The organism is Pseudomonas sp. CFBP13508 (genome assembly GCF_005233515.1).
Taxonomy (GTDB): domain Bacteria; phylum Pseudomonadota; class Gammaproteobacteria; order Pseudomonadales; family Pseudomonadaceae; genus Aquipseudomonas; species Aquipseudomonas mercuritolerans.
Genome location: NZ_QFZZ01000008.1, coordinates 169,373 through 226,415 on the forward strand (window position 1 = coordinate 169,373; position 57,043 = coordinate 226,415).

Below are 57,043 nucleotides of genomic sequence, written 5' to 3' on the forward strand. Positions count from 1 at the left end.
GACCTGCCGCGCGGCACCAAGTCCGGCCTGCACCATGTGATCGAAGTGCTCAAAGACGTGCCGGGCATCAGCTTCACCCACTTCCAGCCCAAAGACGTCGTGCGCCACCCGTTGGTGCAGCGGATCGTCGAGGCCTACGAGCGCTTCGAGACCCGTGCCGAAGCCGCGAAGGAAGCCTCGCGCGATGCTTGAGTTGGATCTGCAAATCGCCACCGAGGCCAGCGCGCCGAGTGAAGCCGAGTTCCGCCAGTGGTGCGAACTGGCCCTGCGCCAGCGCAGCGCTGATTCGGAAATGACCATTCGTCTGGTCGACGAGGAAGAAGGCCGCGAGCTCAATCACACCTGGCGCCACAAGGACTACGCGACCAACGTGTTGTCGTTCCCGGCGGAAGTGCCTGACGAGTTTCTCGATATCCCGCTGCTCGGCGATCTGGTGATCTGCGTGGCCGTGGTCGAACGCGAAGCCGCCGAGCAGGGCAAGGAACTAAAGGCCCACTGGGCACATCTGGTCATTCACGGCTGCTTGCATCTGCTCGGTTACGACCATATAGATGACGACGAAGCCGAGGAAATGGAAGCACTGGAACGCGAGTTGCTTGCTGAACTGGGCTATCCCGATCCGTACGCGGATGACGAAACCGAACCAACCCCCATCGTTACAACAAAGGATTCAGAGTAATCGCTATGAGCGAAGATCGATCGAGCAACGGGCAGAAGTCATGGCTGGGTAAACTGACCCAGGCTTTTGCCCACGAGCCGAAGAACCGTCAGGAGCTCCTCGAGCTGCTGCGTGATGCACATCAGAACAAACTGCTGGACAGCGAAGCGCTGGCCATCGTAGAAGGCGCCATTCAGGTGGCTGACCTGCAAGTTCGCGACATCATGGTGCCGCGTTCGCAGATGATCAGCATCAAGGCGACCCAGACACCCCGCGAATTCCTCCCTGCCGTGGTCGACTCGGCCCACTCGCGCTATCCGGTCATCGGCGAAAGCCATGACGACGTGATGGGCGTGCTGCTGGCCAAGGACCTGCTGCCGCTGATCCTCAAGGAAAACGGCGACAGCTTCAACATTAAGGACCTGCTGCGCCCGGCCACCTTCGTGCCGGAGTCCAAGCGTCTGAACGTGTTGCTGCGTGAATTCCGTGCCAACCACAACCACATGGCCATCGTCATCGACGAATACGGCGGTGTGGCCGGCCTGGTGACCATCGAAGACGTGCTCGAGCAGATCGTCGGCGACATCGAGGACGAGCACGACGTCGAAGAAGACAGCTACATCAAGCCGCTGCCCAGCGGTGACTTCCTGATCAAGGCGCTGACGCCGATCGAGAACTTCAACGAGTTCTTCGACAGCGAGTTCTCCGACGACGAGTTCGACACCGTCGGCGGCCTGGTGATGAGCGCGTTCGGGCACTTGCCAAAACGCAACGAAACCACTGAAATCGGCGCTTATCGTTTCCGCATCCTGAACGCCGACAGCCGTCGGATTCATTTGCTGCGACTGACGCCTATCGCTCGTTAATTCTAAGGACTGAAATGCGCTGGACAACCCGCCCCGGCTGGCCCGGTAACCTGCTGGCCGTGGCGGCCGGTGCAATCACCACATTCGCTCTCGCACCTTTCAACATCTGGCCGCTGGCATTGCTGGCGGTCGGTCTGTTCTATGCCGGTTTGCGTGAGTTGAGTCCGCGTCAGGCACTGGGCCGTGGCTGGTGCTTCGGCTTTGGCCTGTTCGGCGCCGGCACCAGTTGGATCTATTACAGCATTCATCATTTCGGCGGCGCTTCGGTGTTGCTCGCCGGATTCCTGATGCTGCTGTTCACCGCGGCGATTGCCTGGTTCTTCGCCCTGCCCGCCTGGCTGTGGGCGCGCTGGTTGCGACGTAACGAAGCACCGCTGGCGGATGCCTTGGCCTTTGCGGCGTTGTGGGTCGGCCAGGAAGCGTTTCGTGGCTGGTTCCTTACCGGTTTCCCATGGCTTTATTCCGGCTATAGCCAGCTCGACGGTCCGCTGGCCGGACTCGCGCCGGTGGGCGGTATGTGGCTGGTGTCGTTTGTTCTGGCACTTACAGCAGCGCTGATCTACAACGCTCCGCGCTTGTTGCAGGCACGCCGCAAAGGTTTTGTCGCGGCCGGTGTGGTACTGCTGGCGGGGCCTTGGGTGGCGGGCATTGCCCTCAAGGGCCACGCATGGACCAGCCCGTCCGGCGCACCGCTGACGGTCGCCGCAATTCAGGGCAATGTCGCGCAAAGCATGAAATGGGACCCGGCCGAACTCAACGCGCAACTGGCGCTGTACCGTGATCTGAGTTTCCGCTCCAAACCAGTCGATCTGCTGATCTGGCCCGAGACCGCCGTGCCGGTATTGAAGGAGTCCGCCGAGGGTTACCTGACGATGATGGGCAACTTCGCCGCCGAGCGTAAATCGGCGTTGATCACCGGTGTGCCGATCCGCCAGACCGTGCATCACGAGCGGCGCTTCTTCAACGGTATCACTGTGGTCGGCGAGGGCGATGGCACTTACTTGAAGCAGAAACTGGTGCCGTTCGGCGAGTACGTGCCGTTGCAGGATGTGTTGCGCGGCTTGATCGCGTTCTTCGACCTGCCGATGTCGGACTTCGCGCGCGGCCCGTCGGATCAAGCGCTCTTGCAAGCCAAGGGTTACCAGATCGCACCGTTTATCTGCTACGAAGTGGTCTATCCGGAATTTGCCGCCGGCCTGTCGGCACGCAGCGATCTGCTGCTGACGATCAGCAACGACACCTGGTTCGGCACTTCGATCGGCCCACTGCAACACCTGCAGATGGCGCAGATGCGCGCGCTGGAGGCCGGACGCTGGATGATCCGCGCCACCAACAACGGCGTCACCGGCCTGATCAACCCGTTCGGGCAGATCACCGAGCAGATTCCACAGTTCGAACAAGGCGTGTTGTATGGCGAAGTGGTGCCGATGCACGACCTGACACCGTATCTGCAATGGCGCTCGTGGCCGCTGATCGTGTTGTGCCTGCTGCTGTTTGGCTGGGCGCTGATGGCCAATCGGATGTCAAAAACCCTCTGAGAAATGTGGCGAGGGGATTTATCCCCGCTGGAGTGCGCAGCAGTCCCCTCTTCTGAAGGTAAGAGAGGGGCCGCTACGCGCCCCATCGGGGATAAATCCCCTCGCCACGATGATCTTCAGCGGTAAAACAGCGAATACCCCACCTGCCCCACCGCCTCATTGAGCAACTGCCCGCTCTGCCAGATCGACTTGAACTCCGGCAGCCAGCCGCCGAACGGCCGGGCATTATCGGTACCGAGGAAACCCACCGGCGCCGGCACCACTTCGAATCCCGCCTGTTCAAAGCTCCACACCGCACGCGGCATGTGCCACGCCTGCGTCACCACGACAACCCGCTTGATCCCCTGCGGCAAGAGAATATCGGCCGTCATCTTCGCGTTCTCCCATGTGGTGCGGCTCTCGCCTTCCTGCCAGCGCACCGTTACGTCGAAATCATCGCGCAACGAATCTGCCATCAATTTCGCTTCGGTCGGCGGCGTGCCGTAGTGCAGGCCGCCGCTGGTCAGAATCGGCAGGCCCGAGGCCTTGGCCAGGCGCGCCGCGTAACGCTGACGCTCAAGACCGATGCCGGTCGGCTGGTCTTCGCCCCAGGCGATGTCTCCGCGCTCGCGACCCGAGCCCAGCACCACAATCGCATCGGCACGTTGCGCCAGGGTCGTCCATTCTGACCGCGCCAGCGGCGGCTCACGTTCCAGCGCCTTGGCGCTCCACTGCACCACCACCGGCAGGCTCATCAGCAGCAGGCCACCAAAACCAACGGCAAAACACACGCCAGCCAATCGCGGCCGCGAGCGGCGCAGCCACCAGGCGGCCAGCAACAGCAGCAAAAGAATGCCGGGCGGCAGTAAAAGTTGTTTGATGAAATATCGAAAGGGCATCGGGCATCTCCAAAGATGCCCGAAGCCTAAGAGTGTTGATTACGAGTTACAACCAATAGGCGGGATCCTGTTGCAAAAGATCCGTTTCATGACCTGCCATGCGCTTACTTGGCCTGCACAGAACGCACCTTGCCGGTGTCTCTGCGCGGCGCCTTGTCCTTGAGCCAGATGACCTTGGCCGAATGTGCTGCATCGAGTTGCTTCACTGCTTGAGACAGGCATCCCTGCGTTTCACGTTCACTGCGATCCAGATAGGCCTTGACCAGTTTGAACTCGGCGGGGCTCAAGCCACGCAATTCCAGTTCCAGGGGGCGCTCGTCGCGCAGCCGGTCGGCGGTTTTCACGGCGTCCAGCGCCATGCCCAGACGATCGATCAACCTTTCGTACAACTCGGGTTTCGTTACGTTTTTTTTCCGTTGCTCCACCATCCCTCACCTCATTGAAGATAAGACTCACTCCCCAGTTAGAGCTTAGCTTCGCTGCACGAACCGGCTACACGCCGCGACCAACGGCCCTCGTCGCCCAAAAGGTCTGGCAAACAGCTGTAATCAGGGTTTCCCTCGGCCAAGCGCGGTCATGTATGCTACGGCGCTTCCTGTCATTCCACTTCCAGCGCACCCGGGCCATCCCGGATGCCGCCGTCGAAGAGGATTAGGCCACCCCTATCCAGTACAAAAGTAGCCATGCACGAACAATATCAGCCACGTGAGATCGAAGCCGCCGCCCAGTCGTTCTGGGATGAGCAAAAGTCCTTTGAAGTCAGTGAACAGCCAGGCAAGGAAACCTACTACTGCCTGTCGATGTTCCCTTACCCCAGCGGCAAGCTGCACATGGGCCACGTGCGCAACTACACCATCGGCGACGTGATCTCGCGCTACCAGCGCATGCAGGGCAAGAATGTGCTGCAGCCAATGGGTTGGGATGCGTTCGGCATGCCGGCGGAAAACGCCGCAATGAAAAACAACGTAGCGCCCGCCAAGTGGACCTACGAGAACATCGCCTACATGAAGTCGCAGCTGCGCAGCCTCGGCCTCGCGGTGGACTGGTCCCGTGAAGTGACCACCTGCAAGCCGGACTACTACCGCTGGGAACAATGGCTGTTCACCCGCCTGTTCGAAAAAGGCGTGATCTACCGTAAGAACGGCACCGTGAACTGGGACCCGGTCGACCAGACCGTACTGGCCAACGAGCAGGTCATTGACGGCCGTGGCTGGCGTTCCGGCGCGCTGATCGAAAAGCGCGAAATCCCGATGTACTACTTCAAGATCACCGCTTACGCCGACGAGCTGCTGGAAAGCCTCGACGAACTGACTGGCTGGCCGGAACAGGTCAAGACCATGCAGCGCAACTGGATCGGCAAGTCCCGTGGCATGGAAGTGCAGTTCCCGTACAACGTCGATTCGATCGGCGAAGCCGGCACCCTGAAAGTCTTCACCACCCGTCCGGACACCCTGATGGGCGCGACCTATGTCGCCGTAGCTGCCGAGCACCCGCTGGCCACCCTGGCCGCGCAGAACAATCCCGAGCTGCAAGCGTTCATCGCTGAATGCAAGGGCGGCAGCGTCGCTGAAGCCGATGTCGCCACTCAGGAAAAGAAAGGCCTGCCGACCGGGCTGTTCGTCGAGCACCCGCTGACCGGCGAGAAGCTGCCGGTGTGGGTCGCCAACTACGTGCTGATGCACTACGGCGACGGCGCGGTCATGGCGGTTCCGGCGCACGACGAGCGCGATTTCGAATTCGCTCACAAGTACAACCTGCCGGTGAAATCGGTGGTGCGCACCAGCTCCGGCGACAGCAACCCGGCGCCGTGGCAGGACGCCTACGGCGAGCACGGCACACTGATCAACTCCGGTGAGTTCGACGGCCTCGACTTCGCCGGCGCGTTCGACGCCATGGAAGTCGCCCTGATCAAGAAAGAACTAGGCGCCTCGCGCACCCAGTTCCGCCTGCGCGACTGGGGCATCAGCCGCCAGCGCTACTGGGGCTGCCCGATCCCGATCATCCACTGCGCCGCGTGCGGCGACGTGCCGGTGCCGGAAGATCAACTGCCTGTCGTTCTGCCGGAAGACGTGGTGCCGGACGGCGCCGGTTCGCCGCTGGCGCGCATGCCCGAGTTCTACGAGTGCAGTTGCCCGAAATGCGGCGCGCCGGCCAAGCGCGAAACCGACACCATGGACACCTTTGTCGAGTCGTCGTGGTACTACGCCCGCTACGCCTCGCCCCACTTTGAAGGTGGCCTGGTGGAAAAATCCGCCGCCGACCACTGGCTGCCGGTGGATCAGTACATCGGCGGTATCGAACACGCCATTCTGCACCTGCTCTACGCGCGCTTCTTCCACAAGTTGATGCGCGACGAAGGTCTGGTCAGCTCCAACGAGCCGTTCAAGAACCTGCTGACCCAGGGCATGGTGATCGCCGAGACTTACTATCGTCGCGAAGCCAATGGTGCCTATACCTGGTTCAACCCGGCGGACGTGGAACTGGAGCGTGACAGCAAAGCCAAGGTCATCAGCGCCAAGCTGAAATCCGACGGCCTGCCGGTGGAAATCGGCGGTACCGAGAAGATGGCCAAGTCGAAGAACAACGGCGTCGACCCGCAGTCGATGATCGACCAGTTCGGTGCCGACACCTGCCGTCTGTTCATGATGTTCGCCTCGCCGCCTGACATGAGCGCCGAATGGTCCGACTCCGGCGTTGAAGGATCGCACCGTTTCCTCAAGCGCGTCTGGCGTCTGGCGCAAGCCCACGTCACCCAGGGCCTGCCGGGCAAACTGGATATCGCCGCCCTGAACGACGAGCAGAAAACCGTGCGTCGTGCGATTCACCTGGCGATCAAGCAGGCCAGTCATGACGTCGGCCAGAACCACAAATTCAACACCGCCATCGCTCAGGTGATGACGCTGATGAACGTGCTGGAAAAAACCGCCCAAGGCACCGATCAGGACCGCGCGCTGCTGCACGAAGGCCTGGAAGCGGTGACCCTGCTGCTGGCACCGATCACCCCGCACATCAGCCACGAACTGTGGAAGCAGTTGGGTCACGCCGATGCGGTGATCGATGCAGGCTGGCCGGCCGTGGACGAAAGTGCCTTGGTGCAGGACAACCTGACCCTGGTGATTCAGGTCAACGGCAAGCTGCGCGGGCAGATCGAAATGCCGGCCAGCGCCACCCGCGAAGAAATCGAAGCCGCTGCACGCATCAACGAAAACGTGCTGCGTTTCGTCGACGGCCTGACCATTCGCAAAGTGATTGTGGTACCGGGCAAACTGGTCAACATCGTCGCCAGCTAAATTGGATCGGCTGCCAGGCTCGCCTGGCAGCCAGTAAAACCTTTCGGGCCGCAGAGTCGGCTCACCTGGTTTCAAGGGGAGCAACACAATGATCAAACGCAATCTGCTGGTGATGGGCCTCGCCGTTCTGCTGAGCGCCTGCGGTTTCCAGTTGCGTGGTACCGGCACCAACGAACTGTCGATCAAGGAAATCGACCTGAGCGCGCGCAACGCTTACGGCGAAACCGTGACTCAATTGCGCCAGGTGCTGGAGTCCAGCGGCGTCAAGGTCTACACCGGCGCGCCATACAAGTTGTACCTGGCTGACGAGCAGGAAAACCAGCGCATTCTCAGCTATGCCGGCGCCGGTCGCACAGGCGAGTATCAGGTCAGTACCGTGCTGAGCTACGACATCCGCGGCGAGAACAATCTGTCACTGATCAGCGACAAGCTTGAAGTGCAGAAGGTGTTCATTCATGACGGCAACAACCTTGTCGGCTCCGATCAGGAAGCCAGTGACGCCCGTCGCGAGACCCGTCGTGAACTGGTTCAGCGCATGATGCTGCGCCTGTCGCAGCTGACCCCGGGCCAGTTGCAGCAACTGCAGCAAACCGCCAACGACCGCGCCAAGGCTGAAGCCGATGCGCTGGAAGCGGCACAGAAGGCTGAGGCGGAAACTCCGCGTCAGTCGCCGCTCGAAATCCCGCAGCAGTAAGACGGCCGGGGCGCCCAGGCGCCCCGTTCGCCCTTTCTTATGAAGCTCGCTCCCGCGCAACTCGGCAAACACCTGCAAGGCGCACTCGCGCCGGTCTACATCATCAGCGGCGATGACCCGCTGCTGTGTCAGGAAGCCGCCGACGCCATCCGCACCGCTGCCCGCCAGCAAGGTTTCGACGAACGCCAAGTCTTCGCCGCCGACGCCAATTTCGATTGGGGTACGTTGCTGCAGGCCGGCGCGAGCATGTCGCTGTTCGCTGAAAAACGCCTGCTGGAGCTGCGCCTGCCGTCGGGCAAGCCTGGCGACAGAGGCGCCGCCGCGCTGATCGAATACTGCTCACGCCCTGCTGAAGACACTGTCCTGCTGATCAGCTTGCCGAAGCTCGATGGCAGCGCGCAGAAAACCAAGTGGGGCAAGGCGCTGGTCGAAGGCCAACAAACCCAGTTCGTGCAGATCTGGCCGGTGGATGCCAATCAGCTGCCGAGCTGGATTCGTCAGCGCCTGTCCCAGGCCGGTCTATCGGCCAGCCAGGATGCGGTCGAATTGATTGCCGCGCGTGTCGAAGGCAACCTGCTCGCCGCTGCCCAGGAAATCGAAAAGCTCAAGTTGATGGCCGAAGGTGGGCAGATCACCGTCGAAACCGTTCAAGCCGCCGTGGCCGATAGTGCGCGGTTTGACGTGTTCGGCCTGACCGACGCGGTGCTCAACGGCGAACCGGCCCACGCCTTGCGCATGCTCGAAGGTTTGCGCGGCGAAGGCGTCGAACCGCCGGTGATCCTCTGGGCACTGGCGCGGGAGTTGCGCCTGCTGGCCAACATTTCCCTGCAATACAGCCAGGGCACGCCACTGGACAAGTGCTTCAGCCAGTCGAAACCGCCGGTCTGGGACAAGCGCAAGCCGCTGATGAGCAAGGCACTGCAACGCTACTCGGCGCAACGCTGGGCGCAGTTGCTGCTCGAAGCGCAGCGTATCGACGCGCAGATCAAGGGTCAGGCGGCGGGATCGCCGTGGATGAGCTTGAGTCGCTTGGCTCTATTGATGGCAGGCCAACGCCTGTCTTTGCCTGCCGAATAAGATCAAAAGATCGCAGCCTTCGGCAGCTCCTACATTTGGAATGTATTCCCCCTGCAGGAGCTGCCAGAGGCTGCGATCTTTTGACTTTTCTTTAGCATGAGCAGATTATCCGCAACGCGAAACCCACCACACCGAGAGAACCCTCATGAGCAAAAAGCCAGCAAAGCATGGCCCCAACAAGGCCAAATCCATCGTCGCCCAGCCCTTGTTCCGCAGCCGCCAGGAACGGCCAGCCAAGGGCAAAGGCAGCTACCGCCGCGAAGCCTTCCGGTCTGACAACCGGGAGGCTTTTTACTTTCTGGCTGCCTGAAGCGCACTACCCCTCGCTCATGTTAAGGTCTGCACCTGATTCGTTTCCCCTGGAACTGTGCATGCCCCCAAGTCTTTCCCGTCGTTGGCCCGTGCGCCAATTGATCGCTGCCTCCAGCTTCATCCTGCTTGTCGCCTGCGCGGAAAAACCCACCGCCGCCGATGCACAACCGCTTCAAGCCGCCCCGGTTACCACGGCCCCAGCGATCATTCCGCCGGTAGTGCCGTCCGCCGATCCGCTCGATATTCAACCGACCCAGACCTTCGCCGAATGGCAGGCAGGTTTTCGCAAGGACGCCCTCGCCGCCGGGATTCGTCCCGAGCTGTTCGATCAGGCATTTGCCAATGTCAGCTTCGACGCCAGCGTGATCCGCGCCGATCGCAGTCAGCCGGAGTTTTCCCGCCCGGTGTGGGAATACCTCGACGGTGCGCTGTCGCCGCTGCGCGTACGCAAGGGCCAGGCGCTGATCAACCAGTACGCCGACATTCTGCAGAGCATCGAGCAGCGTTATGGCGTCGATCGCCAGGCGCTGGTGTCGGTGTGGGGCATGGAGAGCAATTTCGGCCAGTTCCAGGGCAGCAAGTCGGTGATCAACTCGCTGGCCACCCTCGCCTACGAAGGCCGTCGTCCGGGCTTTGCTCACGCACAATTGATCGCCGCCCTGCAGATTCTGCAACAGGGCGATATCACCCCGGAGAAAATGCTCGGTTCCTGGGCCGGCGCGATGGGCCAGACCCAGTTCATTCCGACCACTTACAACACCCACGCCGTGGATTTTGACGGTGACGGTCGCCGCGACATCTGGGGCAGCCCGGCCGATGCGCTCGCCTCGACCGCGCATTATCTGCAAAGCTCGGGCTGGCAACGCGGCCAGCCGTGGGGTTTTGAAGTGCAATTGCCGAGCGGTTTCAACTACACGCTGGCCGATGGCGCGATTCGCAAAAGCGTCGCCGAATGGCGGCAACTGGGCGTGAACCTGCCCAATGGCGCGCAGGTGCCAGCCGGCTCCGAACAACTGTCCGCCGCCCTGCTGTTGCCGGCCGGGTATCGTGGCCCGGCGTTTCTGATCCTCGATAACTTCCGGGCGATTCTCAAGTACAACAATTCGTCGTCGTATGCGCTGGCGGTGAGCCTGTTGTCCGAGCGTTTCGAAGGCGCGGGCCTGATCAACGGCAACTGGCCGAAAGATGATCTGCCGCTGAGCCGTACTGAGCGCATCGAACTGCAAACGCTATTGAGCGCGCGTAATTATGACGCCGGCACAGCGGACGGGATTATCGGCGCCAATACGCGCAAAGCGATTCGCAGTGCCCAGCAGGCGCTGGGCTGGCCGGCGGATGGGTATCCGACGCACAAGTTGCTTGAGAGCCTGCGCACCCAATAGAAAGACTGCCGTATGGCGGATATCGCTTTCGCGAGCAGGCTCGCTCCCACAGTTGAGCGTATTCCAATGTGGGAGCGAGCCTGCTCGCGAAGACTGACTGTCAGGCAATAACCGTTTCAGCCTTGATGACCACATCCTGCTCCAGCAGCAACTCCTGTTTCCCCGCATCCAGCCGCACCAGCGCGCCCAACGGCAGTGTCAGGTTCGGGTCGCAATGGCCACTGCGCCAACCCGACAACACCGGAATCCGCAACGACTCAAAGGTTTGCTTGAGCAAGCGATTCAGCGCGTCGACCTCCACTCCGGCGATATCACCGACCAGCACACCGCGCAGTCGGGCCAGCTTGCCGGCCAGACGCATCTGGGTCAGCAGCCGATCAATGCGATACAGCGGCTCGTTGATGTCCTCGATGAACAGAATCACCCCTTCGACATCAATCTCGTAGGGCGTGCCGAGGGTTGCAGCAATCATCGCCAGGTTGCCGCCGAGCAAACGCCCGTGAGCGATGCCCGGTTCGACGGTTGATAACGGATAAGCCGCCGGATGGCTGAGCACACTGCCCGCTTTCAATTGCCCGCGCAGCATGGCGAAGAATGAAGTGACGGTCGGCGGCTCTTTGTCGCCCAGCAGGTCGGCATTGAGCAGCGGCCCGTGAAAGGTCACAAACCCGGCGTAGCGACTGATGGCCAGGTGGAGCGCAGTAATGTCGCTATAGCCGACAAAGGGTTTGGCGTGACGGCTGAGCAGGTCGTAATCGATTCGGTCGAGCAGACGCGGCGTGCCGTAGCCGCCGCGCAGGCAAATGATCGCGTCGACTTCGGGATCAGCGAACGCTGCATGCAGATCGCGCAGGCGTACGTCGTCACTGCCAGCCAGATAGCCGTCCTTCTCATAGACACCCGGAAACACCTTCAGCCCATAGCCGCGCGCGCGCATCCATTGCAGCGCTTTTTCAGTGTCGAGGGCGCCGGGGCCGGCAGGCGCGATGACGCCGATCGTCCCTTCGGAGGGCAGCGCCGGTACGGCTCGGTGGGCAATCAGGGTGTGGCTCGGTCGAACGGTCATCCTTGGGCTCCAGCGGTAAAGTCATGCACACACAGTAGTCAGCTGAAGAGACAAACAAAAGCCCCTTGTCTCAGGCAAAAAAATGCCCGCCGAGGAACCGTCCTCGGCGGGCATTTTTACATCAGCAGTGAATCAGGAACCCAGCAGCTCGGCCTTGACCAGCTTCGCCTGCTCGTCGGCGTGGTACGAGGAGCGTACCAATGGACCGGAAGCAACGTTCTTGAAGCCCATCTTGTAACCTTCTTCGGCGAACCAGGCGAAGGTGTCCGGGTGCACGAAACGCTGCACCGGCAAGTGACTGCGCGACGGTTGCAGGTACTGGCCGAGAGTCAGCATGTCGATGTCGTGTTCGCGCATGCGCTTCATGACTTCGATGACTTCCTCGTCGGTCTCGCCCAGGCCCAGCATCAGGCCGGACTTGGTCGGAATGTGCGGCATCATCTGCTTGAAGCGTTGCAGCAGGGTCAGCGACCACTGGTAATCCGAGCCCGGACGCGCAGCCTTGTACAGGCGCGGCACGGTTTCCAGGTTGTGGTTGAACACATCCGGCGGCTCGGCGGCGGTGATTTCCAGGGCGATGTCCATACGCCCACGGTAGTCCGGGACCAGGGTCTCGAGCTGAACGTTCGGCGACAGTTTGCGGATTTCGCGGATGCAGTCGGCAAAGTGCTGGGCACCGCCGTCACGCAGGTCGTCGCGGTCCACCGAAGTGATCACCACGTATTTGAGCTTGAGGTCGGCGATGGCGATAGCCAGGCTTTCCGGCTCGTTGACGTCCAGTGGCTTCGGACGACCGTGGCCAACGTCGCAGAACGGGCAGCGGCGGGTGCAGATGTCGCCCATGATCATGAAGGTTGCGGTGCCGCCGGAGAAGCATTCGCCGAGGTTCGGGCAGGACGCTTCTTCGCAGACACTGTGCAGCTTGTGCTTGCGCAGCAGGCTCTTGATGCGGTCGACTTCCGGCGAAACCGGGATGCGCACGCGGATCCAGTCGGGTTTCTTCGGCAGTTCGGTGGTCGGGATGATCTTGACCGGGATGCGTGCAACCTTCTCGGCGCCGCGCAGCTTGACGCCGGCTTCAACCTTGGGACGCGGGGCCGGGCGCTCGGTCACGTCGAGCGTCGGGATCATGGTTTGCACTGCATCAGTAGTCATATCAGTCGATTCCGCCCGTGAGGGTCGTCTGCTCAGCATAGTCGAGGTGTTTGACGAGCTGCGCGCGCAGCCGGGCACTTACCTCGGCAAATTCAATCGATCCTGCGTGATCGCTCAGCTGGGTCATGGCCAGCCCGGCGTAGCCGCAGGGATTAATCCGTCGAAACGGTTCCAGGTTCATATCCACGTTCAGGGCCAGGCCATGAAAGGAACAACCGTGGCGAATGCGCAAACCCAGAGAAGCGATTTTCGCTCCATCGACATACACGCCGGGAGCATCTGGCTTGGCGGCGGCGGTAACGCCGTAGCTGGCCAGCAGTTCGATCAGGCAGGCTTCCATGCGGCTGACCAGATCGCGCACGCCGAAACCCAGCTTGCGCACATCCAGTAACAGATAGGCCACCAGTTGCCCGGGGCCATGATAAGTCACTTGGCCGCCACGATCGACCTGCACCACCGGAATATCTCCCGGCAGCAACAGGTGTTCTGCCTTGCCGGCCTGGCCCTGAGTGAACACCGGCGGGTGTTCGACGAGCCAGATTTCGTCGTCGGCAGCAGTCCCGCGCTCATTGGTGAAACGTTGCATGGCATGCCAGACCGGCTCGTAAGCCATCTGGCCCAGCTCGCGAAAGCCCAGCGTGCCGCGCATCACAACACCATGTGCACGAAGCCGGTCGCCCGCAGTTCGCTGTTGATGTTGTACAGCTGATCCTGATCGGTGGCGACGATGTGCAGCTGGATGGTGGTGTACTTGCCGGTGCTGCTCTGACGCTCGTCGATGCGCTCGTCATTGATGGTCGCGTGTTTCTTCACGATCTCGATGATCTGGTCTTTGCGGCCGACGCCCGTATCGCTGATCACCTTGACGGGATAATCCGTGACAGGAAATTCGATCTTTGGCGCCTTTACTTCGTTATCGGTCATGGCGTAACGGCCTCTTAAGCCGTGGTAACGCACATGGCCCCGCACCGGATCGGGGCGGGGCCATGCAGGTCAACACAAAATCAGTTGAACAAGCCGTAGAAGAATAGACGGATGCTATCCCACATGCGGCGGAAGATACCACCCTCCTCGACGCCATCCAGAGCGATCAGGTCGGCGCTGTGCACTACCTTGTCTTCCAGTTTGACTTCGACTTTACCGATCACGTCGCCCTTGGCGATTGGCGCAACCAGTTGCGGGTTCATGGTCATGCTGGCTGCGAGTTTCTTCAGCTGGCCTTTCGGCAGAGTCATGGTCAGGTCTTGCGCCAGGCCGGCCTTGACCTGGCTGGTGGTGCCTTTCCATACCGGCGCCTGCGCCAGTTCAGTGCCCTTCTGGTAGAAGGTCTGGGTTTCGAAGAAGCGGAAACCGTAGGTCAACAGCTTCTGGGTTTCTGCGGCACGGGCCACTTCGCTGTTGGTGCCGAACACCACAGCGATCAGGCGCTGGCCGTCACGTACCGCTGAGGACACCATGCAGTAGCCGGCTTCGTCGGTGTGGCCGGTTTTCAGACCGTCAACGGTCTTGTCGCGCCACAGCAGCAGGTTGCGGTTAGGCTGCTTGATGCCGTTCCAGAAGAACTCTTTCTGCGAGTAGATCGCATAGTGAGCCGGGTCTTCGTGGATGATCGCGCGAGCGAGGATCGCCATGTCGTGAGCGGACGAATAGTGCTCAGGGTTCGGCAGACCGGTCGGGTTCATGAAGTGGGTATTGGTCATGCCCAGTTCGGTGACGGTCTTGTTCATCAGGTCGGCGAACGCGTCTTCGCTGCCGGCGATGTGCTCGGCCAGGGCGACGCTGGCGTCGTTACCGGACTGGATGATGATGCCGTGCAGCAGGTCGCTGACAGTCACTTGCGAGCCGACCTTGATGAACATCCGCGAACCGCCGGTGCGCCAGGCGTTTTCGCTGACGGTCACCGGGTCGTTTTCACCGATCTGACCGCGACGGATTTCCAGGGTCGCGATGTACGCGGTCATCAGCTTGGTCAGGCTGGCCGGTGGCAGACGCTGGTCGCCGTTGTTTTCGACCAGCACGTTGCCGCTGCTGGCATCCATCAGAACGTAGGCCTTGGCGGCCAGTTGTGGTGGCGACGGCATCATCTCGGCCGCAAAGGCGGCTGGCGAGAGGAGCAGCGGGACTAGCAGACACAGGCGTTTGGCAAAGGTGGTGATGTTCATCCGTCTCTCGAAATCGCTAATGGAAACTGTCCTTGCGGACAAAATTTAATCAGATGGCTTTCTGACGAGCCATCGCGTGTTCAGTTGCTCACTCCAGTCACCCTTGCCGGGCTTTTGTTCTTCGACGAGCCAACAACCTGGTTCACCCCCCGAATACCGCAAGTGAACCGTCAATCAAGGTCTACGTGTTACTCGGTGACCACGCTGGGCGAACCCAGATTGGCCAGACGCACACTGTTCTGCACCTGGGCGATTTCACCCGGCGAGCCGATCGGCCCCAGGCGTACCCGGTGCAGGGTCTGCTGATTGCGCACGATCGAGCTGATGAACACTGGCGCGCTCACCATCCCGCTGAGCTTCGACCTCAGCAGTTCGGCAGCGTCCGGGTTGGCGAACGCGCCCACCTGCAGATACTGGCCAGACGCTGGTGCAGAAGCGTTTTTTTTTGCATCGATCTGCACGGGCACCACGGCCGCGGCGTGTTGCTGCGGCGGCGGTGTCCATTGCTCGACGGTGCCGGCCGAAGCCGTAATCACTGGCGCGCTATTCTGCGCCACTTGCGGCTCGTTGAGCATCAGCGGCGCCGGACGGCCCTTGGCCGCCCACCACTGCTGCGGATCGATGCCTTCGACCTTGACCCGCGCGGTGCCGGTTTCGGCATAGCCGAGTTTCTTCGCCGCTGCGTAGGACAAGTCGATGATGCGATCGGAGTAGAACGGCCCACGGTCGTTGACGCGCAGGATCACGGTCTTGTTGTTGTCCAGGTTGGTCACCCGAACGTAACTTGGCAGCGGCAAGGTCTTGTGCGCGGCACTCATGCCGTACAGGTCATACACTTCGCCGTTGGCGGTGTTCTGGCCATGGAACTTGGTGCCGTACCAGGACGCCGTGCCCGAAGCCACGTAGGTCTTGGATTCCTGTAACGGAAAATAGGTCTTGCCCAGCACGGTGTACGGATTGGCCTTGTACGGGCCGGTGTGCAGGGTCGGCGTCGCATCCGGGATGCGCGAAACATCGACATCCCACCACGGCGCGCCGTCTTTGTGCGCGCGGTTGATGTCCAGGCCCGGTTGGGCGCGGACAGCGGTGGACGGGGTCTTCTGCGTCGGCGTACGGCTGGTCGTGCAACTGGCGACCAGGACTGCCAACGCAGCGAAAGCCACCAGCTTCAGGGGTTTATTGTTAGGCAATGCCTGCATTACTTGACGCCCCGTGCTTGTACCAGCTGTTCAGACAGTTGATGTACGGCCATGGCGTACATCACGCTGCGGTTATAACGCGTGATCGCGTAGAAATTCTGCAGGCCCATCCAGTATTCAGGGCCGTTGTCGCCTTCGAGGCGAAATGCGGTAACCGGCATATCATCGCGCAGCGCATCATGACTTGACCAGCCCAGCGCCCGCAACTCTGCGACCGTCTTCACCGGTTCGATACCGGTGGTCAGGCCTTCATCGACCTGCTCGCCGCGCACATCGGCGCGGCTGACCACCGGCTCGCCGGCAACCCAGCCATGACGCTTGAAATAGCTGGCGACGCTGCCAATGGCATCGTCCGGGTTGTTCCAGATATTGATGTGGCCATCACCGTCGAAGTCCACCGCGTAGGCGCGAAAGCTGCTCGGCATGAACTGCGGCAGGCCCATGGCCCCGGCGTACGAGCCTTTCAGGGTCAGCGGGTCGACCTGCTCTTCACGGGCCAGCAGCAGGAACTCACGCAGTTCCTTGCGGAAAAATTCGGCACGGGGAGGATAGTCGAAGCCGAGGGTCGATAAAGCATCGATCACGCGGAAATTGCCGGTATTACGTCCGAAAAAGGTCTCGACGCCGATGATCGACACGATGACCTGTGCCGGCACGCCGTATTCCTGCTCGGCACGGGCCAGGGTCGCCTCGTGCTGACGCCAGAAATCGACACCCCGGGCGATGCGCGCGTCAGTGATGAACATCGGGCGATATTCATTCCACTGCTTGACCCGTTCGGCGGGTTTGGAGATGGCGTCGAGAATCGACTGCTTGCGTTGCGCCTCGCGGAACACACCCATCAGTTGTTCACCGGCGAAACCGTAGTCGCGGGTCATTTCGCCGACGAATTCGGCCACCTGCGGCGAGCCTTCATAGTCGCCGGCCAGCGCTTCCTGCACGCTCCCCAGCAGGCCCATCAGGCCAACCAGCGGCGCGCATCGAGTCGCCCAGCCACGCATTACTTGCATTGCACTCTTCACCTTATTCAAACCTGTGCGATCCACTTGCGATGGGTATGGATCGACATCAAAACCCCAAACGCTGACAGCAGCGTCACCAGCGAAGTTCCTCCGTAGCTAATGAACGGCAACGGCACCCCCACGACCGGCAACAGGCCACTGACCATACCGATGTTGACGAAAACGTAAACAAAAAAAGTCATGGTCAACGCGCCGGCGAGCAATTTACCGAACAGCGTTTGCGCTTGCGCGGTGATCACCAGCCCGCGCCCGATCAACAACAGATAGATCAGCAGCAGCGCGCAAATCCCCACCAGACCGAACTCTTCACCAAGCACAGCAATGATGAAGTCGGTGTGGCTTTCCGGGAGAAAGTCCAGGTGTGACTGGGTGCCGAGCAGCCAGCCTTTACCGAATACGCCACCGGAACCGATCGCGGCTTTCGACTGGATGATGTTCCAGCCGGTACCGAGTGGATCGCTTTCCGGGTCGAGAAAGGTCAGGACCCGTTGCTTCTGATAGTCATGCATGACGAAGAACCACATCGCCACCGACACCGGCACCGCCGCCGCCAGTACGCTGAGAATCCAGCGCCAGCGCAGGCCGCCCATGAACAGCACGAAGGCGCCACCGGCGAGAATCAGCAACGAGGTACCGAGATCGGGCTGGCGCACGATCAGAATGAACGGCACGCCAATCAGCATCAGGCTGATGCCGACGTGCTTGAGCTGCGGCGGCAAGGTGCGTTTGGACAGATACCAGGCGATGGTCGCCGGCATCAGGATCTTCATGAATTCCGAGGGCTGGAAGCGGATCACCCCGGGGATGTTGATCCAGCGCGTGGCGCCCATGGCGTTGTGGCCCATGATGTCGACGACAATCAGCAAGACCACGCCGATCACGTAACCGAGCGGCACCCAGCGGGCCATGAAACGCGGCTCGAACTGGGCGATGACAATCATCGCCACCAGGCCGATGCCGAAGGATGTGGCCTGCTTGCCGAGCAGATCCCAGCTCTTGCCGCTGGCCGAATACAGCACGAACAGGCTGCCGGCGGCGAGGATCAGCAACAGGATCAACAGCGGGCCATCGATATGCAGTCTTTGCAGCAACGTCGCGCGGCGACGCATCACATCCTCGCTGGAGAGCATGCGATCGAAATTATTCATCACGGGCCGGGGCCTCCGCAGTGATTGGGCTGGCGTACTCGGCTTTCAGGTGGCCGTCCTGGTCGAGCAACCAGGCATCCATGACCTGGCGCACCACCGGCGCGGCAACGCCGGAACCGGACTCACCGTTCTCGACCATCACCGACACGACGATTTTCGGATCATCGGCCGGGGCGAAGCCGACGAACAGGGCGTGGTCGCGGTGGCGTTCCTGGACCTTGGAGCGGTCGTATTTCTCGCCCTGCTTGATCGCCACCACCTGCGCGGTACCGGACTTGCCGGCGATGCGATATTGCGCGCCGATCGCCGCTTTGCGCGCGGTACCACGGGCACCGTGCATCACCTGCTGCATGCCGTGGTTGACCTTGTTCCAGTCGGACGGGTCGCGCAGGACGATGTTCGGCATCGGGTTTTCATCCACCGGCTTGACCCCGTCGAGGGACTTGGCCAGGTGCGGACGATTCCAGATGCCTTTGTTGGCCACCAGCGCCGTGGCCTGGGCCAATTGCAGCGGCGTCGATTGCATATAGCCTTGGCCGATCCCGAGAATCAGGGTCTCACCGGGGAACCACGCCTGCTTGCGCGTCGCCCGTTTCCATTCGCGGGACGGCATCAGGCCCGGGGACTCTTCGAACATGTCCAGCGAGACCTTCTGGCCGATGCCGAACTTGTTCATGTACGTCGACAGCCGATCGATGCCGAGCTTGTGCGCCAGGTCATAGAAGTAGGTGTCATTGGAACGCATGATCGCCGTGTCGAGGTCGACGAAGCCGTCACCGGTGCGGTTCCAGTTGCGGTACTTGTGGTCGTAGTTGGGCAGCATGTAATAGCCCGGGTCGAACACCCGGCTGGAAGCCGTGACCACGCCGGCGTCGAGACCGGCAATCGCTACCGCCGGTTTGATCGTCGAGCCCGGCGGGTACAGACCGCGCAGCACGCGGTTGAACAGCGGCCGGTCGATGGAATCACGCAACTCGGCGTAGGCCTTGAAGCTGATGCCGGTGACGAACAGGTTCGGGTCGAAACTCGGCTGACTGACCATCGCCAGCACTTCGCCGGTTTTCGGATCAAGCGCCACCACCGCGCCACGACGCCCACCCAGCGCGGCCTCGGCGGCTTCCTGCAACTTGATGTCGAGGCTGAGGACGATGTCCTTGCCGGGAATCGGATCGGTGCGCTTGAGCACCCGTAATACGCGGCCACGGGCATTGGTCTCGACTTCCTCGTAACCGACCTGACCGTGCAATTCCGGCTCGTAGAAACGCTCGATGCCAGTCTTGCCGATATGGTGGGTGCCGCTGTAGTTGACCGGATCCAGCGACTTCAGCTCTTTCTCGTTGATCCGCCCCATGTAGCCCACCGAGTGCGCGAAATGCGCGCCCTGCGGGTAGTGACGGACCAGTTGCGCGACCACCTCCACCCCGGGCAGGCGGAACTGGTTCACCGCGATGCGGGCGATCTGCTCTTCGGTCAGCTCGAACAGGATCGGCACCGGCTCGAACGGCCGGCGCCCCTGACGCATGCGTTTCTCGAAGATCACCCGGTCCTCGGGCGTCAGCTCCAGCACCTCGACGATGACGTCGAGCACCTGTTGCCAGTCGCCGGAGCGCTCGCGGGTCATGCTCAGGCTGAAGCTCGGCCGGTTGTCGGCCACGACCACGCCGTTGCGGTCGAAAATCAGCCCGCGCGTCGGCGGAATCGGCTGCACATGGACGCGGTTGTTTTCCGACAGTGTCGAGTGGTACTCGTACTGGATCACCTGCAGGTAATACAGACGCGCGATCAACACACAGATCAGCGCCACGATCACGATCGCACCGAACACGACACGGCTGCGCACCAGACGGGCGTCCTTTTCGTGGTCCTTGATGCGGATCGGCTGAGACATGAGGGCAGGCTTACTTGTGGTAAGGGTGGCCGGACAACACGGTCCAGGCACGGTACAACTGTTCGCCGATCAGGATCCGCACCAGCGGGTGCGGCAAGGTCAGCGGCGACAACGACCAGCGCTGGTCAGCGCGGGCACAGACTTCCGGTGCCAGCCCTTCCGGGCCGCCGACCATGAAGTTGACCGTGCGCGAATCCAGGCGCCAGCGATCGAGCTCAACCGCCAGTTGCTCGGTGCTCCACGGCTTGCCGTGAACCTCCAGCGTGACGATCCGCTCGTTGTGCCCGACCTTGGCCAGCATGGCTTCGCCTTCCTGGCGGATGAAACGGGCCACGTCGGCATTCTTGCCGCGGGTATTGAGCGGAATTTCCACCAGTTCCAGCGCCAGCTCGGACGGAAGACGCTTGGCATATTCATGCCAGCCTTCTTCCACCCACTTGGGCATGCGTGAACCGACGGCGATCAGGCGCAGTCGCACAGCAATCCCTTAGAACTGGTCTTTGTTGAGCTTGGTGAAATGCTCGTGAGTGTTTTCCGGGCTGTGATGCTTGGCATCGGCCGCACGGCTTTGCTCGGCACCGGCCCACAGACGCTCCAGGTCGTAGAACTGACGCGCCGAGGCGGTCATCATGTGCACGATCACCAGATCGAGGTCGAGCAGTACCCAGTCGCTGTCGCCCTTGCCTTCTTCGCCCAGCGGCTTGGCGCCCTGCTTTTTCACTTCCTCGCGGACCTTGTCGAGCATCGCGTTGATCTGGCGATTGGAGGTACCGGTGGCGATGATCATGTAGTCAGTGATGCTCTGCTTGTCGCGCACATCGATGATCTGGATGTCCTGGGCCTTGACGTCTTCCAGCGCGGCGACGGCAATCTTGACCAGTTCGTCGCCCTTGAGCGGCTCGTTGGTGTTGACGGCTTCCGGCAGTGGTGCGCTCTTGAACGTGCCTTTGCGCTTTACTTTCGGTAGATCTTTATCAGTCATATGTAACTCGTTTTGCTCATGTATTCGGCGGCTTGGGGATACGGTGATCCGTATCGGTGAAGCACGCCTTGTTCAGTTCGACGCACGGTACAGACCGTGCGCATCGATGTAGGCCAGGACCGCGTCGGGCACCAGGAAACGTACCGACTTACCGCTGGCCAGCAGTTGACGGATCTGGGTGGCGGAAACCGCGAGCGGTGTCTGCCAGACGAATGCAATCTGTCCGCTCGGCCCTTTCAGGGCCAGCGGGTCGCTCACCGAACGCGCTGCCAGCAGGTTGCGCAAGGCATCCGGCGGTTCGCTGTCGGCGTCCGGGCGCTGTAGCACCAGGATATGGCAATGCTGGAGCAACTCTTCCCAGCGGTGCCAAGTGGGCAGGCCGCAAAATGCGTCCCAGCCCAAAAGCAGAAAAACCTGGGTCTCGGCGGGCATCTCTGCGCGCAGCGACTCCAGGGTATCGATGGTCCAGGACGGTTTGTCCCGCTGCAATTCGCGGGCGTCCACCACCAGCGGCGGCAATCCGGCCACCGCGCACTCGACCATCGCCAGCCGATCCTGCGCCGACACCTGCGGCGTACCGCGATGTGGCGGCCGCGCATTCGGCATCAGGCGCAACTCGTCCAGCGCCAGCGCTTCGACAACTTCCAGCGCGCCACGCAAATGGCCGATGTGCACCGGGTCGAACGTACCGCCCAGCACGCCAATGCGTTGGGGGCGCGACTCGCTGCCGGTGTGCGGCGCTGTCAGGTCGAGGTCGGTCAAGTCAGACCGTCGCCTGGCCGCGCAACTGGCCATCGCCGACCACGATGTACTTCTCGCAGGTCAGCCCCTCGAGCCCCACCGGGCCGCGGGCGTGCAGCTTATCAGTAGAAATGCCGATCTCGGCACCCAATCCGTATTCAAATCCATCGGCAAAGCAGGTCGGCGTGTTGATCATCACCGAGGCCGAGTCGACTTCCGCCACGAACCGGCGGGTGTCGGCGAGGTTTTCGCTGACGATCGAGTCGGTGTGATGGGAGCCGTAATGATTGATGTGTTCGATTGCCTGCTCCAGTCCGTCGACCACGCGGATCGACAGGATCGGCGCCAGGTACTCGGTGTGCCAGTCGTCCTCGGTGGCCGCTACAGCCTCGATGATCGCCCGGGTGCGTTCGCAACCACGCAACTCGACACCTTTGTCGCGGAACTGCGCGGCCATCGAAGGCAGGAAATCCCTGGCAATCGCTCGATCGACCAGCAAAGTTTCCATCGCGCCACAGATGCCATAACGGTAAGTCTTGGCGTTGAAGGCGATGCGCTGGGCTTTGCCCAGATCGGCGTGTTCACTGACGTAAACGTGGCAGATGCCGTCCAGGTGCTTGATCACCGGCACGCGGGCATCGCGGCTGATGCGTTCGATCAGGCCACGGCCACCACGGGGCACGATGACGTCGACGTATTCATGCATGCTGATCAGCGCGCCAACCGCGGCACGATCAGTGGTTTCGACCACTTGCACCACGGCGGCGGGCAGTTCGGCCTCGGCCAGACCGCGCTGAATGCACGCGGCAATCGCGCGGTTGGAATGAATTGCCTCGGAGCCGCCGCGCAGGATGGTCGCGTTGCCGGACTTCAGGCACAGGCTGGCGGCATCAATGGTCACGTTCGGACGGGATTCGTAGATGATTCCGATCACGCCCAGCGGTACACGCATCTTGCCGACCTGAATGCCCGACGGACGGAAGCTCATGTCGCGGATCGCGCCGACCGGATCCGCCAGTGCAGCGACCTGGCGCAAGCCGACGATCATGCCGTCGATGCGTGCCGGGGTCAGTTCCAGACGTTCCAGCAGCGCCGGCTCAAGACCGCTGGCGCGACCGGCAGCCAGATCCCGTTCATTGGCTGCGGCCAGCTCGGCGCGTGCAGCATCCAGAGCATCGGCGGCAGCCTGCAAGGCGCGGTTTTTCTGCGCGGTGCTGGCGCGACCGATGACCCGGGAGGCAGCGCGGGCGGCGCGACCCAATCGGGTCATGTAGTCAAGAACGGACTCAGTCATGGTCTGCTGGGGTCTTGGCAAAGAGGAAAGCGGCAGATTATAGCTGCCGCGTCCCGGGACTAACAGCGGTGACGGGCGGATGGTCGAAATGAGCTGCGTTTGCCCCTCGTTCAGACGTAATTAAGCTCAGCGTTGTTATCATCACGACCTCTTGAGCCTGGATAAACCTTGCCCATCATGACCAACGTGCCCCTTTGCCCCGAGTCCGCGCGCCTGCCCGTGGGCCTGCCGGACAGTTTTTTCGACCGCGACGCACAAGTGCTGGCGCAGGCGCTGCTCGGCAAAGTCATCCGCCATCGCGTCGGCGACCTGTGGCTGAGCGCACGAATCATCGAGACCGAAGCCTATTACTGCGCGGAAAAAGGCAGTCATGCCTCGCTCGGTTACACAGAAAAGCGTAAGGCTTTGTTTCTGGATGGCGGCCACATTTATATGTACTACGCCCGTGGCGGTGATTCGCTGAACTTCAGCGCGCAAGGTCCGGGCAATGCCGTTTTGATCAAATCCGCCTATCCGTGGGTCGACGAGGTCAGCGGCCCGGCGAGTCTGGCGCAGATGCTGCTGAACAATCCCGATGCCCAGGGGCGACCGCGTCCGACGCAGAAGCTCTGCGCCGGGCAGACGTTGTTGTGCAAGGCATTGGGTTTGAAAGTACCGATGTGGGATGCCAAGCGTTTCGACCATGAGTTGTTGCTGGTCGAAGACACCGGGCCGCCGCCCTCGCAGATTATTCAAACCACCCGGCTGGGCATTCCGCTGGGCCGTGATGAACACTTGATGTACCGCTTCGTTGACGCCGCGTATGCGCAATGGTGCACGCGGAACCCGCTGCGACGGGGTCAGGTCGAAGGCCGGGATTATATGTTGCTGTAAATGCTTACCCTTGTAGGAGCTGCCGCAGGCTGCGATCTTTTGATCTTGTTCTTTTAAAGCAGAATCAAAAGATCGCAGCCTGCGGCAGCTCCTACCGGGATCATCAATAGTCTGGAGTTTTTCTGTATGGGCCCATGGCTCGATAGCATCACCGGATGGCTCGGCGCCAATCCACAGTGGCTGGCCGCAGCGGTGTTCCTCGTGGCGTGCGTGGAGTGCCTGGCGATTGCCGGGCTGATCGTGCCAGGCACGGTGCTGCTGTTTGCCGTGGCGGTACTGGCCGGCAGCGGCGCGCTGTCACTGAGCGAAACGCTGCTGCTGGGCTTTCTCGGCGGCATCCTCGGCGACCTGATCTCGTACTTTCTGGGGCGGCATTTCCACCAGAACATCCGCCGCCTCCCCGGGCTACGCCATCACCCGGAATGGATGGCCGGCGCCGAGTCGTACTTCCAGCGCTATGGCATCGCCAGCCTGCTGGTCGGGCGTTTCATCGGCCCGCTGCGGCCGATGCTGCCGATGGTCGCCGGGATGTGCGACATGCCGTTCCCGCGCTTCTTCGCCGTCAGCCTGCTCGCCGCCGCCGGCTGGAGCCTGGCTTACCTGTTGCCGGGCTGGGCCACGGGCGCGGCGTTCCGCCTGCCATTGCCTGAAGGTTTCTGGCTCGAAGCCGGAATTGTCGCGGCCAGCATCGCGGTGATGGTCGGCCTGAGCGTCAACAGCAGCGTGCGTCGTCATCGTCGGGCGACGATCTGGATCGGCGGCATGAGCCTGTTGATCCTGATCGGGCTGTTTATCGGCTATCCATACCTCACCGCGCTCGACAACGGTGTGATGACTCTGGTGCAGGAACATCGCCAGCCAGCGCTGGACGAAATCGCCGTGACGCTGACCCTGATCGGCGAGTTCCGCAACATGCTGCTGTTCAGCGCCCTGCTTGTCATATTGCTGTTGCTGTGCAAGCAGTGGCGCCAGGCGATATTTGCCGGCGCGACCATGATGGTGACCGCGATGGCCAACACCGGAACCAAATACTTCTTCGCCCGGGTGCGCCCTGAAGTGCTCAGTGATCCATTGACCACCTACAGCATGCCAAGCGGTCACGCCTCGGGCGCATTCGCCCTGTTCCTGACGTTGGGTGTACTGGCCGGTCGCGGTCAGCCGCCACGCATGCGTCTGACCTGGCTGCTGATTGCCTGCATCCCGGCACTGGCAATTGCCTTGTCACGGGTCTATCTGGGGGCGCACTGGCCAACCGACATTCTCGCCGGTGCCATGCTCGCCAGTTGCGTCTGTGCCGCGATGCTGTGGTTGAGCCAACGACAGACGTCCCTCAACGCGATGCCGTTCAAGATCTGGTGGCTGATCCTGCCATCGATGGTTGCACTGTTCGGATTCTTTGTACTGCGCCACTTGCCGCATACATTGTTGCGTTACGCTTATTGAAACAAATACTTTTCAGATATCAACCATTAAGCGCCGCTCTTCGGAAACACTCGAAAAGAGCGGCCCCGCCATTGGATTCACCTTTATTACTTGCGCACCCGCAAGCCAGCAAACTTTCCTGCTGAAACGAATATAAAATTGGCGTTACATAATAAAGCCGACTTCATACACCAGCGCCTTTCATACTGATAAGCACACGCCAGGTTAATAAACTTGATTAGCGTGATTACATATCCTCAAACATTGATCTCACCAGACAATGTTTATAGTTGCTATCAGTTTCGAGTCAAATCATGAGTCCAAAATTACCGCGCAAAACGTCCGTGACGGCTACGCGCCATTCTGAAATAGGCACTTCCGGGACGCGCAGATCCGACATTGCGCTTCCCGGATTTTCGCGCATCACGGATTTTTTTCAACAGACATTGCCGAACAGTCCTGGCAGCCTGCAATCAAGCGGGGAAACTCCAAGGTTGCCCGCCGTCGAAGTCACCCCCATGCCAGCCCATAGAGGGAGTGAAAAATCGATAGATGACTATTGGCTTTCCGAGGCTTTTTTGCGCGGCATGAACCCCGCCGACGCAGAAGGCTTTCGCTGGATCGTCAACCGCAAGTTCGTTGATGTGTATGTCGACGGCGTGCTGCGCACCACTCATGTCGGCCTCGATGAATCCGGCACCCTGCGAAGCAAACTGCTGACCGAGCGCATCCCTTCCGGACCGCGGCTGTATAAAAATGCCGAGGGCCAGACCTGGCGCCTGACGGAACAGCCTGCGGCAAAACGACCGCGCGTGCAGTCACCCTCTCAGCCCATCGACCAGAGCCGCTACTGGCCCTCGGGGCGCTCGCCAGACAACCAGGGTTATTTCGAAATGCGCGAGTCCGGGGGATCAAGCGCACCTCAGACACTGTTCGCTCTCACGGATGAGTATGGCAACTTCATGCGCGTCGACCCGCCCGCTGGCGGCTTTGACGCACAGCCGACGCACTTCGTGCACTGGACCGACAGGCAAATCTGGCAACTGTACGGGCTGCACGGCGAGGACATCGTGAGGTTTCGTCTGCATGCCCACACCACCGGCCAGCCACCCCAATGGGCGCAACCATCGCCCACGGGCAACCCGGTGACCGACCTGCTGCGCGACAGCCTGCGCTGGCTGCACCCGGCCATGTCCTTCAAGGAGCGTGAGCGTTATCTGCAGTCGTTCAACCTGCTGCCAAGCCAATTGCTGCGTCTGCAGCAAGACATGCAGAACCGGCTGGCAATACCGGCCTGGGTCCAGGCTCACCAGCGCTTGCTCGATGACGTCGACAATCCGCAGCGACTCGAGCAGTTCGCCAAGGATGCAGTCGAACAACTCAACCTCAAGCGCAATGCCCGCCACGACTGGTATCACGCCGAGAACAGTCTGACTCCCGAAATACGTGAAGCACTGCTGAAGAAACTCGGTTACTTGCGCAACAAGAACAATTGCCTGTACCGCACCGACATTCCTGCGCTGTTTCGAGGTGACGAGCGCACCCCGTTCGAATTGGCGAACGACGGCACCATGCTGCCGCGCTACCACCATGAACCCGGCGCCACTACACACAAGCCGATCAGCGCGACCTTCAGTCTCAATGAGGGCCAGATGTATGCCAGCGCGCCGGATCCTGAATACCTGCGCTTCAACAGCCAGACCCACAAATATCCGGGGCGTGATGCCAGCGACAGCAGCTCGGAAAGTGCTGACAGCGATGCCAGCGATTCGCCAAGCAGTTCGTCTTCCGGCTGGTCTGAACCGGCCAGCCCCGTGGCGTGGGATCACGAGCGCGATTACCGGTCCAGCCGCACCCGGCAGACGGAAATGTTCATCTACGCCCTCGACACCCGCAACCTTGAAGTCGTCCCGCATGAAGAAAACATGATGTTCAACGCCAGCGCCCGCAAAACGCCGCCGACCTGGTTTCCCTCTGACGATTTCGAGGGACTGATCTCTGTCAGCCGCAGCGGACTGAGCGCCGAGCGTATCTGGCTGCTGAACAGCGCCCAGACCAAAGGCGCCAGGGTGACAGACATCAACGACATGGCGGGAGACAGCGCTGGACGCATCAAAGCGGCGACCCATGCCGGACACTCCAATCAGTTCGAATATGACCGATTGATCGACCAGGTCGAGGCAGCGGCCCTGCCCATAGTCAGGCTTTCAGGCAACAGAAACGAATTCGCTCATGACATCGTTTGGCCCTGAAACAAACAGTTTGCCCGCAACACCGGTAAGAAAACCGCAGCTTCATACACACCATTCAAGGATCAAGACGTGGCGAAACTCATCATACCCTCGACGCATAGTTCCAATGTGCGCCTGCTTCAAGTCACTCCCATTGATGCCTCAGCCAATGCGTATGCACCGGCAACAGGCAACCCCGAGCACGTGCCTTCACCTTCCATCGTCGAGCCCGCTGACGCCTCGCACAACCAGACGCTGCAATCCCTCGACGAACACTTCGGCCCGCTGCGCATTGGCGAGTACATGGCCAGTCGGGTCGAACTGCAGGCGCTGGGCGCAACGGTCAACGGCCAACTGATCAGCACGACAAACGCCAACATGAAGGTCCCGGATCAAGAGTTTCTCGACGGGCTCAATTTCCAGGCGGCAGCAGTCGAAAGTCGCTTGAGGGCGGCCGACGTCCCGGACAGCGGCCTGGTGGCAATGCTCTTTTATGAGATCGCCTGCAAACGCTCCATCGACGCCGGGCCGATGTTCGTCAGCGACTCGCCCATTGCGGCTGGCAGCAGTACCGATCGCCTGAATCAACTGGGCAAGGCTGCGCAAAAGCTGGATATCCATCGGATCGATACGTTCGAAAACGCGCCAGGCTGGATCAACAAATACAAAAGTTACCTGACCAGCAGTGCAGGTGTCGGCCTGCAGGGGTTTGGCATCTACAGCGGTTATATGGCCATGGCCGATGCGCTGCAAAAGGGTGAAAAACTGGAAGCGCTGTTCCAGGGCAGCTCCATTGCCGCCGAACTCGGCTCGCTGGTCATCGAGCAGGGTCTGACCAAGACTGGCCACGCGATGCTCACTCAAGGAGGCAACCTCTTCAAATACTTCCCGCTGACTTCGGTGGGCAAATACATGAGCCGCGGCGCAGGAATGTTCGCCAGCGCGATCACCCTGCCGTTCGACATCATTGATGCGGTCAAATCGTTCAATGCTGCTGCTGCCGCGTCGGGCAAAGAAGCGCAGGATCACTACGTCAGTGGCGCGCTGAGCGTGGCCGGCGCTGGCATCAGTCTGGTGTTGGGCGTCGCTGCGCTGGCCGGGTTTGGCAGTGTCGCCGGCCCGGTCGGGCTCGCCGCTGCGGCGCTGCTGATCGCCGGGTCGATGATTTATCAGGCCGCGCGGGTGGTTGACGACATCGATGACTACATCGAACTGACTGGCCTCGAACGCCTGCGCTCCGGCTGGTTCGCTTTCACCCGCCAGGAACTGGACACGGAGGTGATGGATCGCTTCAAGCTGAGCAAAGGTTATCGCGACCATGAAAAACAGCTCGAACAGTCGGCCAGGGACCTGCTCGAGGGCGCGTACAAGAACTCCATCGAGCACGTGGTCAACGGCGCTTTTCGCACCGAATTGCAATCCGTCGAGCTGTGGCGCTATGTCTGGGACGAAAGCGTCGGACAGAAGCCGTTCAAACTCGATAGCCAGGCCGTCATCGTTGGCGCAGACGATGTGATCGATGCCGGCGATGGCTTGCCTGCCGATCTCAAAGGCAAGGTCAGCGGCAGCGCGGGCGAAGGCAAAGGCATTTTCTGGCGCCTGGGCGATGGCGATGACCGCGTCGTCGGCGTCAAGGCCCAGGCCAATCTGTTCACCTACCGCGACGGCCACAAAGCGCTGACCGGCGGCGACAGGAACGATGCGTTCCATCACGAAGTCACTGAGCAGGAACTGGACCGGCCAGGCAAACCGGCGCACATCAATGTGCTCGACGGCGGTGCCGGCGCCGACACCGTGGCGTTCGAAGGCAGCCGCCCGACCAGCGACACGCGCCACATCGGGCATGACATCAATCTGCAAACCGGCAAGGTGGCGTTGCGCGGCCTGGACCCAGCGGCGCAAGGAATCGAAGTCGCGCACCTGACTTCGTTCGAGAACGTCTCGACCCTGCGCAAAGGCACCAGCCGCGTCACGGGTACCGCCGATGCCAACCAGATTGCTGCCAACGGTTACGACCGCATCAGCGCAGGAGACGGCAACGACATCATTGCCATCTTCGGCACCGAATGTCAGGTGGACGGAGGCAGCGGCGAGGACAGCTACTACATCGCCAATACCAATATGCGCACAACGATCATCGAGGACGGCGAACACTCCAGCGTGGTCGAATTCGGCTGGCCGCGGGAAGTCATTCAGCGCTGGCAGGTCATTGGCACTTCGCTGGTCGTCAGTTCGCTGCGCGGCAAGGATGGCAGCGAACCCGAACATGTGCTGACGCTGGAAAACGTCTATCGGATGGTCGACGGCCAGCGCCAACTGAAAAACGCCCGATGGTTGTTCCGCACACAAGACAAATATGAACTGCTGGCGCTGCTGCCTGCCCAGCCAGGCGAAGCACTGAGTCAGGACATCGAGGTCGCCGTGACCGTCAACGGTCGACCGGCCGCGGCGCCGGCCATCATCAATGACGGCAAGGTAGTCATCGACAGCCAGGGCCTGAATCGATATTTCATTGCACGCACGGACCGTCGGGTCGAATTCGTCGCTGAGCGCACCGCACCTGCCACGGCCCGCACCGTTTATCTCGACTTCCGGGACAGTGAAATCATCGACGCGGTGATCAGCTATGACGTCGAGTTGCGTAACGGAGTTTCGGGCAATACCCACCTGATCTACACGAATATCTGCCTGTCGATTCTGCTGCCGTCCAAAGTGGTTGCGTTCAAGGGCGTGATTCAAACCATTGCATCAGCGACGGGATACAGCGGCCGCAACAGCCTGAAAGTCACCACACCCCTGCTGGCGCAGGACATCGTGCTGGTTCTCCAGGATGAAGTTTCCTACCGCCTGCAAGTGCCGGAGCTGGACTACGAAGAAGACGCGCAAAACCCCGGCACGCGGCTGTTCAGCACACGCAGCTGGTTGAAAAAGCGCAATGGCAAATATCTGTTCACGCGGCCTTTGGTCAGTGAAAAACCAGCATTGACCGCACAGGCGAGCAAGGTGGTCATCGAACAGCGTGCGCACACAGGAATCTATCTGCTCGAGGGCCAGAGCGCGACGTACGACGTTTATCTGGCCAGCAACTGCATCGTGCGCCTGTCCACCCCGGGGGCCGCGGCGAAAACCGCCAATGCGTCAACCTGGAATCTGTTTACTCGCACGCTCGGTGAGACCGTTACACGCGAGGACATCCGGCTTGACGGCAATCGCTTGCGCATCGCCAGCGTCACCGTTGAACTGCCGGAGATGGGAGTCGACACGCCAGTGGAGTCCGTCAGCGTGGTGACGTCGGCCGGCAATATCTACGAAGTCTCGCTGCTGTTCGAAATGTTGCAGCTATACGTCATCGATGCCCGCAGCTACGCCAGCGTCGAGGCGCTGCTGGCCGGCATCGAACAGCACAGGCAACGCAGCGAACTGGCCGCACGGGTCTACGTGACGCACATCGGTTACCAGCCCGGCATGCAGGGCACGCTGGTGTACAACTCGGTGAGCAACTACTGGAGTTCGGTGACTGATCCACAGACACGCTTGAACCGCGAAGACCTGTTTATCGCCCGCCATTGAATCTGACCGCGCCAGCGCGATGTGAACAAATTGCCAGTGGAGATCCGACTATCCACTGGCACCTGAACAACTCTGCCATTGAAGGCTGACTCGTAAAAAAGGAGTTTTTTCATGCGACAAAAACCAGGAGGCGTGCGCCCTTCACCGACGGCCGATACATCCACCGGTTCAACATCCCGTCCTTCACAACCCGATCGCTTGACAGATCTGGACTTCCATTTGCCAGGACGAATCAGACCGGACGGTTTGAACGAAACGCCTGGCACCGGCCCCAGCGCCTTTGACAATCACGGACAAGTGGATGCGAACATCACGGTCTCGCAGATGCGCGAGACGCAAGCTCCTCGACCTCGAACAACAGGCTTGCCACTGGAACTCTACTTGCAAAGCGTCGATCAGACCCTCGCCTGCAATGCGAACGGCCTGAGGGTTTATAAGGGTCGTCAGTTTGCCGACATCGCCAATGATGACGGCACCGCCGCAGGGCAAACGGTGATGGTGGCGTATCACGACCTGATGAAGGCCTGGCGCGCCAGGCTGCCGAGCGAGCGAGTGCCATCCGGACCGCCTCTTTATCGAGTCGCCGACACTGACTTGTGGAGCTTGAACAAGCTCGTCGAGGAGTACCCATCCGATCGTCGGGCCGGATCCTATTCCGCAGCTGTACCGGATGCGCAAGGCTATTACGCAGTACACGAATGGCAGGAAACGCCCCATCAAGGGCGGGTCACCTCGCGTTTGAATGTCGGCTTCGCCTTTCGGGACAAGCACGGCAGACTGATCAAAGCAGACCCGAGCGAGGCACGTCCGGACCCTTCCTTGCCTTTGCAGCTTGCGCACTGGACCGACGGCGAAATCTGGGATGCGTATAACCTGCGCGATGCACAAATCCATGCCTTTCGTACCGAAGCCCAAGCAAACGGCGGTCCGCCAGCGTGGGCAAGACGCAGGGATATCAAGGACCATCATAAATTCCTTCTGGACTCCATGAAGTGGTCCCACCCGGAGAAAACGCGCAGCGAATGTGCCGAGCTTTTACGCAGTTACAATCTGAGCGTCGCTCAGCAAAAACGCTTGCGTGCAGACATGGAAGACGGCTTCCCGGAGTGGGCCGGACAGCACAGACAAATGACACAAAACGGCCCGGACGAGAAAAGGTTCGAGCACATTGCGGAGGAACTGGGCCCGTTCAGTCTGAAGCTTAGAGAAGAAGGTGAAGGGGGTGAGAGCGATCTGCCTGACGTTAGTCAACGTTATGAAGAAAGCTTTCTGAACAGCTATCTCGAATATGCAGGCTACAAGCGCAACAAGCATGACTATCTTTATCGTACGGACATCCCTGCAATGTTCCGCGCCGATTTGCGTACCCCCTTTGAACTGGCGCGGGACAAGCGGTTGGTGAAGTTGCGGGGCAACCCTTCCGACACCACAACCAAACATGCTTTCAGCGCGACATTTTCTTTGGGTGACGGCGTCCATTATTTGAGTTTTGACTACTATTCCAACCCCCGCCACTACAACAGCCAGGCCAACCGCTATGCGGGGCATTTTTCCGACAGTGACTCATCCAGCGGAAATCGATTCAGTTCGGGTGAGGAGTCGGATACATCATTTGAGATGGACAACTCGCGTGATTACCCATTGCTGCGGCGCAAACAGGCACTTGGCTTTATGTATGTCATCGACACTCGCAGCATCGAAGTGGTCCCGCGGGTGGAAAACATCTACCTGAATAACAGGGACTTTGAGGGGGATACCTACGAAGGGCGGATTTCCATGCCCACCCGGGGTATCAGCGCCGAAAGGATCTGGCTGGTGCGATCGGATCTGAGCCAGGCAGCGCGTGTCGAGGATGTGTTAAGGCAGGCAGGCGACAATGCGGATGCGATCGAAAAGGCAACCTGGGCAGGCACTGATGGTGAGGATATGTATTGGCATGGAAGCAATGCCTATGACCGATTGATAGATCAAATAGCCCAATCCGGTGGCGTCGTGTTAAAGCTGCCAAAAGGCGGGAAGACCTGTTCCGATGATGTGACCTGGCCTGTGGCCGAACACTACCGCCCATGAAAAAAGGCGCCATTCATTGAAAATGAATGGCGCCTTTTCATGAATCTGCTGCTGTACGTTATTTAACGACTTTGATCACCAATCGTGCTGGTTTGCTGTTGAAGGCGTTATGCCCTGTGACATTGGGGTCTGTGTCCAGAAACAAACTCATGCCATCGCTCAACTGCCGATACAGCGGCTTGTCCTGCGGCTCGCTGTTCAACTCGATAAGTGCCGCACCGGAAGCGATATCGTTGAGGGAAGCCTTCGGCGCCCCATACGTACTGATTGAAAAGTAATGCTGCGGGGCGCTGGTGCTTGCCAACAGGTTATGGGTCTTGTCCTCGATGAAAATCTGCGCACCGTCAAACGCGCCCGGATGCACCAGGTGGACTGCGTAATAATCACCCTGAGGAACGAATTTCAACACCAGCGGGTCATCATCCTCATGGTCAGCCAGCGTAATGAAGCTGGATGTCCGCAGGCTCGTCAGTCCTACCTCAGCCTCCAGTTTTTCGCCCAGGGTTATCCGCTTGTCTCGCAACACCTGTTGCAGACGCTGTTGATTGAGAACGACCGGTCGACCATCCAGATAAAGATTTGCCGTGAAGCTCTTATTGTTTATTTTTGCCAAAGACATAGGGTTACCCACTGATAAACGCTCTGCCGTGACTCAACTGCATCGGCAGATAAATACTGAAAAGGGAAAAATCAAATAGCGGTCGCGGTCGCGATGGTTGCGGCTGTTGCCAACATCCGCGGTATATCCCCGTCAGGGATCTTTCCAGACTTGCGTTTACGTCGGGCTATTACCATGCGATCGGCATAATTCGCTGCCGCCTCGATTACGAGGCCGGCGTTATGATCAGTACCGGCATTTTTCAGAATATACTTGCCGGCAATATCGTCCCAGAACGCCCATTCATCTTCATATACAGTCATGCTTTCGTCCTTGTTCTTGTTCAAGTCATCCGCTTCCTGCGGACAACTTGAAACTAAGGCAAAGGCATGATCAGAACAATGCTGGCAAAAGCGATCAGTTGATTCAGAGTGCAACTAGGCAAACAACTCGCCCTGCAACTCATCGAGCAATGCCTGAATTGCATCCAGCCGTTGCTGAGGGTCGTCGAGTTGCAGCAGATCGATCTTGTCTTCTTCAGCGAAGGGCAACAGATAGGCAAGCTGATTGGCCAGCGCCTGTTGCCCGGCGGCTTCGGTGCCCATATCCAACGCTTCGACCATCGGGTGTTCGGCCAGCGCCTTGAGCAGCGCGACCAGATCGGCGTCCTCGTCCTGTAACGGTTGCTCGGGCTCGTCGTCCAGCCATTCGACGTCGGCCAGAATCAGTTGGTCGCGCTGTACTTCGGTGCGCAACACGGTGAAACGCCGCCCGCCCTGGACACGAATGCCGAGCAGGCCGTTGTCCTGTTGCTGGAAATCGGTGATCCGCGCCTCGCAGCCGACCAGCGCAAAACCTTCCGGCGCGACGCCGACTTCGCTGCCCTCAAGGATGCACACCACACCGAAACCGACGCCCTGCTTCATGCAGCGGCCGATCATGTCGAGATAGCGCGCCTCGAAGATCTGCAAGTCGAGATTGCAGCCGGGGAACAGCACCGTGTTCAGCGGAAAAAGCGGCAGACTCATAGACATTTCCTTACACCACCATCGACACCGCCAACGGCAGGAACACCGCCGTGGCCACGCCCATCAGACTCATCGCCAGCGCGGCGAACGCGCCGCACTCGTCGTTTTCCTGCATCGCCACCGCCGTGCCGACCGCATGCGCGGTCATGCCCAGCGCCATGCCGCGCGCTTCGGGGCTGTGCACGCCGAGGCGGGTCAGCAGCGCCGGACCGAAGATCGCGCCGATCACTCCGGTGATCAGCACAAACACCGCTGCCAGCGCCGCCACGCCGCCGATCTGCTCGGCGACCAGCATGGCGATCGGCGAGGTCACCGATTTCGGCGCCATGGTCATCAGGATCATGTGATCGGCACCGAACCACCAGCCCAGCGCCACGCCCATGCCCGTTGCCACTACCCCGCCTATCACCAGCGTAGTAAAAATCGGCCAGAACAATTGGCGAATGCGCCGCAGATTCAAATACAGCGGCACCGCCAGCGCCACCGTGGCCGGCCCCAGCAGAATGCTGAGGATCTCGGTGCTCTTGCGGTATTCCGCGTAGGTCAGGCCGCAGCCGACCAGCACACCGATCACCAACAACATGGAGACCAGCACCGGTTGCAGAAAGATCCAGCGGGTTTTCTCGAACGCCGCCAGCACCAGTTGATAGGCGCCAAGGGTGATGCCGATGCCGAACAGCGGATGATGAATCACCGACGCCCACGCGCCTTGCCAGTCAAACAGCATCAGGACTCCTCCGCCGGCGGCGCGTGACGTTTGACCAGCCGCTGCATGAGCACGCCGGCAAAGGCCATCGACAGGATCAGCGAGACCACCAGCGCGCCGACAATCGCCCAGAAATCCGCAGCAATCGCCGTGGCATACACCATCACGCCCACCGCCGGCGGCACCAGCAGCAACGGCAGATAACGCAGCAGACTGCCCGCTGCCTGATTCAACGGCTCGCCGACTTCACCGCGAATGATCAGGAACACCAGCAACAGCAGCAGCCCGATGATCGGCCCCGGCAATATCGGCAACAGCAAATGATTGAGCGCGGTGCCAAGCAATTGGAACAGCACCAGCAGGGTCAGGCCACGTAACAACATCCGACATCTCCGTCTTACATTTTCAGCCAGCAGGGGCTCGGCATTATAAGCATGCCGGCGCTATGGCCCGGCATTCGCCAAAAGCATGGTCGGTTGACCTGAGCAAATCGCCATGATGATCTACAGTGGTTCGCAGGCCGGTCAAATCCGCCCCCTGAAAAACTATAAAACAGATGAACCCAAGGAGAGTCTCAATGCCCTATGTTCCCGTTGCAGAGCTCAAGGATTATGTCGGCAAGGAACTTGGACGTTCCGAATGGCTCACCATCGATCAGGAGCGCATCAACCTGTTCGCCGAAGCCACCGGTGATTTTCAGTTCATTCACGTCGATCCGGTCAAGGCCGCGCAAACGCCGTTTGGCAGCACGATCGCCCATGGTTTCCTGTCGCTGTCGCTGATGCCGAAACTGATGGAAGACATCCTCGTGCTGCCCGAAGGCGTGAAGATGGTCGTCAACTATGGCCTGGACAGCGTGCGTTTCATCCAGCCGGTCAAGGTCAACTCGAAAGTCCGACTGAAGGTCGACATGGTCGAAGTCACCGAGAAAAAACCCGGCCAGTGGTTGCTCAAGGCTACCGCGACACTGGAGATAGAAGGCTCGGACAAACCGGCCTACATCGCCGAGCCGCTGTCACTCTGCTTCGTCTGATCATCCCGGATGCGAAGCAGCGCACGCTGTTTCGCGTCACGTCTGTATATATGCGACGCATAGCTGCGGCATACTCGGTCGCCTAATTGCCCGGATCCCGCTATGCGCTCAATCGCTCGACTTGCACCCCTTGCCCTGACCCTGATACTCACCGCTTGCGGCGACGGCGAATCGCTGTTGCCGCCGGATGCGCGCCTGCCCGATGGCGGTCGCTATCGCGGTGAACTGGTCGACGGCTTGCTGCAAGGTCAGGGCCGCGTCGACTATCCCAACGGCAGTTGGTACGCCGGAGAGTTCGATAAGGGTCAGTGGCACGGGCAGGGCGAATGGCATGGCACCAACGGTGAGGTCTATCGCGGCCAGTTTCAGCAAGGTCTGTTCGATGGTCAGGGCAGCCTGAGCACCAACGCCAGCAGTTACACCGGTGGCTTCAAGCAGGGCCGGCGCGATGGCGAAGGTACGCTGAAAGAAAACGGCATGACCTATCGCGGCGAGTTCAAGGCTGACCAGTATTCCGGCCTCGGCCGCCTGGAAATGGATGACGGCAGCTCCTATCAAGGCCAGTTCGCCCACGGCAAACCCAACGGCGAAGGCCAGCGCGGCGATGCCAGCGGCAATTCGTTCACGGGTCATTTCGTCAACGGTCAACTGGAAGGCAACGGCACCTACAACAGCGCCGACGGCGATATCTACGTCGGCGGCTTCAAGAACAATCAACTGCACGGCAAGGGTCGCTACGAGAACGCCGACGGCGACGTCTGGCTCGGCCAGTTCAAGGAAGGCGCGCTGACCGGCAAGGGCGAACTGATCGGTGCTGATGGCAGCCATTACATCGGTGTGTTCAATGACTGGCGCTTCACCGGTCAGGGCCGCTTGAACCTGGCCGATGGCAGCTTCTACATTGGCGGCTTCGACAACGACAGCTATTCAGGACGCGGCACGCTGGTGCTGACCGATGGCAGCGTGCTCAGCGGCACCTGGATCAACGGCCAACGCGTGCGCGACGCCGACGGCAAGTTGCTGCCCGACACCCTCGAACTCGGTTTGCTCGCCCAAGGTCGGTTGCTGGATGACGCACTGGCGGCGATTCCCGCTTCGACTCCGGCAGTCGAGTTGTACACCCTGACCCTCGGTGGCGACGGCAAGCAAAGCGTGTTCCTGCGTGAATCCGATTACGTCGCCAACATGCTCAGTACGCGCTTTGGCGCCTTCGGCCAGATCCGCCTGGTCAATCATCGCGATCATCTCGGCGACCGGCCTATGGCCACTCGCGAAAACATGCGCCGCGCCGCGCAAGCCCTCGCCGAACGCAGCGGGCCGGAAGATCTGCTGTTCATTTATCTGACCAGCCACGGCACCGCCGAGCACGAACTGGTGCTCGATCAGCCGCGCATGGAACTGGCCGATCTGCCCGCCGATGAACTCGCCGCCGTGCTCGCGCCACTGAAGCATCGCGACAAGGTCATCGTGATTTCCTCGTGCTATTCCGGTGGTTTCATCCCGGCGCTGAAGGATGAACGCACGCTGATCATGACCGCCTCGCGCGCCGATCGGGTGTCGTTCGGTTGCTCGGAAGAAGCCAACTTCACCTATTTCGGCGACGCGCTGTTCGCCCAGGCACTGAACCAGACTGATGATCTGGAACAGGCATTCAAACTGGCCAAGGCCACCGTCGCCGAACGTGAGCTGGCCGACGGCTTCGAAGCCTCGGAGCCGCAGATTTGGGCGCCGAAAACCGTGCTGTCGCACTGGCAACTGCTGCGAAAACAGCAAGCGCGCAAAGCTTTGCACAGCAGCGCATTGAACGACGCGGCGAAAAAAGGCAACTAAGCTGAACAGTATCAAGGGAGAGACACTATGTACTTGACGCCTCAGCACGTATTGCTTGCCGGAGCCACCGGACTGACCGGTGAACATCTGCTCGACCGTTTGCTCAACGAGCCAACCATTACCCGTGTCCTCGCCCCTTCGCGCCGGCCGCTGGCCGAGCATCCCCATCTGGAAAACCCGGTCGGCGACCCGCAGGCGTTTCTGCCGCAGCTCAGTGGCCGGGTCGATATCGCCTACTGCTGCCTCGGCACCACGATCAAGCAGGCCGGCTCCGAAGAAGCCTTTCGCGCAGTCGATCTGGACATGGTCGTGGCGTTTGCCAAGCGCGCGCGGGAAATGGGCGCGCGGCACCTGATCGTGATCAGTGCGATTGGCGCCGATCCGAATTCCTCGGTGTTCTACAACCGGGTCAAAGGTGAAATGGAACAGGCCCTGCGCGCGCAGAACTGGCCGCAACTGACCATTTGCCGACCTTCGCTGTTGCTCGGCGAACGCACCGAACCGCGTCTGGTCGAGCAACTGGCCGGGCCGTTGTCGAAGCTGATTCCTGGGAAATACCACGGCATCGAAGCGTGCCAGTTGGCACGAGCGATGTGGCGCCTGGCGCTGGAAGAACAGGATGGGGTGCGGGTGATCGAGTCGGATGAGCTGCGCAAGTTAGGCAAATAACTCCGGGACTTTCAGAACCAAAAGATCGCAGCCTTCGGCAGCTCCCACAGAAGACCCCATTCCCCTGTAGGAGCTGCCGAAGGCTGCGATCTTTTGACCTTTACAATCCACCAGTCGCCTGGAATCCGATGCCAATCACAGTGAGCAACGACAACGGCAACAACAGCGTGTCGAGCAGCGCACTGGCCGGCAGGTCCACTCCCGGATAGCTCGGCGCCTCGGCACCGAACCGGTCCATCGCGCAGCAGCCGCCGTTCAACGCATACAAATCCAGCCGCGTCCCGGCATACACCACCGGTGCGCCGGGTTTTGCCGCATCCAGCGTGCGCGCGGTGGCACACCCGCCCAGTTGCAGCGCCAGCATAAGCACCAGCAGCTTATTCATCGCTGCTCAGGTGATGCTCGCCCCAACGCGGCAGCATGTCCTGCGGGATGCCGAGCAGATTGAGAATCCGCGCCACAACGAAGTCGATCAGATCATCGATGGTCTGCGGCTGGTGATAGAAGCCCGGCGAGGCCGGCAAAATGGTCACGCCCAGATTCGACAACTTGAGCATGTGCTCCAGATGAATGCTCGAGTACGGCGCCTCACGCGGCACCAGAATCAACTGACGGCGCTCTTTCAGGGTGACGTCCGCCGCGCGCTCGATCAGGTTGTTGCAGGCGCCGGTGGCAATCGCCGACAACGTGCCGGTCGAACACGGCACCACCACCATGGCTGCCGGCGCGCCGGAGCCGGAGGCTACCGGCGACATCCAGTCTTCCTTGCCGTACACGCGAATCTGCCCGGCGGCGGCGCCGGTGTATTCGGTGAGAAACGCTTGCATCATCTGCGGTTTGTTCGGCAGCGAAACGTCAGTCTCGGTGGCCATCACCAGTTGCGCAGCCTTGGAGATCAGGAAGTGCACTTCGCGATCTTCGCGCACCAGGCAATCGAGCAGGCGCAAGCCGTACTGCGCGCCCGAAGCGCCGGTCATCGCGAGGGTGATGCGTTCCGGGCCGCCGTTCTGCGAAAAAGTGTTCATTGCAGTGCCTCGGCAAGCTTGCCGTGCAGGCCGCCGAAGCCGCCGTTGCTCATGATCACCACGTGAGTGCCGGGCTGCGCCTGGCTCTTCACGCGCTCGATGATGCCTTCCAGCGAATCGCTGACAATCGACGGCACCGTGCACAATGCGGCGGTGGCGCCGAGGTCCCAGCCGAGGTTGGCCGGGGCATACCAGATCACTTGATCGGCATCGACCACACTGTCCGGCAAACCGTCACGGTGGGCGCCGAGCTTCATCGAGTTGGAGCGCGGCTCGATGATCGCAATCAATGGCGCGTCGCCGATGCGTTTGCGCAGGCCGTCGAGGGTGGTAGCGATGGCGGTCGGGTGATGGGCGAAGTCGTCATAAATGGTGATGCCGCGCACCTCGGCGACTTTCTCCATGCGTCGTTTGACGTTCTTGAACGCGCTCAACCCGGCGATGCCCATCGACGGCACCACGCCAACATGACGCGCGGCGGCCAGAGCAGCCAGGGCGTTGGCGACGTTGTGTTGACCGGTTAATTCCCACTCGACGGTGCCCTGGGACACGCCTTCGAACATCACTTCGAACGCCGAGCCGTCCTCGCTGAGCAGCTTGACCTGCCACTGACCGCCGGCACCGGTGGTTTGCACCGGGGTCCAGCAACCCATCTCGATCACGCGCTGCAACGCTGGCTCGGTGGTCGGGTGGATGACCAGCCCTTCGCTCGGAATGGTGCGCACCAAGTGGTGGAACTGACGTTCGATGGCCGGCAGATCAGGGAAGATGTCGGCGTGATCGAACTCAAGGTTATTCAGGATCGCGGTGCGTGGACGGTAGTGGACGAATTTCGAGCGCTTGTCGAAGAAGGCGCTGTCGTATTCGTCAGCCTCGATCACAAAAAACGGCGTACCGCCCAGGCGCGCCGATACCGAGAAATTCTGCGGCACGCCGCCGATGAGGAAACCCGGGCTCATGCCGGCATGCTCCAGCACCCAGGCGAGCATGCTGCTGGTGGTGGTCTTGCCGTGCGTACCGGCCACGGCCAATACCCAGCGCCCTTGCAGCACATGGTCAGCCAGCCACTGCGGGCCGGAGACGTACGGCAGGCCTTTGTTCAGCACATATTCCACCGCCGGGTTGCCACGGGACATGGCATTGCCGATCACCACCAGATCCGGCGCCGGATCGAGCTGTGCCGGGTCATAACCCTGCGTCAGCTGAATGCCCTGGGCCTCGAGCTGTGTGCTCATCGGCGGATAGACGTTGGCGTCGGAGCCGGTGACGTGATGGCCCAGCTCTTTGGCCAACACCGCCATCGAGCCCATGAAAGTCCCGCAGATACCCAGAATATGAATGTGCATAGTCGACCTCGTAAAACATGGCCGCAGGTTAGCGTAGGGAGGGGGAAATGGCACTCTTTAGCTGAAGGATGGAGACGGGTTGGCGGCTACATCTACGCACGGCTTCAGACCGCAGCCCCTCACCCCAGCCCTCTCCCGGGGGAGAGGGAGCCGATCTCGGACACCTTCAAATCCTGAGTTCGGCTCAATATTTCAGGTCGGCGTAAATCGGCCCGGCTTTCGATCGCAGCCCCTCACCCCAGCCCTCTCCCGGGGGAGAGGGAGCCGATCTCGGACACCTTCAAATCCTGAGTTCGGCTCGATATTTCAGGTCGGCGTAAATCGCCAAAACACCTCGGTCAGTCCCCTCTCCCTCTGGGAGAGGGTTAGGGTGAGGGCTTTCAGCTGACACGCCGCTCAATTCCGTGTTTACGCAGTTTTCTATAAAGGGTGTTGCGGCTTACGCCCAGTTGCTGCGCTGTATGGGTCATATGCCAGCGCGTCTGCTCAAGCGCATTGAGTAATGCGACACGCTCGGCGTCGTCCAATGGCTGCGCGGCAATCTGCGCCGCCACCACCGCCGGCCGCGCCTGCCGAATCATCACCGGCAAATCCTCAACCCCGACCCGCCCGCCATCACACAACGCCGCCAGCGTACGCAGGACATTGCGCAACTGCCGCACATTGCCCGGCCAATCGAACGCCAGCAGCGCCTGCCGCGCGGCTTCGTCGATAAGAATCGTTTCGCCTCCGGCCTCCTCGGCCAGGAGAAAATCCAGCAACTGCGATTTATCACTGCGCTCGCGCAATGCCGGCAACGCCACTTCCAGCCCGTTCAAGCGGTAATACAGGTCTTCACGGAAACTGCCGTCCTCGACCCGCTCGAGCAGATTGCGGTGCGTCGCGCTGATGATGCGCACGTCTACCGCTTGCGGTTCGCCGCCAATCGGCACCACTTGCCGATCTTCCAGCACCCGCAGCAAACGCGTCTGCAACGCCAAGGGCATGTCGCCGATCTCGTCCAAGAACAAAGTGCCGCCATCGGCCTGTTGCAGCTTGCCGCGCATGCCGTCCTTGCGCGCGCCGGTGAAGCTGCCGCCGCGATAGCCGAACAGTTCGCTCTCGATCAGGCTTTCGGGAATGGCCGCGCAATTGAGCGCGACGAAAGCATTGCCGCAGCGCTGGCTGGCCTGGTGCACAGCCTTGGCGAACGCCTCTTTGCCCGAGCCGGTTTCGCCGTTGATCAACAGCGGCACGTCGCGCTCGAACACGCGCAGGGCTTTGCGAAATTCCGCCTGCAACGCTTCATCGCCGAGGCAGATGCCGGACAGGCGTGGCGCTGGAGCAGCGATTGGCGCTGGAACAAAGGCTGTCGGCTTGCGCGATTCGCCGCGCAACACGGCAAACAGATGCCGGCCATCACGGGTGCGCAGCGGCCAACTGGCGCTGGCGCTGGCACTCGCGCGACCAAGCAGGTCATCCAGCGAACAATCGAAAAACGCTTCCACCGGTTTACCGAGCAAACCACCGCGAATATGCCCGAGCAGGTTCAGCGCGCTCTGGTTGACTGCGCTGATCCGCCCTTCGCCGTCAAACGCCAGCAGCCCTTCGCTGAACAGGCCGACGGACTCGGCCTGCAGATGAAAACGCAGCAACCATTGGTTGTCGAAACAGCGCAGGAAGTAGCAGCTCTCGATCATCTTCGCCGACAGATTGACCAGCGCCATGGTGTGGAACTGGCTCTGCCGCGAGACGTCGGGCCGCGCCGAAGACACGTCGAGTACCGCCAGCAATTCACCATGGGGATCGAACACCGGGCTCGCCGAACAGGTCAGCCCCGTATGGCGGCCGCGAAAATGCTCGTCCTGGTGAATGGTCAGCGCCTGACGCTCGACCAGACAGGTGCCGATGCCGTTGGTGCCTTCGCAGGCTTCGCTCCAGTCGGCGCCGAGCCAGAGCCCGGCGCGCTCGAAAATCTTCCGTTCGGTCGGCGCGGTGACGCAATTGAGGATCACCCCACGCGCGTCAGTCAGCAGCACCGCGTGGCCGGCGCCGGAGAGTTGTTGATGCAGGCTGCTCATCTCGGTGCCGGCGATTTGCAGCACTTGTTGCAGACGCTCGCGACTTTCCAGCACGCGGCCATGTTCAAGCACGGTCGGCGCCATGGTCACGGAAGGATCGAGGTGATAGTCCTCAAGGCAACGCAGCCACGAACGGGCGATCGATGGATCGGCGCCGGGGCCGTGCAGGTGCGGTTTGCCCTGGGTGACGGTGAGAACCTGGCGGGCATGGCGACTCAAATGGTTGTCGTGCATTTCTTATTGTTCTCCCCGGGGCGCGATGGCCCAAAGCATGAGGTGACGCCCAGCATCCTCCAGCGGCTCCGGCATTGCAATGCCGGCAAGACCGTCCGGTCACGGGCTGTGCCGCAAGCGGTACAAACTGTCACTCGCGCTGTACCGAAACCGTCACAGCGCCACTCCATTCGTCCGAGACAAACCGGCCAAGCCCTTGATTTGCCTGACCTGCACGGCAGTGGCCCGAGCCTTGCTCTACGCTTATAGCAAGCGCACTTGCGCGTTTCTCTAATAAGTACAAAGCCAAGGAGAACATCATCATGCGTTACGCCCACCCCGGTACTGACGGCGCCAAAGTCTCGTTCAAGAGCAAGTACGGCAACTACATCGGCGGCGAGTTCGTCGCGCCGGTCAAAGGTCAGTACTTCACCAATACCTCGCCAGTCAATGGCCAGCCAATCGCCGAATTCCCTCGCTCCACCGCCGAAGACATCGACAAGGCGCTGGACGCTGCCCATGCCGCCGCCGATGCGTGGGGCGCCACTTCCGTGCAGGCGCGCTCACTGATCCTGCTGAAAATCGCCGACCGCATCGAAGAGAATCTCGAACTGCTGGCGATCACCGAAACCTGGGACAACGGCAAAGCCATCCGTGAAACCCTCAACGCCGATATCCCCCTGGCAGCCGACCATTTCCGTTATTTCGCCGGTTGCCTGCGCGCTCAGGAAGGCAGCGCTGCGGAAATCGACGGCAACACCGTGGCCTATCACATTCATGAACCGCTGGGCGTGGTCGGCCAGATCATCCCGTGGAATTTCCCGCTGCTGATGGCGGCGTGGAAACTCGCGCCAGCGCTGGCCGCCGGTAACTGCGTGGTGCTCAAGCCTGCCGAGCAAACCCCGCTGGGCATTTGCGTGCTGATGGAACTGATCGGCGACCTGCTGCCGCCGGGCGTGCTCAACGTCGTGCAAGGCTTCGGCAAAGAAGCCGGCGAAGCGCTGGCGACCAGCAAGCGCATCGCCAAGATTGCCTTCACCGGCTCGACCCCGGTCGGCTCGCACATCATGAAATGCGCAGCGGAAAACATCATTCCGTCGACCGTGGAACTGGGCGGCAAGTCGCCGAACATCTTCTTCGAAGACATCATGCAGGCTGAGCCGAGCTTCATCGAGAAAGCCGCCGAAGGGCTGGTGCTGGCGTTCTTCAACCAGGGCGAAGTGTGCACCTGCCCTTCCCGCGCGCTGGTGCAGGAATCGATCTACGACGAATTCATGCAGGCCGTGATGAAGAAAGTCAGCCAGATCAAACGTGGCGACCCGCTGGACACCGACACCATGGTCGGCGCCCAGGCATCGGAGCAGCAATTCGACAAGATCCTCTCGTACCTGGAAATCGCCAAAGGCGAAGGCGCGGAACTGCTGACCGGCGGCAAGGTGGAAAAACTCGAGGGCAGCCTGGCCACCGGTTATTACATCCAGCCGACCCTGCTCAAGGGCACCAACAAGATGCGCGTGTTCCAGGAAGAAATCTTCGGCCCGGTGGTGAGCATCACCACCTTCAAGGACGAAGCCGAAGCCCTGGCGATTGCCAACGACACCGAGTTCGGCCTCGGCGCCGGCCTGTGGACCCGCGACATCAACCGCGCCTACCGCATGGGCCGGGCGATCAAGGCCGGTCGCGTGTGGACCAACTGCTACCACCTGTATCCGGCGCATGCCGCGTTCGGCGGTTACAAGAAGTCCGGCGTCGGGCGTGAAACCCACAAAATGATGCTCGACCATTACCAGCAGACCAAGAACCTGCTGGTGAGCTACGACATCAATCCGTTGGGATTCTTCTGATCCAGACGGGGTGAGGCAGGTGTTTCCTGCTTCGCCCTCTGAATTGTCTTCGCGAGCAGGCTCGCTCCCACAGGTGATTCATGGTCGTACGCAATCCCCTGTGGGAGCGGGCCTGCTCGCGAAAGCGTTGTGCCATTCAACCCAATGGCCTGGCTGTAGCCGGGCCAATAAAACAATAAAAATGGTGAACCCTATGCCAAGCGAATCCCCGGCTGGCGCTCCGGCGACCGGCTCCTCCGTCGACTTCGAGAAAGTCGGCTCCGATTATTTCCAACAACGCGAATTGAAAAAAGGCGCCGCCGGTTGGGTCCTGCTGGTCGGCCTCGGCGTTGCCTATGTGATTTCCGGCGATTACGCCGGCTGGAACTTCGGCCTCGCCCAAGGTGGCTGGGGCGGCATGTTTCTCGCCACGCTGCTGATGGCGACCATGTACCTGTGCATGTGTTTTTCCCTGGCCGAACTGTCCTCGATGATTCCCACCGCTGGCGGCGGCTACGGTTTCGCCCGCAGTGCTTTCGGGCCGTGGGGCGGGTTTCTTACCGGCACCGCGATCCTCATCGAATACGCCATCGCCCCCGCTGCCATCGCGGTGTTCATCGGCGCCTACTGCGAGTCGCTGTTCGGTATCGGCGGCTGGATGATCTATCTGGCGTTCTACATCATCTTCATCGCCATCCACATTTTCGGGGTCGGCGAAGCGCTCAAACTGATGTTCATCATCACCGCCGTCGCCGCCTTGGCGCTGGGGGTGTTTCTGGTGGCGATGGTGCCGCACTTCGACGTCGCCAACCTGCTCGACATCCCGGTGACCACTGCGGTCGGCGCCAGTCCGTTTCTGCCGTTCGGCTATGTCGGCGTATGGGCGGCGATTCCCTATGCGATCTGGTTTTTCCTCGCCGTCGAAGGCGTGCCGCTGGCCGCTGAAGAAACCAAAAACCCCAAGCGCGACCTGCCGCGTGGCCTGATCGGGGCGATGCTGGTGCTGCTGATGTTCGCCCTGCTGATTCTGATCGTCGGCCCCGGCGGCGCCGGTGCGAATTCGCTGCTGACGTCAGGTAATCCACTGGTCGAAGCCCTGAGCAAAGCCTACGGCGGCTCGACGTGGATGGGCAGCTTCGTCAATCTCGTCGGTCTGGCCGGACTGATCGCCAGCTTCTTCTCGATCATCTACGCCTACTCGCGGCAGATCTTCGCGCTGTCGCGGGCCGGTTACCTGCCGCGCAAACTATCGCAGACCAACAAGAGCAAGGCGCCGGTGCTGGCCTTGGTGATCCCCGGCATCATCGGTTTCGGTCTGTCGCTGACCGGTCAGGGCGACCTGCTGATTCTGGTTGCGGTGTTCGGCGCTACCATTTCCTATGTGCTGATGATGGCCGCGCACATCACCCTGCGCATCCGTCGCCCCAAAATGGACCGGCCGTACCGCACGCCGGGTGGCATTTTCACCTCGGGTGTGGCGCTGGTATTGGCGTGCATCGCCGTGGTGGCGGGCTTCCTCGTCGATCCACGGGTGGTGATCGGCGCGGCGATCATCTATGGAGTGTTAATTGCTTACTTTGCTTTCTACAGTCGGCATCACTTGGTAGCGGGCACGCCGGAAGAAGAATTCGCGGCGATTCAAAAAGCTGAACAAGCCTTGCACTGATTGTCGAAAACCACGGCGCAGACCCATTCTGCGCCGTCACGGAGAACGCTGAATGGCCAGTTTTGCTCAAACGGTCGGCGCGCAGACTTACCGCTTCGACAGCCTTAAAGACGTCATGGCCAAGGCCAGCCCTGCCCGCTCGGGGGATTTTCTCGCCGAGATCGCCGCGCTCAACGACGGCGAACGGGTGGCCGCGCAAATGGCCCTGGCGGACATCCCGCTCACGCACTTCCTGCAAGAAGCGCTGATTCCCTACGAAGCCGATGAAGTTACCCGGCTGATCATCGACACCCACGACAAACAAGCCTTCGCCGTGGTCAGCCACCTCACCGTCGGCGGCTTTCGCGACTGGCTGCTCAGCGATGCGGCGGACGAAACCAGCCTGCGCGCCCTCGCCCCCGGTTTGACCCCGGAAATGGTCGCCGCCGTGTCGAAGATCATGCGCGTGCAGGATCTGGTGCTGGTCGCGCAGAAAATCCGCGTGGTCACCCAATTTCGCGGCACCCTCGGTTTACGCGGGCGCCTGTCGACCCGCCTGCAACCCAACCACCCGACCGACGAGCCGTCCGGCATCGCCGCGAGCATTCTCGACGGCCTGCTCTACGGCAACGGCGACGCAATGATCGGGGTCAACCCGGCCACCGACAGCATCGCTTCGATCTGCGCGATGCTGGAGATGCTCGACGCGATCATCCAGCGCTACGACATCCCGACCCAGGCCTGCGTGCTGACCCACGTCACCACTTCGATCGAGGCGATCAACCGTGGCGTGCCGCTGGATCTGGTGTTCCAGTCGATTGCCGGTACTGAGGCAGCCAATGCCAGTTTCGGCATCAACCTCAGCGTGTTGCAGGAAGGCTACGACGCCGGGCTCAGTCTCAAGCGCGGCACCCTCGGGCAGAACCTGATGTATTTCGAAACCGGTCAGGGCAGCGCGCTGTCAGCCAACGCCCACCACGGTGTCGACCAACAGACCTGCGAGACAAGGGCCTACGCCGTGGCGCGACATTTCAAGCCGTTCCTGGTGAACACCGTCGTAGGATTTATCGGCCCGGAGTACCTCTACAACGGCAAGCAGATCATCCGCGCCGGCCTTGAAGATCACTTCTGCGGCAAGTTGCTCGGCGTGCCGATGGGCTGCGACATCTGCTACACCAACCACGCCGAAGCCGATCAGGACGACATGGATACCCTGCTGACGTTGCTCGGCGTCGCCGGCATCAACTTCATCATGGGCATCCCCGGCTCGGACGACATCATGCTCAATTACCAGACCACTTCGTTTCACGACGCCTTGTACGCCCGCCAGACCCTGGGCCTGAAACCGGCGCCCGAGTTCGAGCAATGGCTGGCCAACATGGGCATCTTCACCCAGGCGGACGGCAAGGTTCGCTTCGGCAACAATCTGCCGCCGGCCTTCCGCCAGGCCTTGGCGCACTTGGGATGAGTCTTATGGAAAAACCTCCGGTCGATCCGCAAAACCCGTGGCTGGAACTGCGCCGCCTGACCCCGGCGCGCATTGCCCTGGGCCGCACCGGCACCAGCCTGCCGACGCGGGCGCAGCTGGATTTTCAGTTTGCCCACGCCCAGGCCCGCGATGCTGTGCACCTGGCCTTCGATCACAGCGAAATCAGCGCACAACTGAGCGAGCGCGGGCGGGAAACCCTGGCGCTGCAAAGCGCCGCGCCGGACCGACACACCTATCTGCAACGCCCGGATCTGGGGCGCAAGCTCAGCGATGAATCGGCGCAGACCTTGCGCGACTACGCCAGCCAACATCCGGGCGGGGTCGATCTGGTGATGGTCGTCGCGGATGGCCTGTCGGCGCTGGCGGTGCATCGCCACACGCTGCCGTTCCTGACACGCCTGGAAGAACAGATGAGCGGCGACGGCTGGTCCGTGGCGCCGGTGGTGCTGGTGGAACAGGGCCGCGTCGCCATCGGTGACGAGATCGGCCAGCTGCTCGGGGCGAAAATGGTGGTAATGCTGATCGGCGAGCGCCCGGGCCTGAGTTCGCCGGACAGCCTCGGGCTGTATTTCACTTACGCGCCGAAGGTCGGCCTGACCGATGCGTATCGCAACTGCATTTCCAATGTTCGGCTTGAAGGCCTGAGCTACGGCATGGCGGCGCATCGCTTGCTCTATCTGATGCGCGAGGCCTGTCGGCGCCAGTTGTCGGGGGTCAACCTGAAGGATGAAGCTCAGCTGCACACATTGGAGGCGGACGACGCTGTCGACATGAAAGGCAACTTCCTGCTCGATCCACCGCCAGCCTGAACCGTTTCCGCATTGCCTTTCTGCGCTGCTTTCAGGCAGGATCGACGCACGGCCGCCCGGGTTTCCCATCGCCGTCAGAGCAGTTGAAGACAGCCACTTGAAGACGAGACCTATCATGCGGATTATTCAAGCGACCCTCGAACATCTGGATTTGCTGACTCCTTTGTTCGTCAAATATCGCGAGTTCTACGGCTCCCTGCCTTACCCGGATTCCTCCCGCGCGTTCCTCGAAAAACGCCTGCGCCGCAAAGAGTCAGTGATCTATCTGGCCCTGGCCGACGATGATGACAAGAAACTCATGGGCTTCTGCCAGCTCTATCCGAGCTTTTCGTCGCTGTCGCTCAAACGCGTGTGGATTCTCAACGATATCTACGTTGCCGAAGATGCGCGCCGGCAACTGGTCGCCGACAACCTGATCCGCACTGCGAAGAAAATGGCCAAGGAAACCCAGGCCGTGCGCATGCGCGTATCGACCAGCGCAAACAACGAAGTGGCGCAGAAAACCTACGAATCGATCGGTTTCAAGGAAGACACCGAGTTCAAGAACTACGTACTGCCGATCAGCGACGAGCTCTGAACCCAAAAGATCGCAGCCTTCGGCAGCTCCTACAGCGGAACGCGTTCCAATTGTAGGAGCTGCGAAGGCTGCGATCTTTTGAGGGCTGACAATTGTTCACACCACGACACTCCCCGCTACAAAACCGGCGCGCTTTTCAGCGGTCAGACCGTATAATCCCGTTCTTTCCGGCTTGTAAGAAAAACTACACCCCGCTGTAGGCTTACACGAAGTCATCCGCACAGGCCTGCCGAGTCGGGCCGTCATACAGGTGCCCCCATGGATTTCAACCCGCTCGACCTTATCCTGCATCTCGACGTGTACCTCGATTTGCTGGTGAACAACTATGGGCCATGGATCTACGCCATCCTGTTTCTGGTGATTTTCTGTGAAACCGGTCTGGTGGTGATGCCGTTCCTGCCGGGAGACTCGCTGCTGTTCATCGCCGGCGCGGTGGCCGCAGGTGGCGGCATGGATCCGGTGCTGCTCGGTGGCCTGCTGATGCTGGCGGCGATCATGGGCGACAGTACCAACTACGTGATCGGACGCACGGCCGGGGAGAAGCTGTTCAGCAACCCGAACTCGAAAATCTTCCGTCGCGATTACCTGCAAAAAACCCACGACTTCTACGACAAGCATGGCGGCAAGACCGTGACCATGGCGCGTTTCCTTCCGATCATCCGCACCTTCGCGCCGTTCGTCGCGGGCGTCGCGCGGATGCCGTACCCGCGTTTCTTCGGTTTCAGCGTGCTCGGCACCATCCTCTGGGTCGGCGGCCTGGTCACTCTGGGTTACTTCTTCGGCAACGTGCCGTTCATCAAGAAAAACCTTTCGCTGCTGGTGGTGGCAATCATCCTGCTGTCGCTGGTGCCGATGATCATCGGCGTGGTGCGCAGCCGGTTCGGCGGCACCAAAGTGCAATCGCACTGATCCGATGTGGTCACTGAGCGCCTGGCGACGCCGGCGCCTCCTGGCCAGGCACCCGATTGCCGACGACCTGTGGCAACGGGTGCGCCACCAACTCTCCTTCCTCGATGGCATCAGCGCTGCTGAAGACCAGTGGTTGCGTGAAGCCTGCGTGCTGTTTCTCGACGACAAACACCTGACCGCCCTGCCCGGCGTCGAACTGCATCAGGAGCAACGCCTGCTGCTCGCCGCCCAAGCACAGTTGCCGCTGCTGCATCTCGGTGATCTGAACTGGTATCAGGGTTTCCACGAGATCGTGCTGTACCCGGATGACTTCCTCAGCCCGCAACGCCATCGCGATGCCAGCGGCGTCGAGCATGAGTGGGACGGCGAACACAGCGGTGAGGCCTGGCAGCAGGGGCCGGTGATTCTCGCCTGGCCCGGCGTACAGGCCAGCGGTGGCTGGGAAGGCTACAACCTGGTGATCCACGAACTGGCGCACAAGCTCGATATGCTCAACGGCGACGCCAACGGCCTGCCACCGCTGCATGCCGACATGCGCGTCAGCGACTGGGCTGAAGTGATGCAGGCCGCCTACGACGACCTCAACCGCCAGCTCGACCACGATCCCGACGCCGAAACCGCCATTGATCCCTACGCCGCCGAGAACCCTGCGGAGTTCTTCGCCGTCACCAGCGAATACTTCTTCAGCGCCCCGGATCTGCTCCACGAGGCTTATCCACAGGTCTACTTGCAACTGCAGCTTTTCTACCGGCAGGATCCGTTGGGCAGACTGCGGCAACTTCAGGCCACAGACCCGGTCTATCAGGCGCACGACTAAGCTCTGCACGACTTCTGGTACGTGGCGTCGGCGTAGGAATGTGCCTATAATCGCCGCCACTTTTTGGTCAATCCGGCCAAGTGTTTTTGGTCAACTACGGGGGCAACGCCCAATGAGCTACAGCAAGATTCCGGCTGGCAAAGACCTGCCGAACGACATCTACGTCGCGATCGAGATCCCGGCCAACCACGCGCCGATCAAATACGAAATCGACAAAGACAGCGATTGCCTGTTCGTTGACCGTTTCATGGCCACCCCAATGTTCTACCCGGCCAACTACGGTTACATCCCGAACACCCTGGCTGACGACGGTGATCCCCTGGACGTGCTGGTCGTGACCCCTTACCCGGTAGCGCCAGGCTCGGTAATCCGCGCCCGTCCAGTCGGCATCCTGAACATGACCGACGACGGCGGCGGCGATGCCAAAGTCATCGCAGTGCCACACGACAAGCTGTCGCAGCTGTACGTCGATGTGAAGGAATACACCGACCTGCCGCCCCTGCTGATCCAGCAGATCGAGCACTTCTTCGCGAACTACAAGGATCTCGAGAAGGGCAAGTGGGTCAAGATCGAAGGCTGGGCCGGTGCAGACGCCGCCCGCGAAGCGATCACCAAGTCGGTTGCCGCCTACAAGGGCTAAGCAATTGCGCTTTGCGTGACGCTTGAAGAAAACCCCGGATTTCCGGGGTTTTTTGTTATTGGCGTCTGCATAATCGACTAGGTTTTTCAGCTCGATGTAACTCGAAATACACCTTGGTCGGCCCCCTCTCCCTCCGGGAGAGGGTTGGGGTGAGGGGCTCTTGAAAAAACCCGACTAAACAAACCGTTTAAATTCCTACATGCAGTTTTAATCTGTTTAATTTCCCACAAGTACGTCTTACATCCCGTCGCAAAATACAGGCTTTTTTTGAACGCCCGGTTTATTCAAACCGCTCTAGTCCGGCCGTAGACTCCGTGTTTATGAGAAAGAACACTAGCGGTCCACGATTCAAGGCACTCCTGGAAGCAGCGAACATCAGCACCACGGATTTCGCAAGGTTCTGGGGCACGGAAGCCCAAAACGTTCATAACTGGTACACCCGGGGCGTCCCGGCGTATCGCATGGAAGAAGTCTCACGCCTGTTGTCGGTCAATAGTGAATGGCTGAAAACCGGGGAAGGCGTCAAGGAGGTCGCGCGCCTGCACCCACCCGCCAGCAATGGCGACACGTTCGATGCCCAGTCCATCTGCGGCGTCTACACCGTCATCAACCCCAGCGACATTGACCTGGCATTTTTCAAGGAAACCCCGATCGCCAATGGCGACGGCAAAACCCACGTCATCCTCGACCCCGACCAGTCCCTGCGCCTGCCCCGCGCCCACCTCGATCAACTCGACATCCAGCACGCCAACGCCATCTGCGCGCACATGATCGGCAACAGCATGGCCGATCGCATCGAGGACGGCTCCATCGTCGCCATCGACCGTGGCCTGACCCAGGTCGTCGACGGCGAAATCTACGCCGTAGAGCACGACGGCATGCTGCGCATCAAATACCTGCACCGCATGCCCGGCAACGGCCTGCGCATGCGCAGCCACAACAGCGCCGAATACCCCGACGAGGTCTTCCGGCCGGCGCAGATCGAAGAGCAGCGGATTCACATTCTTGGCTGGGTGTTCTGGTGGTCGACACTGGGCAAGCGCCGGCCGGTGGTGCCGTTTCTATGACATTTCACTTGAACCTGTGGGAGCGAGCCTGCTCGCGAAGAGGGCCCTGATAACCAGTACAAATCCAGGATTTGTACTGCTTCAGTCGCTCTAAACCGCACTCGAGGCTGGGAATCCAGAGCAAAACTCAGTATCCTGCGCCCCACATTCGCGCATCGACCCGCCCAGCGGCTCGGATGACGCCCGACGCGGCAGACCAACGTCTGACCAAGTCCCACAGCCGGACGCAGATCCGGATGTACGTTTTGAAGGCTGGCGCGGTTTACCAAAAATAAACCAAGCCAGTCCCCGAGAAGCCGGCCACAAGCCGGCTTTTTAATGCCTGCAAAAAAGGCTACGCCTACCTTTTGGAGTCTGAGCCTCCATTTATTGAAGTGATTACCTTACTGTCGTAACGACAAACTTCATTACAGGAACTTCATCATGGCCTTCATCAACATCCGAATTGACGATGATCTGAAAGAGCGCTCCTTCGCAGAACTAAAAAAGCTGGGCGTCACGCCTTCAGAATTAATGTGTCAGACGCTCCAATATGTGGCCGAGCGGGGAAAGCTTCCCTTCAAAACGACGTTGCTCGGTAAGGAAGATGTAGCGCTGATTGCCGTAGTCAGCGAACGTCTCGCATTGACTCAGCGAGTCAAGGTGAGCCTGGATGACCTATAAGACCTGAGTTGATCGACGTGCCTCACAGGAATCAAACAAGCGGGACAGCGGTTCCGAAGCAATTCACAAGGAAGTTAAAACGTGCGATTCGCTCCTCGCCTCAAAATGCTCGGAACGGTCACCCTGGCCGCCGCGATGAGTTTCTGCATCTCTGGCTGCGTGGGTGCCATCGTAGCTCTGCCTGAGAAAATCACACTCAGAACTGACCAGTACAAAGCTCTGAGCGCTCGCTCGCTCACACCGGCGGTCACCCGAACCGCGCAATCAACGCCTGCCCGTGAATGGTGCGGTCTCACGGTTTGGGCGTTGGTCGTTCCTGTTCCGTTGAAGTTGCCCGTGTGTAGGTCGTACTACGAGCAGTCTTTCGGCAGTGACGAGTTCGGCAATGAAATTGTTTTGCTCAATTCAGAACAAAAAGTAGCGTCGCCGTTCTACGCCTGCGGCCCGTTCATGATGCTGGGGCCGATTGTGCATGGTTATCAGGGCAACGCGCTTTGTGGCGTTTTTCCTGATTAGCCGGATTCACGGATAACTGAACGACTTCACCAACGTCAGCTCTCCCGCCGTCCGCATCGGCACTACAAACGTCTCCATCTTCTCGCTCGGCGTGCCCTCTTCGGTGATGACCGTCACCTGCGCCGTGGTCAGCGCCTGCACCGCTTCATCCCCCCCTTCGTCATCTCCGCGATATCCGCCGCCGTAATAATTCACATACACCAGATACTGCCCTTTGATCGGCGCGGGCATGGCGGCGATTTCCGGGCCGTAGCCGGTGGTTACGTCGACGTCGAGGGCGGCGCCGTTGGGTGCGACGCGGTTGCCGTACCAGATGTGGGCGCCATCAGGGGTGATCAGGTGCAGGTCGAGGTCGGTGCCGTCGCTGTCCCAAGCCAGCAGGACGCGCAGTTTGGCCGGGGTGGCGCCGCCGCGGGCGTTGAGGAATTGCGTGCGGTGGCGTCGCTGGCCGTCGGCGCTGCGCACTTCGACGCTGTTGCTGCCGTTGGGGAAGGAGAACGGGCGATCGAAGCCGCCGGTTGGGTCGATTTTCAGTGGCATGCTGACGCCGTTGACGATCAGGCGGCCGGGTTCGTTGTTCTTCGGCACGGCTTTGATCTGGCCGCTGATTCTGGCGGTATTGGCCTGGCCAAGCGGTGTGTTGACCGACGAGGCCGGGTAGTTGACGGTCTGGCGAAAGCTCTCGCCCTCGCCTTGCGGTGCGCCGCTGCGCCAGCCGCCCACCGGGGTGTCGAGTTTGACGCCATCGGCGGCGAATGCTTGCGGCAGCACGTTGAGGGCACAGAGCAGCAGCAAGACCTGTGGATAACGGAGTGTCATGGTCTATTCCAGCAAAAGGTGACGGGCGAGCCCTTCGATGTAGGTTTCATCCTGGCCGTTGGGGTGTGCTTCGAAGGCCAGGTGCAGATATTCGTGGGTCAGGTCGAGGCGATCCTGCAGGGTCAGCACGCCGCGCACGTAAATCCGCTGGCGTTCGCGGTCAACGAAGGGCCGGCCGAAGGCGAGTTTGCATACGGCGAAAGTGCTGACTTCGTTGTAGCCGGTTTCGCTTTCCAGCGTCGGACGCCAGCCGCGTCGCTGCTTTTGCAGCCAGTCTTGCGCGGCGGGCAATGCTTCGCAGGAGGCGACCGGGTTGTCCCAGCGGCTGAGGCTGGCGCGTGGATAGGCGTGCAGCAGAATCGCGTCGTAGCGCTGGCCGGCGTTCGCTTGCTCGACGGCTTGCTGCCAGGCGAGTTTGTCTGGGCCGGGCTGGTCGGAGTGATAGGTGACGGTGCTGCCAGCCATTACCAGGTCCGCCGTCCACGCCGCGATGTTGCGTGACTCGGCCGAGGCTGGGCGCGGGGCGACGCGCTGGCGATTGCTGCTGTCGTCGATGCTCAGGCAGTCGCCGTTGCGCGTGGCGTTTTGCAGCAGATAAGTGCGGATCGCTACGGCCAGCGCCTTGGCGGCTTCGGCGGGTTGCGGTTTGGCTTCGCGTTCGAGAACGCGGGCGACATATTCTTCGCGATCAAGTCTTGCGACGAGTTTGTCGTTGAGCAGAAACAGTTCGCCATCGCTGTGGATGTCCAGCGCATTGCCGTTGGCGAATTCTACGCGGTAGTCGCCGCGCAATGGCCCGGACGTGGCGACACGATCCCCGACCAGAACCTTCGAAACCGGATATTTCGAAAACAGCCCGACTTCCACACAACGCCCCGTGTCCGCTGGCCACGCCGTCGGCAACACGCTGGCCAACGCTTGGCCGTAATGACGCAGGACCATCTGACTGGTACCGCGCCCACCCGCCCAGATCGGTGCGCCGTCGGCGCTCCAGCCGGCGAATCCACCTTGCCGCGATTGTGCATCCTGGTCGCCGAGCCAGCTCCAGGTCTTCACCCGCAGGCGCCCGCCCAACTCGCCAACGACATTGCCGTCCGCCGCGTTCAGCACGACATCGAGCAGCACGCGGCGCATCTGTTCCTGCGCTGACAGCAACGCCAGAACGCTCAATAACTCGGCAACCGAAACCCTTGTTGCCGGTTGCACGGCTGGCAAATCCAGCAACCACGACGGCGCCTGCCGC

54 protein-coding genes (2 of these 54 cut by a window edge) are annotated in these 57,043 nt (G+C 60.8%); 28 read left to right on the top strand and 26 right to left on the bottom strand.

Annotated features, from left to right (window positions below):
* The 4 genes in view from PspCFBP13508_RS21685 to lnt are tightly spaced (at most 14 nt apart) and all read left to right on the top strand, a layout consistent with a single transcriptional unit that may run on beyond the window.
* Positions 1–192 carry the 3' portion of a PhoH family protein gene (locus PspCFBP13508_RS21685; RefSeq protein ID WP_016773043.1) on the top strand. The gene continues 801 nt to the left of window position 1, outside the view, so the window shows 192 of its 993 coding nt (coding positions 802–993); its start codon lies off the left edge, out of view; it ends in the stop codon at positions 190–192.
* Positions 185–679: an rRNA maturation RNase YbeY gene (gene ybeY / locus PspCFBP13508_RS21690; protein WP_101160585.1), complete on the top strand. Its 495-nt coding sequence runs from the start codon at positions 185–187 to the stop codon at positions 677–679. The genes PspCFBP13508_RS21685 and ybeY overlap by 8 nt, the downstream gene beginning before the upstream one ends.
* A 5-nt stretch (positions 680–684) precedes the next feature.
* A complete protein-coding gene (locus PspCFBP13508_RS21695; RefSeq protein WP_122610970.1) occupies positions 685–1,524 on the top strand; it encodes an HlyC/CorC family transporter in 840 nt (279 codons plus the stop codon).
* Positions 1,525–1,538: 14 nt separating this feature from the next.
* Positions 1,539–3,062 carry an apolipoprotein N-acyltransferase gene (gene lnt / locus PspCFBP13508_RS21700; RefSeq protein ID WP_137215657.1) on the top strand — a complete coding sequence of 508 codons (1,524 nt, stop codon included), beginning with the start codon at positions 1,539–1,541 and terminating at the stop codon, positions 3,060–3,062.
* 116 nt (positions 3,063–3,178) lie between these two features.
* Here lnt and PspCFBP13508_RS21705 read toward each other — a convergent pair whose 3' ends face one another.
* Together PspCFBP13508_RS21705 and PspCFBP13508_RS21710 are read right to left on the bottom strand one after the other, a co-directional pair.
* Positions 3,179–3,940: a YdcF family protein gene (locus tag PspCFBP13508_RS21705; protein ID WP_130912135.1), complete on the bottom strand. Its 762-nt coding sequence runs from the start codon at positions 3,938–3,940 to the stop codon at positions 3,179–3,181.
* Between the two features lie 104 nt (positions 3,941–4,044).
* A complete protein-coding gene (locus PspCFBP13508_RS21710; RefSeq protein ID WP_024014441.1) occupies positions 4,045–4,368 on the bottom strand; it encodes a hypothetical protein in 324 nt (107 codons plus the stop codon).
* A gap of 255 nt (positions 4,369–4,623) precedes the next feature.
* Here PspCFBP13508_RS21710 and leuS point away from each other — a divergent pair, with 255 nt between their 5' ends.
* The 5 genes from leuS (at position 4,624) to PspCFBP13508_RS21735 (ending at position 10,695) form a co-directional block, all read left to right on the top strand.
* Positions 4,624–7,230: a leucine--tRNA ligase gene (gene leuS / locus PspCFBP13508_RS21715; protein WP_137215658.1), complete on the top strand. Its 2,607-nt coding sequence runs from the start codon at positions 4,624–4,626 to the stop codon at positions 7,228–7,230.
* Between the two features lie 88 nt (positions 7,231–7,318).
* Positions 7,319–7,924, top strand: a complete 606-nt coding sequence (gene lptE, locus PspCFBP13508_RS21720) for an LPS assembly lipoprotein LptE (RefSeq protein ID WP_130912133.1) — start codon at positions 7,319–7,321, stop codon at positions 7,922–7,924.
* A 39-nt stretch (positions 7,925–7,963) separates the two neighbouring features.
* Entirely contained in the window at positions 7,964–9,001 is a 1,038-nt protein-coding gene (holA, locus tag PspCFBP13508_RS21725; protein ID WP_137215659.1) for a DNA polymerase III subunit delta, read from the top strand.
* A 145-nt stretch (positions 9,002–9,146) separates the two neighbouring features.
* Positions 9,147–9,311, top strand: a complete 165-nt coding sequence (gene arfA / locus PspCFBP13508_RS21730) for an alternative ribosome rescue factor ArfA (RefSeq protein WP_016773035.1) — start codon at positions 9,147–9,149, stop codon at positions 9,309–9,311.
* A 61-nt stretch (positions 9,312–9,372) separates the two neighbouring features.
* Entirely contained in the window at positions 9,373–10,695 is a 1,323-nt protein-coding gene (locus tag PspCFBP13508_RS21735; protein WP_130912132.1) for a lytic murein transglycosylase, read from the top strand.
* Positions 10,696–10,795: 100 nt separating this feature from the next.
* On the opposite strand, the gene PspCFBP13508_RS21740 is transcribed toward PspCFBP13508_RS21735, so the two are convergent.
* The 13 genes from PspCFBP13508_RS21740 to PspCFBP13508_RS21800 form a co-directional block, all read right to left on the bottom strand.
* The gene (locus PspCFBP13508_RS21740) at positions 10,796–11,761 is read right to left on the bottom strand and encodes an LD-carboxypeptidase (RefSeq protein WP_130912131.1); all 966 of its coding nucleotides are present in this window, start codon (positions 11,759–11,761) and stop codon (positions 10,796–10,798) included.
* A 132-nt stretch (positions 11,762–11,893) separates the two neighbouring features.
* On the bottom strand, positions 11,894–12,892 hold the full coding sequence (lipA, locus tag PspCFBP13508_RS21745; RefSeq protein WP_160768663.1) for a lipoyl synthase: 999 nt from the start codon (positions 12,890–12,892) through the stop codon (positions 11,894–11,896).
* 25 nt (positions 12,893–12,917) lie between these two features.
* Positions 12,918–13,565, bottom strand: a complete 648-nt coding sequence (gene lipB / locus PspCFBP13508_RS21750; RefSeq protein WP_137215660.1) for a lipoyl(octanoyl) transferase LipB — start codon at positions 13,563–13,565, stop codon at positions 12,918–12,920.
* Positions 13,565–13,840, bottom strand: a complete 276-nt coding sequence (locus tag PspCFBP13508_RS21755; RefSeq protein WP_130912128.1) for a DUF493 domain-containing protein — start codon at positions 13,838–13,840, stop codon at positions 13,565–13,567. Before PspCFBP13508_RS21755 ends, lipB begins: the two co-directional genes overlap by 1 nt.
* Before the next feature lie 80 nt (positions 13,841–13,920).
* Positions 13,921–15,078: a D-alanyl-D-alanine carboxypeptidase family protein gene (locus PspCFBP13508_RS21760; RefSeq protein WP_016773028.1), complete on the bottom strand. Its 1,158-nt coding sequence runs from the start codon at positions 15,076–15,078 to the stop codon at positions 13,921–13,923.
* Between the two features lie 188 nt (positions 15,079–15,266).
* Entirely contained in the window at positions 15,267–16,277 is a 1,011-nt protein-coding gene (locus PspCFBP13508_RS21765) for a septal ring lytic transglycosylase RlpA family protein (RefSeq protein WP_016773027.1), read from the bottom strand.
* Positions 16,277–17,287 (bottom strand): lytic murein transglycosylase B, encoded by a 1,011-nt coding sequence (gene mltB / locus PspCFBP13508_RS21770; RefSeq protein ID WP_137215661.1) that lies wholly within the window; start codon positions 17,285–17,287, stop codon positions 16,277–16,279. The genes PspCFBP13508_RS21765 and mltB overlap by 1 nt, the downstream gene beginning before the upstream one ends.
* Positions 17,288–17,304: 17 nt before the next feature.
* Complete coding sequence (rodA, locus tag PspCFBP13508_RS21775; RefSeq protein WP_051600793.1) at positions 17,305–18,408, bottom strand: rod shape-determining protein RodA; 1,104 nt, start codon at positions 18,406–18,408, stop codon at positions 17,305–17,307.
* Positions 18,409–18,439: 31 nt separating this feature from the next.
* Positions 18,440–20,335, bottom strand: a complete 1,896-nt coding sequence (mrdA, locus tag PspCFBP13508_RS21780; RefSeq protein ID WP_071173699.1) for a penicillin-binding protein 2 — start codon at positions 20,333–20,335, stop codon at positions 18,440–18,442.
* A 10-nt stretch (positions 20,336–20,345) separates the two neighbouring features.
* Positions 20,346–20,813, bottom strand: coding sequence for a 23S rRNA (pseudouridine(1915)-N(3))-methyltransferase RlmH (rlmH, locus tag PspCFBP13508_RS21785; protein ID WP_011063671.1), 468 nt, complete (start codon positions 20,811–20,813; stop codon positions 20,346–20,348).
* A gap of 9 nt (positions 20,814–20,822) precedes the next feature.
* Positions 20,823–21,317, bottom strand: coding sequence for a ribosome silencing factor (rsfS, locus tag PspCFBP13508_RS21790; RefSeq protein WP_016773024.1), 495 nt, complete (start codon positions 21,315–21,317; stop codon positions 20,823–20,825).
* Between the two features lie 72 nt (positions 21,318–21,389).
* Positions 21,390–22,079: a nicotinate-nucleotide adenylyltransferase gene (nadD, locus tag PspCFBP13508_RS21795; RefSeq protein WP_016773023.1), complete on the bottom strand. Its 690-nt coding sequence runs from the start codon at positions 22,077–22,079 to the stop codon at positions 21,390–21,392.
* Position 22,080: 1 nt separating this feature from the next.
* The gene (locus PspCFBP13508_RS21800) at positions 22,081–23,352 is read right to left on the bottom strand and encodes a glutamate-5-semialdehyde dehydrogenase (RefSeq protein ID WP_137215662.1); all 1,272 of its coding nucleotides are present in this window, start codon (positions 23,350–23,352) and stop codon (positions 22,081–22,083) included.
* Positions 23,353–23,529: 177 nt separating this feature from the next.
* Between PspCFBP13508_RS21800 and PspCFBP13508_RS21805 the strand changes: the two genes are divergently transcribed.
* From PspCFBP13508_RS21805 to PspCFBP13508_RS21830, 5 genes are all read left to right on the top strand, one after another.
* Entirely contained in the window at positions 23,530–24,225 is a 696-nt protein-coding gene (locus PspCFBP13508_RS21805; RefSeq protein WP_130912141.1) for a DNA-3-methyladenine glycosylase, read from the top strand.
* 126 nt (positions 24,226–24,351) lie between these two features.
* The gene (locus PspCFBP13508_RS21815; RefSeq protein ID WP_137215663.1) at positions 24,352–25,668 is read left to right on the top strand and encodes a bifunctional DedA family/phosphatase PAP2 family protein; all 1,317 of its coding nucleotides are present in this window, start codon (positions 24,352–24,354) and stop codon (positions 25,666–25,668) included.
* Between the two features lie 566 nt (positions 25,669–26,234).
* A complete protein-coding gene (locus PspCFBP13508_RS21820; protein ID WP_241662940.1) occupies positions 26,235–27,899 on the top strand; it encodes a hypothetical protein in 1,665 nt (554 codons plus the stop codon).
* Between the two features lie 183 nt (positions 27,900–28,082).
* Positions 28,083–31,448, top strand: a complete 3,366-nt coding sequence (locus PspCFBP13508_RS21825) for a calcium-binding protein (RefSeq protein ID WP_241669539.1) — start codon at positions 28,083–28,085, stop codon at positions 31,446–31,448.
* A gap of 111 nt (positions 31,449–31,559) precedes the next feature.
* On the top strand, positions 31,560–33,518 hold the full coding sequence (locus PspCFBP13508_RS21830; protein ID WP_137215666.1) for a hypothetical protein: 1,959 nt from the start codon (positions 31,560–31,562) through the stop codon (positions 33,516–33,518).
* Positions 33,519–33,576: 58 nt separating this feature from the next.
* Here PspCFBP13508_RS21830 and PspCFBP13508_RS21835 read toward each other — a convergent pair whose 3' ends face one another.
* The 5 genes from PspCFBP13508_RS21835 to PspCFBP13508_RS21855 form a co-directional block, all read right to left on the bottom strand.
* Positions 33,577–34,137, bottom strand: coding sequence for a hypothetical protein (locus tag PspCFBP13508_RS21835; protein ID WP_137215667.1), 561 nt, complete (start codon positions 34,135–34,137; stop codon positions 33,577–33,579).
* Between the two features lie 71 nt (positions 34,138–34,208).
* On the bottom strand, positions 34,209–34,463 hold the full coding sequence (locus PspCFBP13508_RS27355) for a hypothetical protein (protein ID WP_130912119.1): 255 nt from the start codon (positions 34,461–34,463) through the stop codon (positions 34,209–34,211).
* A 90-nt stretch (positions 34,464–34,553) separates the two neighbouring features.
* Positions 34,554–35,144 carry an LON peptidase substrate-binding domain-containing protein gene (locus PspCFBP13508_RS21845; protein ID WP_137215668.1) on the bottom strand — a complete coding sequence of 197 codons (591 nt, stop codon included), beginning with the start codon at positions 35,142–35,144 and terminating at the stop codon, positions 34,554–34,556.
* Between the two features lie 10 nt (positions 35,145–35,154).
* Positions 35,155–35,871: an LrgB family protein gene (locus PspCFBP13508_RS21850; protein ID WP_016773013.1), complete on the bottom strand. Its 717-nt coding sequence runs from the start codon at positions 35,869–35,871 to the stop codon at positions 35,155–35,157.
* Positions 35,871–36,233 (bottom strand): CidA/LrgA family protein, encoded by a 363-nt coding sequence (locus tag PspCFBP13508_RS21855; RefSeq protein ID WP_016773012.1) that lies wholly within the window; start codon positions 36,231–36,233, stop codon positions 35,871–35,873. Before PspCFBP13508_RS21855 ends, PspCFBP13508_RS21850 begins: the two co-directional genes overlap by 1 nt.
* Positions 36,234–36,427: 194 nt before the next feature.
* On the opposite strand from PspCFBP13508_RS21855, the gene PspCFBP13508_RS21860 reads away from it, so the two are divergent.
* The 3 genes from PspCFBP13508_RS21860 (at position 36,428) to PspCFBP13508_RS21870 (ending at position 39,382) form a co-directional block, all read left to right on the top strand.
* Positions 36,428–36,883, top strand: coding sequence for a MaoC family dehydratase (locus tag PspCFBP13508_RS21860; RefSeq protein ID WP_016773011.1), 456 nt, complete (start codon positions 36,428–36,430; stop codon positions 36,881–36,883).
* Between the two features lie 102 nt (positions 36,884–36,985).
* Positions 36,986–38,713 (top strand): C13 family peptidase, encoded by a 1,728-nt coding sequence (locus PspCFBP13508_RS21865; protein ID WP_137215669.1) that lies wholly within the window; start codon positions 36,986–36,988, stop codon positions 38,711–38,713.
* Between the two features lie 27 nt (positions 38,714–38,740).
* The gene (locus PspCFBP13508_RS21870) at positions 38,741–39,382 is read left to right on the top strand and encodes an oxidoreductase (RefSeq protein WP_016773010.1); all 642 of its coding nucleotides are present in this window, start codon (positions 38,741–38,743) and stop codon (positions 39,380–39,382) included.
* A gap of 100 nt (positions 39,383–39,482) precedes the next feature.
* Here the strand turns inward: PspCFBP13508_RS21870 and PspCFBP13508_RS21875 are convergent, their stop codons facing one another.
* From PspCFBP13508_RS21875 to PspCFBP13508_RS21890, 4 genes are all read right to left on the bottom strand, one after another.
* Positions 39,483–39,767, bottom strand: coding sequence for a YceK/YidQ family lipoprotein (locus PspCFBP13508_RS21875; RefSeq protein ID WP_137215670.1), 285 nt, complete (start codon positions 39,765–39,767; stop codon positions 39,483–39,485).
* Positions 39,760–40,407 carry a flavin prenyltransferase UbiX gene (gene ubiX, locus PspCFBP13508_RS21880; RefSeq protein ID WP_137215671.1) on the bottom strand — a complete coding sequence of 216 codons (648 nt, stop codon included), beginning with the start codon at positions 40,405–40,407 and terminating at the stop codon, positions 39,760–39,762. Before ubiX ends, PspCFBP13508_RS21875 begins: the two co-directional genes overlap by 8 nt.
* Entirely contained in the window at positions 40,404–41,753 is a 1,350-nt protein-coding gene (gene mpl / locus PspCFBP13508_RS21885) for a UDP-N-acetylmuramate:L-alanyl-gamma-D-glutamyl-meso-diaminopimelate ligase (protein ID WP_016773007.1), read from the bottom strand. Before mpl ends, ubiX begins: the two co-directional genes overlap by 4 nt.
* A 380-nt stretch (positions 41,754–42,133) precedes the next feature.
* Positions 42,134–44,047 carry a sigma-54-dependent Fis family transcriptional regulator gene (locus PspCFBP13508_RS21890; RefSeq protein ID WP_137215672.1) on the bottom strand — a complete coding sequence of 638 codons (1,914 nt, stop codon included), beginning with the start codon at positions 44,045–44,047 and terminating at the stop codon, positions 42,134–42,136.
* 302 nt (positions 44,048–44,349) lie between these two features.
* Between PspCFBP13508_RS21890 and PspCFBP13508_RS21895 the strand changes: the two genes are divergently transcribed.
* The 11 genes from PspCFBP13508_RS21895 (at position 44,350) to PspCFBP13508_RS21945 (ending at position 54,981) form a co-directional block, all read left to right on the top strand.
* Positions 44,350–45,870 (top strand): aldehyde dehydrogenase family protein, encoded by a 1,521-nt coding sequence (locus PspCFBP13508_RS21895; protein WP_024014465.1) that lies wholly within the window; start codon positions 44,350–44,352, stop codon positions 45,868–45,870.
* 193 nt (positions 45,871–46,063) lie between these two features.
* Positions 46,064–47,515 carry an ethanolamine permease gene (eat, locus tag PspCFBP13508_RS21900; RefSeq protein ID WP_039761854.1) on the top strand — a complete coding sequence of 484 codons (1,452 nt, stop codon included), beginning with the start codon at positions 46,064–46,066 and terminating at the stop codon, positions 47,513–47,515.
* A 52-nt stretch (positions 47,516–47,567) separates the two neighbouring features.
* Entirely contained in the window at positions 47,568–48,962 is a 1,395-nt protein-coding gene (locus PspCFBP13508_RS21905) for an ethanolamine ammonia-lyase subunit EutB (protein WP_137215673.1), read from the top strand.
* A gap of 5 nt (positions 48,963–48,967) precedes the next feature.
* The gene (eutC, locus tag PspCFBP13508_RS21910; RefSeq protein ID WP_016773003.1) at positions 48,968–49,792 is read left to right on the top strand and encodes an ethanolamine ammonia-lyase subunit EutC; all 825 of its coding nucleotides are present in this window, start codon (positions 48,968–48,970) and stop codon (positions 49,790–49,792) included.
* 115 nt (positions 49,793–49,907) lie between these two features.
* Positions 49,908–50,369, top strand: coding sequence for a GNAT family N-acetyltransferase (locus PspCFBP13508_RS21915; RefSeq protein WP_016773002.1), 462 nt, complete (start codon positions 49,908–49,910; stop codon positions 50,367–50,369).
* Between the two features lie 258 nt (positions 50,370–50,627).
* Entirely contained in the window at positions 50,628–51,278 is a 651-nt protein-coding gene (locus PspCFBP13508_RS21920; RefSeq protein ID WP_016773001.1) for a DedA family protein, read from the top strand.
* A 4-nt stretch (positions 51,279–51,282) separates the two neighbouring features.
* Positions 51,283–52,095 carry a zinc-dependent peptidase gene (locus PspCFBP13508_RS21925; protein ID WP_137215674.1) on the top strand — a complete coding sequence of 271 codons (813 nt, stop codon included), beginning with the start codon at positions 51,283–51,285 and terminating at the stop codon, positions 52,093–52,095.
* Positions 52,096–52,207: 112 nt separating this feature from the next.
* Positions 52,208–52,735, top strand: a complete 528-nt coding sequence (gene ppa, locus PspCFBP13508_RS21930) for an inorganic diphosphatase (protein ID WP_003205933.1) — start codon at positions 52,208–52,210, stop codon at positions 52,733–52,735.
* A gap of 320 nt (positions 52,736–53,055) precedes the next feature.
* Positions 53,056–53,802 carry a S24 family peptidase gene (locus PspCFBP13508_RS21935; RefSeq protein ID WP_073475694.1) on the top strand — a complete coding sequence of 249 codons (747 nt, stop codon included), beginning with the start codon at positions 53,056–53,058 and terminating at the stop codon, positions 53,800–53,802.
* A gap of 423 nt (positions 53,803–54,225) precedes the next feature.
* A complete protein-coding gene (locus PspCFBP13508_RS21940; protein ID WP_137215675.1) occupies positions 54,226–54,465 on the top strand; it encodes a type II toxin-antitoxin system RelB/DinJ family antitoxin in 240 nt (79 codons plus the stop codon).
* 81 nt (positions 54,466–54,546) lie between these two features.
* Positions 54,547–54,981, top strand: a complete 435-nt coding sequence (locus PspCFBP13508_RS21945) for a hypothetical protein (RefSeq protein WP_241669540.1) — start codon at positions 54,547–54,549, stop codon at positions 54,979–54,981.
* Positions 54,982–54,987: 6 nt separating this feature from the next.
* On the opposite strand, the gene PspCFBP13508_RS21950 is transcribed toward PspCFBP13508_RS21945, so the two are convergent.
* Positions 54,988–55,800, bottom strand: a complete 813-nt coding sequence (locus PspCFBP13508_RS21950) for a DUF2135 domain-containing protein (protein ID WP_137215676.1) — start codon at positions 55,798–55,800, stop codon at positions 54,988–54,990.
* Between the two features lie 3 nt (positions 55,801–55,803).
* Positions 55,804–57,043, bottom strand: the 3' portion of a protein-coding gene (locus PspCFBP13508_RS21955) for a DUF2300 domain-containing protein (RefSeq protein ID WP_137215677.1). The gene runs 380 nt beyond the window's last position; the window shows 1,240 of its 1,620 coding nt (coding positions 381–1,620); its start codon lies beyond the right edge, outside the window; the stop codon is at positions 55,804–55,806.

Bases quoted from the DNA above. Each gene is read 5' to 3' on its own strand.
- ybeY (WP_101160585.1), top strand. From the start codon at position 185: ATGCTTGAGTTGGATCTGCAAATCGCCACCGAGGCCAGCGCGCCGAGT.
- PspCFBP13508_RS21695 (WP_122610970.1), top strand. From the start codon at position 685: ATGAGCGAAGATCGATCGAGCAACGGGCAGAAGTCATGGCTGGGTAAA.
- lnt (WP_137215657.1), top strand. From the start codon at position 1,539: ATGCGCTGGACAACCCGCCCCGGCTGGCCCGGTAACCTGCTGGCCGTG.
- PspCFBP13508_RS21705 (WP_130912135.1), bottom strand. From the start codon at position 3,940: ATGCCCTTTCGATATTTCATCAAACAACTTTTACTGCCGCCCGGCATT.
- PspCFBP13508_RS21710 (WP_024014441.1), bottom strand. From the start codon at position 4,368: ATGGTGGAGCAACGGAAAAAAAACGTAACGAAACCCGAGTTGTACGAA.
- leuS (WP_137215658.1), top strand. From the start codon at position 4,624: ATGCACGAACAATATCAGCCACGTGAGATCGAAGCCGCCGCCCAGTCG.
- lptE (WP_130912133.1), top strand. From the start codon at position 7,319: ATGATCAAACGCAATCTGCTGGTGATGGGCCTCGCCGTTCTGCTGAGC.
- holA (WP_137215659.1), top strand. From the start codon at position 7,964: ATGAAGCTCGCTCCCGCGCAACTCGGCAAACACCTGCAAGGCGCACTC.
- arfA (WP_016773035.1), top strand. From the start codon at position 9,147: ATGAGCAAAAAGCCAGCAAAGCATGGCCCCAACAAGGCCAAATCCATC.
- PspCFBP13508_RS21735 (WP_130912132.1), top strand. From the start codon at position 9,373: ATGCCCCCAAGTCTTTCCCGTCGTTGGCCCGTGCGCCAATTGATCGCT.
- PspCFBP13508_RS21740 (WP_130912131.1), bottom strand. From the start codon at position 11,761: ATGACCGTTCGACCGAGCCACACCCTGATTGCCCACCGAGCCGTACCG.
- lipA (WP_160768663.1), bottom strand. From the start codon at position 12,892: ATGATCCCGACGCTCGACGTGACCGAGCGCCCGGCCCCGCGTCCCAAG.
- lipB (WP_137215660.1), bottom strand. From the start codon at position 13,565: ATGCGCGGCACGCTGGGCTTTCGCGAGCTGGGCCAGATGGCTTACGAG.
- PspCFBP13508_RS21755 (WP_130912128.1), bottom strand. From the start codon at position 13,840: ATGACCGATAACGAAGTAAAGGCGCCAAAGATCGAATTTCCTGTCACG.
- PspCFBP13508_RS21760 (WP_016773028.1), bottom strand. From the start codon at position 15,078: ATGAACATCACCACCTTTGCCAAACGCCTGTGTCTGCTAGTCCCGCTG.
- PspCFBP13508_RS21765 (WP_016773027.1), bottom strand. From the start codon at position 16,277: ATGCAGGCATTGCCTAACAATAAACCCCTGAAGCTGGTGGCTTTCGCT.
- mltB (WP_137215661.1), bottom strand. From the start codon at position 17,287: ATGCAAGTAATGCGTGGCTGGGCGACTCGATGCGCGCCGCTGGTTGGC.
- rodA (WP_051600793.1), bottom strand. From the start codon at position 18,408: ATGCGTCGCCGCGCGACGTTGCTGCAAAGACTGCATATCGATGGCCCG.
- mrdA (WP_071173699.1), bottom strand. From the start codon at position 20,335: ATGTCTCAGCCGATCCGCATCAAGGACCACGAAAAGGACGCCCGTCTG.
- rsfS (WP_016773024.1), bottom strand. From the start codon at position 21,317: ATGACTGATAAAGATCTACCGAAAGTAAAGCGCAAAGGCACGTTCAAG.
- PspCFBP13508_RS21800 (WP_137215662.1), bottom strand. From the start codon at position 23,352: ATGACTGAGTCCGTTCTTGACTACATGACCCGATTGGGTCGCGCCGCC.
- PspCFBP13508_RS21805 (WP_130912141.1), top strand. From the start codon at position 23,530: ATGACCAACGTGCCCCTTTGCCCCGAGTCCGCGCGCCTGCCCGTGGGC.
- PspCFBP13508_RS21815 (WP_137215663.1), top strand. From the start codon at position 24,352: ATGGGCCCATGGCTCGATAGCATCACCGGATGGCTCGGCGCCAATCCA.
- PspCFBP13508_RS21820 (WP_241662940.1), top strand. From the start codon at position 26,235: ATGAACCCCGCCGACGCAGAAGGCTTTCGCTGGATCGTCAACCGCAAG.
- PspCFBP13508_RS21830 (WP_137215666.1), top strand. From the start codon at position 31,560: ATGCGACAAAAACCAGGAGGCGTGCGCCCTTCACCGACGGCCGATACA.
- PspCFBP13508_RS21835 (WP_137215667.1), bottom strand. From the start codon at position 34,137: ATGTCTTTGGCAAAAATAAACAATAAGAGCTTCACGGCAAATCTTTAT.
- PspCFBP13508_RS21845 (WP_137215668.1), bottom strand. From the start codon at position 35,144: ATGAGTCTGCCGCTTTTTCCGCTGAACACGGTGCTGTTCCCCGGCTGC.
- PspCFBP13508_RS21850 (WP_016773013.1), bottom strand. From the start codon at position 35,871: ATGCTGTTTGACTGGCAAGGCGCGTGGGCGTCGGTGATTCATCATCCG.
- PspCFBP13508_RS21855 (WP_016773012.1), bottom strand. From the start codon at position 36,233: ATGTTGTTACGTGGCCTGACCCTGCTGGTGCTGTTCCAATTGCTTGGC.
- PspCFBP13508_RS21860 (WP_016773011.1), top strand. From the start codon at position 36,428: ATGCCCTATGTTCCCGTTGCAGAGCTCAAGGATTATGTCGGCAAGGAA.
- PspCFBP13508_RS21865 (WP_137215669.1), top strand. From the start codon at position 36,986: ATGCGCTCAATCGCTCGACTTGCACCCCTTGCCCTGACCCTGATACTC.
- PspCFBP13508_RS21870 (WP_016773010.1), top strand. From the start codon at position 38,741: ATGTACTTGACGCCTCAGCACGTATTGCTTGCCGGAGCCACCGGACTG.
- PspCFBP13508_RS21875 (WP_137215670.1), bottom strand. From the start codon at position 39,767: ATGAATAAGCTGCTGGTGCTTATGCTGGCGCTGCAACTGGGCGGGTGT.
- ubiX (WP_137215671.1), bottom strand. From the start codon at position 40,407: ATGAACACTTTTTCGCAGAACGGCGGCCCGGAACGCATCACCCTCGCG.
- mpl (WP_016773007.1), bottom strand. From the start codon at position 41,753: ATGCACATTCATATTCTGGGTATCTGCGGGACTTTCATGGGCTCGATG.
- PspCFBP13508_RS21890 (WP_137215672.1), bottom strand. From the start codon at position 44,047: ATGCACGACAACCATTTGAGTCGCCATGCCCGCCAGGTTCTCACCGTC.
- PspCFBP13508_RS21895 (WP_024014465.1), top strand. From the start codon at position 44,350: ATGCGTTACGCCCACCCCGGTACTGACGGCGCCAAAGTCTCGTTCAAG.
- eat (WP_039761854.1), top strand. From the start codon at position 46,064: ATGCCAAGCGAATCCCCGGCTGGCGCTCCGGCGACCGGCTCCTCCGTC.
- PspCFBP13508_RS21905 (WP_137215673.1), top strand. From the start codon at position 47,568: ATGGCCAGTTTTGCTCAAACGGTCGGCGCGCAGACTTACCGCTTCGAC.
- eutC (WP_016773003.1), top strand. From the start codon at position 48,968: ATGGAAAAACCTCCGGTCGATCCGCAAAACCCGTGGCTGGAACTGCGC.
- PspCFBP13508_RS21915 (WP_016773002.1), top strand. From the start codon at position 49,908: ATGCGGATTATTCAAGCGACCCTCGAACATCTGGATTTGCTGACTCCT.
- PspCFBP13508_RS21920 (WP_016773001.1), top strand. From the start codon at position 50,628: ATGGATTTCAACCCGCTCGACCTTATCCTGCATCTCGACGTGTACCTC.
- PspCFBP13508_RS21925 (WP_137215674.1), top strand. From the start codon at position 51,283: ATGTGGTCACTGAGCGCCTGGCGACGCCGGCGCCTCCTGGCCAGGCAC.
- ppa (WP_003205933.1), top strand. From the start codon at position 52,208: ATGAGCTACAGCAAGATTCCGGCTGGCAAAGACCTGCCGAACGACATC.
- PspCFBP13508_RS21935 (WP_073475694.1), top strand. From the start codon at position 53,056: ATGAGAAAGAACACTAGCGGTCCACGATTCAAGGCACTCCTGGAAGCA.
- PspCFBP13508_RS21940 (WP_137215675.1), top strand. From the start codon at position 54,226: ATGGCCTTCATCAACATCCGAATTGACGATGATCTGAAAGAGCGCTCC.
- PspCFBP13508_RS21950 (WP_137215676.1), bottom strand. From the start codon at position 55,800: ATGACACTCCGTTATCCACAGGTCTTGCTGCTGCTCTGTGCCCTCAAC.